This is a genomic window from Streptomyces sp. NPDC058579, from assembly GCF_042718575.1.
Lineage (GTDB): Bacteria > Actinomycetota > Actinomycetes > Streptomycetales > Streptomycetaceae > Streptomyces.
In genome coordinates, this window is the sequence record NZ_JBHXPI010000003.1 from 185,466 (window position 1) to 243,136 (window position 57,671).

Sequence of the window (57,671 nt, forward strand, 5' to 3'; positions counted from 1 at the left end):
CAAACCCCGCAACACCTCCCCGTTTCTACCCTGCCGTTTCGTTCTCATCGGCCGGTCGCTTTGGGGGGGGGGCGCCTCCCTGGCCCCCCCCCCACGACGGGCTCACGCCCTACGCGCCCGCGCCCCCGTCACACCCCTGCGCCCGCAGGGCCCGCGCCAGGTCGTCCCGGGACTCCAGGACCAGGCGGCGCAGCGCCGGCGCCGCGGTCTCGTGCGCGGCCAGCCACGCGTCCGTCGCTGCGAGCGTCGACTCGTCGTCCTGGAGGCCCGGGAACAGGCCGCGGACGACGTCCATGCCGATCTGGATGGACCGGTCCGCCCAGATCCGCTCGATCGCCGCGAAGTACTTCTCCGCGTACGGCGCGAGAAGCCCCCGCTGCGACGGCTGGACGAAGCCCGCGATCGTCGCCTCCACCAGCGCGTTCGACAGCGCGTCCGACTCGACGACCTGCGCCCAGGCCTGCGCCTTGACCGCCGCAGAGGGCCGTGCGGCCAGGCAGCGCACCTGGTGGCGCTTGCCGGTCGCCGTGTCGTCGCGGGCCAGCTCCTCGCCGATCCGCGCCTCGTCCGCGCGGCCGTGCGTGGCCAGCGGCTCCAGGAACGCCCAGCGCAGCTCCTGGTCGACGTCCAGGCCGTCGATCTTCGCCGTACCGTCGAGCAGGCCGCCCAGAAGCTGGAAGTCCGCGTCCGACGCGGCCACGGCCGCGAAGAACCGCGCCCACGTCAGCTGGTGCTCGCTGCCCGGCTCGGCCACGCGCAGCTCCCGCAGCCCGCCCTCGGCGAGCAGCCGGCCGCCCTCCGCGCGCCACGCGGGCGCCGCGTAGTGCGTGACCGCCGAGCGCGCCCAGGCGTGCACCATCTGGAGCACGCCGATCTCCGTCTCGCGCCCCGCGAAGCCGAGCGCGACCGCGACGAAGTCCCGGGCGGGCATGAGCCCGTCCCGCGTCAGGTTCCACAGCGCCGACCAGCACAGCGCCCGCGCCAGAGGGTCCGTGATGTCGCCCAGGTGCGCCCGCAGCGTCGCGAGCGAACCCTCGTCGAACCGGACCTTGCAGTACGTCAGGTCGTCGTCGTTGACGAGCACCAGGTCGGGCCGGTCCGACCCGGCCAGCTCGGCCACGACCGTCCGCGCGCCGACGACGTCCGCCTCGGCCCGCGCGTACCGCACGAGCTCGCCGTCCACCGACAGCTTGTACAGGCCGACGGCCGCCCGGTGCGGGCGAAGCTCGTCGCCGCCCTGGACGACGGCCAGCTCGGTGATCCGGCCCTCCGCGTCGTACGTCACCTCCGGCGTCAGCGTGTTGACGCCCGAGGTCTGCAGCCAGGACCGCGACCACGCCTTCATGTCGCGCCCCGAGGTCTCCTCCAGGACGGACAGCAGGTCCGCCAGGCGCGTGTTCCCGTACGCGTGCCGCTTGAAGTAGCGGCGCGCGCCCTCCAGGAACGCCTCCCGCCCCGCGTACGCCACGAGCTGCTTCAGGACCGACGCGCCCTTGGCGTACGTGATGCCGTCGAAGTTCAGCTTGGCGTCCTCCAGGTCACGGATGTCGGCCGTGATCGGGTGCGTGGACGGCAGCTGGTCGGCGCGGTACGCCCAGGACTTGCGGTTGTTGGCGAACGTCACCCAGCTGTTGGTGAACCGGGTCGCCTCGGCCAGCGAGAAGGAGCCCATGAAGTCCGCGAAGGACTCCTTCAGCCACAGGTCGTCCCACCACACCATGGTGACCAGGTCGCCGAACCACATGTGCGCCATCTCGTGCAGGATGACGTTGGCCCGGCGCTCGTACGCGGCCTGCGTGACCTTGCCCCGGTAGATGTACTCCTCGCGGAAGGTCACCATGCCCGGGTTCTCCATCGCGCCGAGGTTGTACTCGGGGACGAAGGCCTGGTCGTACTTCCCGAAGGGGTACGGGAAGTCGAAGTTGTCGTGGAAGAAGTCGAAGCCCTGCTTGGTGATCAGGAAGACGTCGTCCGCGTCGAAGTGCTTCGCGAGCCCCTTGCGGCACATCGCGCCGAGCGGAATCTCCAGGTCGCCACGCCTGTAGACGTCCGTGACGTAGTGGTACGGCCCGGCGACGACGCACGTGATGTACGTCGAGATCGGCGCCGTCTCCGCGAACCGCCACACGCCCTCGGCGTCCCGCTCCCCGGCGCCGTTGCTCCACACCGTCCAGCCCTCGGGCGCCGTCACCGAGAAGAGGTGCGGGGCCTTCAGGTCGGGCTGCTCGAAGGTGGCGTACACGCGGCGGGCGTCGGCCGGCTCGTACTGCGTGTAGAGGTAGACCTCGCCGTCCTCCGGGTCGACGAAGCGGTGCATGCCCTCGCCGGTCCTGCTGTACGCGCACCGCGCGTCCACGACGAGCACGTTCTCGTTGGCCAGGCCGTCCAGGGCGATCCGCGCGCCGTCGAAGACGACGGCCGGGTCGAGCGCGCGGCCGTTCAGCTCCACCGACGTGACGGCGGGGGCGATCAGGTCCACGAAGGTGGTGGTGCCCGTGCCCGTACGGCGGAACCGGACCGTCGTCACCGAGCGGAAGGTGCGGACCTCCTCGCTCGACTCCCCGACCGCCGAGCGCAGGTCAAGGGCGACCTCGTACCCGTCGACGGACAGCAGCTCGGCCCGCTCGCGGGCCTCGTCGCGGGACAGATTCTCACCGGGCACAGTCACTCCTTCGTGGCTCGTTCGAAACAGCACCGATCCTCCCATGTGCCACTGTCACGCGGCACTCGGGGAATGCCCCGGTCGGGTCGTGGCGTTGCTCCAGGCGGCGCAACGGTATCCATCCACGAGGAGTGACATGTCCGAGAGCAGGACCACCGCCGACTTCTGGTTCGACCCCCTCTGCCCCTGGGCCTGGATGACCTCCCGCTGGATGCTGGAGGTCGAGAAGGTCCGCCCGGTCGACGTCCGGTGGAAGGTGATGAGCCTGGCCGTCCTCAACGAGGACAAGCTGGACGAGCTCCCGGCCGAGTACCGCGACATGCTGGAGACCAAGGCCTGGGGCCCGGTCCGCGTGGTGGTCGCGGCCCAGCAGCTGCACGGCGACGAGGTCGTCGGCAAGCTCTACACCGCGCTCGGCACCCGCTTCCACAACAACGGCGAGGGCCCGACGCGCGAGGCGATCGCCGCCGCCCTGGCGGACGTCGGCCTGCCGGCCGACCTGGCGGAGTACGCGGACAAGGACACGTACGACACCGAGCTGCGCGCCTCCCACAAGGAGGGCATCGAGCGGGTCGGCCAGGACGTCGGCACGCCGGTCATCTCCGTCCCGGGCGCCGACGGCGAAGAGGTCGCCTTCTTCGGCCCGGTCGTGACGCCGACCCCGCGCGGCGAGGCGGCGGCCCGGCTGTGGGACGGCACACTGCTGGTGGCGGCGACCCCCGGCTTCTACGAGATCAAGCGGACGCGGACGGCGGCCCCGAGCTTCGAGTAGTCGCTCCCGCTCCCCCACACGGAAGAACCCCCGCGATTCCTGTCATCGCGGGGGTTCTTCTTTCATCCGCCTGCAAGTGAAGGTTGAGAAGACGATCACGAGCAGGACGAGCGGGGTCCGGCCCCGAGGGGGACCGGGCGGCGGATCAGAAGGAGATCAGCGGTACGGAGGTCTTGGCCGCCTGGTAGCGCTTGTTCACGTCCTGCCAGTTGACGACCTGCCACATGGCGTCGATGAAGTCGACCTTCTGGTTCTTGTACTGAAGGTAGAAGGCGTGCTCCCAGGCGTCGAAGACGAGGACAGGGATGGAGCCCTGGCCGACGTTGCCCTGGTGGTCGTAGACCTGCTCGACGATCAGTCGGCCGCTGATCGGCTCGTACGCGAGGACACCCCAGCCGGAGCCCTGGGTGGTCGCGGAGGCCTTGGTCAGCTGGGACTTGAACTTCGCGAAGGAACCGAAGGACTCGGTGATCGCGTCGGCGAGCTCACCGATGCCGTCGGCCGCGAGCGGCTCGCCGCCGCCGCCGTCCTTCGGGCTGTTCATGTTGTTCCAGTAGATGGAGTGCAGGATGTGGCCGGAGAGGTGGAACGCGAGGTTCTTCTCCAGGCCGTTGATCGAGCCCCACTGCTCCTTGTCGCGCGCCTCTTCCAGCTGCTCAAGGGTGTCGTTGGCGCCCTTGACGTACGCGGCGTGGTGCTTGTCGTGGTGCAGCTCGATGATCTGCGGATTGATCACCGGCTCCAGCGCCGCGTAGTCGTACGGCAGTTCCGGAAGGGTGTAGATCGCCATGTGCCGAGCCTCTCGCTGCTACTGATGCTTGTTGCAACCTATATGCAGGTGCAGGCTAACAGCAGGACCACCCCGAGTTGATCAGTCCTTGGGCCTAGGACTCGGGGCGGAAAACGCCGAACCCCCGGACCGAGGACCGGTCCGGGGGTTCGGGTGAGCAAGCCTTGAACGTCAGGCGTCCTGCGGCTCCCGCGCGCCCTTCTTCTTCTGGAGCACGAAGCCGACCACCGCGAGCAGCGCCGTGAGGGCGCCGGTCCAGTACAGCTGGACCCGGGTGCCCTCCTCGCGGGCCATCAGGAAGAAGATCGCCGCCATGCCCGCGAGCGCCACCCAGGTCAGCACCGGGAACGCCCACATCTTCACGACGAGCTTCTCCGGCGCCTCGCGCTCGGTGCGGCGGCGCAGCAGCAGCTGCGAGACGGCGATGAAGAACCAGACGACGAGGATGATCGCGCCGATGGTGTTGAGCAGCCAGATGAAGATGTCGTCGGGCCGCCAGTAGCTGAGCAGCACGCAGGCGAAGCCGAAGACGGAGGAGACGAGGACCGCGGGGCGCGGGACGCCGCCGAAGGTCCGGCCGAGCGCCTTCGGGCCCTGGCCGCGGGCGACCAGCGAGGTGGCCATCCGGGAGGCGCCGTAGATGTTGGCGTTCATGGCCGACAGCAGGGCGATCAGGACGACCACGTTCATGATCTGGCCGGCGGCCGGGATGCCCAGGTGGTCGAGGGTGGCGACGTACGGGCCCTTCTCGACGACCGCCTTGTCGCCCCACGGGACCAGGGTCACGATGACGGCCATCGAGCCGATGTAGAAGAGCGCGATGCGCCACATCGCCGTACGGACCGCCTTGGCGACGCCCTGCACGGGGTGCTCGGACTCGGCGGCGGCGATGGTGACGGTCTCCAGACCGCCGTACGCGAAGACCGAGGCGAGCAGTCCGACGATCAAGCCCTCGGAGCCGTTCGGGAAGAAGCCGCCGTCGCCGGTGAGGTTCGCGGCGCCGGGGGCGTCCGTGCCGGGCAGGACGCCGACGATGGCGAGCACGCCGATGCCGAGGAAGAGGACGATCGCGCCGACCTTCAGGGCCGCGAACCAGAACTCGAACTCGCCGAAGTTCTTCACCGCCGCCAGGTTGGTGGCGCAGAAGACCAGCATGAAGAGAGCGACCCAGGCCCACTCAGGGCTGCCGGGGAACCAGCCGGTCATGATCTTCGCCGCGCCGATGCCCTCCAGGCCGACGGCCACGCAGAGCAGGAACCAGAAGGCCCAGCCCGCCGTGAAGCCGGCCCAGGGGCCGATGGCCCGCTCGGCGTGGACCGAGAAGGAGCCGGAGGCCGGGTTGGCCGCCGACATCTCGCCGAGCATGCGCATCACGAGCATGACGAGCAGCCCGGAGATGGCGTACGCGACCACGATCGAGGGACCGGCGGCGGCGATACCGGCACCGGAGCCGACGAAGAGGCCGGCGCCGATGACGCCACCGAGGGCGATCATCGAGAGGTGGCGCTGCTTGAGGCCGTGCGTGAGGCCTTCGGCGGGGGGCGCTTGGTCGACCTTGCGGTCGACGGGCTCGGGCGCGGTGGTCCGTGACATGGGCAGCCCTGTTCATTGGCCGAGACGGGGGGAACGGCCCACAGTCTGGGTGGACGCACCGCTTACAGGGAACAGATGTCCGCTATACGGGCACGAGCTTCACACATGGTGAAGGATTACCTCCGCTTCGTGCGCAGCTCGCGCACCCACGCCACCAGCAGTACGGCTCCGGTGGCAGCGCCCGACCACAGCACCTGCGGCCGGGCCCCGTCGTCGGTCAGCATCAGGACCAGGACCGCGGCCATCGCGGCGAGCGCCGTCCAGGTCAGCCACGGGAAGCCCCACATCTTCAGGGTCAGGGTCTCCGGGGCCTCGCGCTCGATCCGGCGGCGCAGCCGCAGCTGCGAGACCGCGATCAGACCCCAGACGAAGAGGAGCACCGCGCCGACCGCGTTGAGCATGTAGAGGAAGACGGAATCCGGCCACTTCAGATTGAGCAGCACGGAGACGAAGCCGAACGCCACCGAGGCGAGCACCGCCCGGCGCGGCACCCCTCCCCCCGACACCCTCAGCAGCCCCTTCGGCGCCTCGCCGCGCTCGGCGAGCGAGAAGACCATCCGCGAGGAGCCGTACAGGTTCGCGTTGAGCGCCGACAGCAGCGCCACGAAGACCACGATGTTCATGATCTGGCCGGCGCCCGGGACACCGATCGAGTCGAGGACGGCGACGTACGGGGACTGGCCCGGCGTCATCGAGGTCCAAGGCAGCAGGGTCACGATGACCAGCATCGAACCGACGTAGAACAAGAGGATGCGCCACACGGCGCTGCGCACCGCGCGGGCCACGTTGCGCGCCGGGTCGTCCGACTCGGCGGCCGCGATCGTGACGACCTCGAGCCCGCCGAAGGCGAAGACGACCGCGAGGACACCGGAGACGACCCCGCCCCAGCCGTTGGGCAGGAAGCCGCCCTGGGCGGAAAGGTTCGCCATGCCGACCGGGTCAGTGTCGGGCAGCCAGCCGACGATCGCGAGCGTCCCCAGAATCAGGAAGAGCACGATCGCGCCGACCTTCAGCGCCGCGAACCAGAACTCGAACTCGCCGAAGTTCTTCACCGCCGCCAGGTTGGCCAGGGTGAACACGACCATGAAGATCAGCACCCAGCCCCACTGCGGGACCCCCGGCACCCAGCCGTGCGCGATCTGCGCCGCGCCCGTCGCCTCCACCGCGAGGACCACGACCAGCAGGAACCAGTACAGCCAGCCCACCGAGAAGCCCGCCCAGCGGCCGAGCGCCCGCTCGGCGTGGACGGAGAAGGCGCCGGAGGCCGGCATCGCCGCCGACATCTCGCCGAGCATCCGCATGACCAGCATGGCGAGCGCGCCCGCGATCAGATACGAGAGGACGATCCCGGGCCCCGCGACCGCGATGCCCGCGCCCGAGCCGACGAAGAGCCCGGCGCCGATCACCCCGCCGAGCCCCAGCATCGTCAGATGACGCTGCTTCAGGCCGTGGGAGAGCGGCTCCGGTTCGGGGGCCAGGGGAGCCGGGGAGGCGGGTGGTGCGTCGTGCATGAGGGGCTCGGGCCTTCGGAAGCGATTTCGGAAGCGTTTATGGAGACCCCACAGTCTCTCCGCTGATCACCCCTTGGCGCAAAATGGCCCCCGCTCCAGCTCCCAGCCGTGACAAGCATCACGTGGCGCGAGGCATGGATCCGGTTCTTTGTGTGATCTCCACCAAGCGCCCAACCTCCCCTTTGTGGGTGGCTGATGGTGATCGAGCGTTCACCCCTCGACTACGGTCAACCTGTCCTGACCTCCCTCACCCCCGCGGAGTACCGATGAGCACCGCCGCCGCCCCCGTCCGTCCCCTCCGCTCCGGGACGGTCCTCGCCGACCTGCTCCCGGCCACCCGCGCCCGGGACATCGCCCTCGTCGTGGGCGGCGCCGCGCTCACCGGCATCGCCGCGCAGATCGCCGTCCCGGTCCCTGGCTCGCCGGTCCCGGTCTCCGGTCAGACCTTCGCGGCCCTGCTCGTCGGCACGGCGCTCGGCGCCCGCCGCGGCTTCCTCTCCCTCGCGCTGTACGCGGTCGTGGGCATGGCGGGCGTGCCGTGGTTCGCCCAGGCGTCCTCGGGCTACGCGATGCCGTCCTTCGGCTACATCCTCGGCATGCTGCTCGCCGCCACCGTCGTCGGCGCCCTCGCGCGCCGCGGCGCCGACCGCTCCGTGCTGCGCACGGCCGGCACGATGGTGCTCGGCTCCGCGGTCATCTACGCGGTCGGTGTGCCGTACCTGGCCTTCGCCACCGGCATGACCCTCCCGCAGGCGGTCGCCGCGGGCCTGACCCCGTTCCTGATCGGCGACGCGCTCAAGGCCGCGCTCGCGATGGGCGCGCTGCCGACCGCGTGGAAGCTGCTCGGCCGCAAGGGCTGAGCGTCCGGCTTCGTCCCACCCTTCGTCCGACATGAAAAAGCTCTCCGTGTCCCCGGGGTTTCCCTGGGGGCACGGAGAGCTTTTCGCTCCTGCGTGACGGAACCCGTCAGGCAGGGATTCGACTCCGCATTCAGTCCTTCGCGGCGGTCTCCACGGCGTCCGCCGGCTCCGCGGACTTGCCGAAGCGGTCACGGACGATGGCGATGGCCACCACGAGCCCGGCGACCAGCAGCGACAGCAGGACCTGCTCACGGGCCGAGCCGCCGTTGTAGAGCATGTAGCCGAGGACGAAGACGATCATCGCGATGGTCGCCCAGGTCAGGTACGGGAAGAGCCACATCTTCACGAGCAGCTTCTCCGGCGACTCCCGCAGGATGATCTTCCGCATCCGCAGCTGCGAGAAGCAGATGACCAGCCAGACGAAGAGCGCGATGGCGCCGGACGCGTTCAGCAGGAAGGCGAAGACGGTGTCGGGCCACTTGTAGTTGAAGAAGACGGCGACGAAGCCGAAGATCACCGATCCGATGATGGCGGCCGTCGGCACGCCCTTCGCGTTGGTCCGGCCGAAGGCCTTCGGCGCGTCACCGCGGCGGCCGAGGGAGTGGGCCATGCGGGAGGCGGTGTAGAGGCCCGAGTTCAGGCAGGACAGCACCGCGGTCAGGATGATGACGTTCATGATCTGGCCGGCGTGCGGGATGCCGATCGAGTTCAGCGCCGCGACGTACGAGCCGTCCTTCTCCAGCGACGGGTCGTTCCACGGCACCAGCGAGACGACCACCAGGATCGAGCCCAGGTAGAAGATGCCGACGCGCCAGATCACGCTGTTGGTGGCCTTGGCGACCGCGCGGCGCGGGTCCGAGGACTCGCCGGCGGCGAGCGTGACGATCTCGCTGCCCATGAAGGAGAAGACGACCATCAGGATGCCCGTGAGGATCGCGCCGTAGCCGTTGGGCAGGAAGCCGCCGTGCTCGGTGAGGTTGCTCAGACCGGCGGCCGAGGTGTCCGCGCCGGGCAGCACACCGAAGATCGCGAGTCCGCCGATCACGATGAACGCGGCGATGGCGACGACCTTGATGCCCGCGAACCAGAACTCGAACTCGCCGTAGGAGGCGACCGAGCCGAGGTTGGTGACGGTCAGGACGACCATCACGATCAGCGCCCAGGCCCACTGCGGGACCGTCGGGATCCAGCCATTGAGGATGTCCGCGCCCATGGTCGCCTCGACGGCGAGCACCACGACCCAGAAGAACCAGTACAGCCAGCCGATGGAGAAGCCCGCCCAGCGTCCGAGCGCCCGGTCGGCGTGGGCCGAGAAGGAGCCGGAGGTCGGGTTGGCGACGGACATCTCGCCGAGCATCCGCATCACGAAGACGACCATCGTGCCCACGAGCGCGTACGACAGCAGGATGCCGGGGCCGGCGGCCTTGATACCGGCCGCGGAGCCGCCGAAGAGTCCGGCTCCGATGACGCCACCGATGGCGATCATCGAGAGGTGACGGTTCTTGAGACCGGCCTTGAGTCCGTCGGAAGACTGCGAATCACCGGGGTTACCGGTGGCAGCGCCTTCCTTCGCAAGGGTCGGCTGCGTGTTCATGAACGCTTCCTAACGTGTGGCGGTCGCTCGGGTCACGAGCCCGAGCATTGAACCCCGGACTCCCGGCTGATCGGAAGGCCCGACTCCGGATCGTTGCGTAAGGGCCAAAGGTCCATACCGATCCGGACGAAGGTCGTGTCCTGCCCCCGACCCCGCTGACCGCTACCCAGCCCCTCGCGTGCCACACTCGGACCCATGCGCGTGTACCTCGGCTCCGACCATGCCGGCCTCGAACTCAAGAACCACCTCGTCGAGTGGCTGAAGGCCCATGGCCACGAGCCCGTCGACTGTGGTCCCCACATCTACGACGCCCTGGACGACTACCCGCCGTTCTGCCTGCGTGCCGCCGAGAAGACGGCCGCGGACCCGGACAGCCTGGGCATCGTCATCGGCGGTTCCGGCAACGGCGAGCAGATCGCCGCGAACAAGGTGAAGGGGGTGCGCGCCGCCCTCGCCTGGAGCGAGCAGACCGCCGCCCTCGGCCGCGAGCACAACAACGCCAACGTCGTCTCCATCGGCGGCCGGATGCACACCCAGGAAGAGGCGACGAAGTTCGTCGAGATCTTCCTGAACACCCCGTACTCCGGTGAGGAGCGTCACACCCGCCGGATCGAGATGCTCACCGCGTACGAGACCACCGGCGAGCTCCCCCCGATCCCGGCCCACCACCCGCAGGAGCCCACGGCCTGATGCCCGAGGGGCACACGATCCACCGACTGGCCGCCGACCACCGGGAACGGTTCGGCGGCCGGTCCGTGCGGGTGACCAGCCCGCAGGGCAAGTTCGCCGACTCGGCGGCCCTGCTCGACGGCACGGTCCTGGAGTCGACCGAGGCGCACGGCAAGCACCTCTTCCTCGCCTTCGCCGGCACGGGCTGGGTCCACATCCACCTGGGCCTCTTCGGCAAGGTGAACTTCGGCGACGCCCCCGCGCCGCCGCCCACGGACACCGTGCGGCTGCGGCTCGCGAACCCCGAGTCGTACGTCGACCTGCGCGGCCCCACCACGTGCGCCCTGATCACGGAGCCCGAGAAGCGCGCGATACACGACCGCCTGGGCCCGGACCCGCTGCGCGAGGGTGACCACGTCGACGGAGCCGACAAGGCCTGGCACCGCGTCTCCCGATCCCGTACGACGATCGCGGCCCTGCTGATGGACCAGAAGGTCGTCGCGGGCGTCGGGAACGTGTACCGGGCGGAGGTCCTGTTCCGCCACGGCATCGACCCGTACCGCGCGGGCAAGGACATCACGCGCGCGGAGTGGGACGGGATGTGGTCGGACCTGATCGCCCTGATGCGCGAGGGCGTCCGCCACAACCGCATCGACACCGTCCGCCCCGAGCACATGCCCGAGGCGATGGGCCGACCGCCGCGCGTCGACGACCACGGCGGCGAGGTCTACGTCTACCGCCGGGCCCTGCAGGCCTGCCACATCTGTGGCGGCGAGATCCGCACCGCCGACCTCGCCGCCCGCAACCTCTTCTGGTGCCCGGGCTGCCAGCAACGCTGACGCCGGCCCCTCCCTGGAGGGCGATCGTCCGGGCCCGCCCTGCCGCCCCACGAGCCCCGCGCTAGAACCCGTGCGGCAGCCACGGCGCCACGGGTGAGCCGAACGCCACCGACGCCTCCACCAGCGCCCCGCCCCGGATCTCCCGCACCCGCCCCGCCGCGGCCAGCGACGTCAGGCTCACGCCACCGAGGTACGCGGCGCCCAACTCCCGTACGGACAGTGCGAGATCAGCGGCCTCGTCCGTGCGGACGCACACCGCCCCCTTCGCGTCGCCCGTGAGCCGCCACCGCCCCTCGTTCCAGGGGCAGAACGCGTCCGCGACCTCGAACACCACGTCCACCGGCGCCTGATACGTCCGCGCCTCCAGCGCCGCGCCCACCTCCACCACACGCAGGTGCAGCCCGTCCCGCTGCGTCGGCGCGCAGCGCCGCACGTCGGAGACCAGGTGCTGCCACGCGTCGTCCACCGGCCGACTGTGGATCCGTACCGTCGACGTCAGGTCGACCGACCAGAGGAACCGCCACAGCGCCGCCTCCGCCGCCGGATCCAGCGCCTCCAGGTCCCGCACGATCACGACGCCCTCGGCCCCGGCGGGCGACCACTCCGGCTTGATCGCGTACCGCGCGAAGCCCACGACCTCCCCGGCCCGCTCCGCGAGCACGCACAGCTGGGGCGACGCGCCGCCCCGGTCGCTCGCCGGGTCGAGCAGCGCCTGCTTCTCCCAGCCGGGCTGCCGGGCGAGCATCCCCGGCCGGGTCGGCACCCGGCGCGCGTACACCGCCTCGCACGCCCCCAGCGCCTTCGCCGGATCGGCCAGCCGCAACGTCACGTCGTCCGTGCCCTCGGGCACGCCGAGCCGCACCCGGTTCGTGTCGATCGTCGCCCGCGTCGTGTACGCGGCGATGCCGTAGCCGAACCGGCCGTAGATCTCCGGCTCCGAGGCCGTCAGCACGGCCAGCGCCTCGCCGCCCGCCCGTACGTCGTCGAGCTGGCGCCGCATCATCGAGGTCAGGATCCCGCGACGGCGGTGCGTCGAGGCCACCCCCACCATCGTCACGCCCGCCGCCGGCACGAGCGCCCCGCCCGGCACGGACAGCCGGAACGAGAACGCCCCCGCCGTACCCACGCAACTCTCGCCGTCCCAGACACCGTACGAGCGCTCGCACTCGGTCAGACTCCGGTACAGCGCACGCTCCTCCGGTGCTTCCGTCACACCGCCGAAGGCGAGCTCCAGCATCCCGTACCACTCGTCCCACTCGGCCGGTTCGAGTACGCGCAGTTCAGTCGTCATATGCCATCGATACCAGCGCGCGGGAGCCCGACGCGACCCGTTTTCGCTCGCATTGTCTTAGGGGTCCCCCTGCACGAGGTCCTATCGGGTGGATAGGGTCCAGGCCAATGAGAACTCGCGCGGGTGTCGATTCGTACCCGGCCCGGATGCGCAGGAGCGCACACCGGGCCCGCGTCGCGCTGCGCAGATCCGGCGTCGACTACTTCCGCGGCGAGGGCTCCGACTGGCTGGCCTTCGGCGCGCTGCTGCTCACGATTCCGGCCATCACCCTCGGCACCCTGGCCGACCCGGTGTGGTGCGCGCCCGCCACGCTCGTCCTGCCGATCGTCGCCGGCGGACTGCTGCTGCGCCCCGCGAGCCTCCTCGGCCTGTACGCGGCCGCCGCCGGCGCCCTGATCGTCGAGGCCCTCGTGCTCGGCCCGTACACGGAGGGTCCTGCCCGGGTCACCCCCGGCACGGTCCTGGTCGTCGCCGCCTGCGGGTTCTTCGGGCTGCTCATCGCCCAGTTCCGGGCCCGCGTCGGCGTGCCGTGGCGGCGCGGCGGCACGATGCTCTTCGACCTGCGCGAACGGATCAGGGCCCAGAGCGCCCTGCCCCGGCTCCCCAAGGGCTGGCACCGCGAGATGGCGCTCCGCCCGGCCGGCGGCCAGTCGTTCTCCGGCGACTTCGTCGTCGCGGCCCGCACCCACGGCGGCCGGACCCTGGAGGTCCTGCTGACGGACGTCTCCGGCAAGGGCATGGACGCCGGATCGCGCGCCCTGCTGCTCTCCGGGGCCTTCGGCGGGCTGCTCGGCTCGCTGCCCCCGCACGCCTTCCTGCCGGCCGCCAACGGCTATCTGCTCCGCCAGGACTGGGACGAGGGCTTCGCCACCTCCATCCACCTGGTCCTCGACCTGGAGTCGGGGGACTACGAACTCCTCTCCGCCGGGCACCTGCCCGCGCTCCAGCTCCACGCGGGCACCGGGCGCTGGGAGGAGAAGTCCGGCGAGGGCCCCCTCCTCGGCGTCTACGACGGCGCCGAGTTCCACCCGGTCAAGGGCTCCCTGCGGCCCGGGGACGTCCTGATGCTCTTCACCGACGGGCTCGTCGAGGCCGCCGACCGGGACATCGCCGAGGGCATCGACCGGCTCACCGGCGAGGCCGACCGCTATGTCGCCTCCGGCTTCGAGGGCGCGGCCTGGCACCTGATCGAGGCCTGCGCCAAGGACGTCAACGACGACCGCGCGCTGCTCCTCATCAGCCGCAAGGGCTGACCGCCCGATCTTCTGAAGGCCGAAGGTGGGGGAATCCCCACCCAAGATCGACCGGCAGCCGCCATGGTTCCCGTACCGCCCCGATCCGTACGTTCGAGACATCGTCACGGACATATGGAGGAACCCCCATGGCTGCCCTGCGCCGCGCCAAGCGCTCCGAGCACCCCGCACCGCCCGCGGGCACCGGCCTCGCCGTCGAACTGGCCGGTGTGCGCCGTCAGTACGGCCGCGGCGCGGGCGCCGTCCACGCGCTGCGCGGGATCGACCTGGCCCTGCCGCGCGGCAGCTACACGGCCGTGATGGGCCCCTCCGGCTCCGGCAAGTCCACGTTCCTGCAGTGCGCGGCGGGCCTCGACCGCCCCACCGCCGGCTCCGTCCGGCTCGGCGGCACGGAGATCACCGGGATGAGCGAGAACCGGCTCACCGAGCTGCGCCGCAGCCGCCTCGGCTTCGTCTTCCAGGCGTTCAACCTGCTGCCCTCGCTGACCGTCGAGCAGAACGTGCTGCTGCCCATGCGGCTCGCGGGGCAGCGGCCCGACCGGCGCAGGGCGACCGAGGTCCTCGGCCAGGTCGGCCTCGGCGACAAGGGCGCCCGCCGCCCCTCCGAGCTCTCCGGCGGCCAGCAGCAGCGTGTGGCCCTCGCCCGCGCGCTCGTCACCCGCCCCGACGTCGTCTTCGCCGACGAGCCCACCGGCGCCCTGGACACCACGACCGCCGCCGAGGTCCTCGCCCTGCTCAGGAGCGCCGTCGACACCCTCGGCGCGACCGTCGTCATGGTCACCCACGACCCGGTCGCCGCCGCCCACGCCGACCGCGTCCTCTTCCTCGCCGACGGGGCCATCGCCGACACCCTGCCCCGGACGAGCCCGGCCCGGATCGCCGACCGCATGCGCGCGCTCACCGCGCCCGCCGCGCACGCCGGGGTGGCCGCCTGATGTCCCGCCTGTTCCGGCCCAACGGCCTCGCCCGCGCCGCCGTGCGCTTCAAGCCCTCGTCCTTCGTGGGCACCTTCGTCGCCCTCTTCCTGGCAGCCGCCGTCGTCTCCGGCTGCGGTCTCCTCCTCCAGACCGGCGTGACCGCCACCGTCCCGCCCGACCGGTACGCGGGTGCGCCCGTCGTCGCCGCCGCCGACCAGGAGGTCCACCGGACGGTGACCATGGGCGGCGAGAAGGAGACCGAGTCGGCCGCCGTCCCGGACCGGGCCCGCCTCGACGCCTCCCTGGTCGCCGAGGCCGCCAAGGCCCCGGGGGCCGCCCGCGCGATCGGCGACGTCACCTTCCCCGTCCGTACGGACAAGGCGACGCTCACCGCCCACGGCTGGTCCTCCACCGCCTTCACCGACGTGACCCTCGCCGCGGGCCGGGCCCCGGGCCCCGACGAGGCCGTCGTCGCCGACGCCACCGCGCGCGTGGGGGAGCGGATCACGCTCTCGACCCCCGCCGGCGAGCGCGGGTTCACGGTCTCCGGCGTCACCGCGAGCCCCGGCGTCTGGCTCTCCGACGCGCGGGCGCTCGCCCTCTCCGGCCACCCCCGCACGGTCGACGCCATCGCCGTCCTGCCCGAGCCCGGCACCGGCACCGACGCGCTGGCCGCCCAGGTGGCCCGCGCCCTCGGCGACCGCGCCCAGGTGCACACCGGCGACGACCGGGCCCTCGCCGAAGGGGCCGCGCTGCCCGCCGCCAAGGAACTGCTCACCGCGCTCGGCGGCTCCTTCGGCGGCATCGCGACCCTCGTCGCGGTCTTCACCGCCGCCGGGACCGTCGCGCTCTCCGTCGGCCAGCGCGCCCGCGAGTTCGCCCTGCTCCGCGCCATCGGCGCGACCCCGCGCCAGATCCGGCGCTCCATCGCCACCGAGGCCCTCCTCGTCGCGCCGGTCGCCGGACTCCTCGGCTGCCTGCCCGGCGCCGCGCTCGCCGCCTGGTGGTTCGGGCAGCTGAAGGAGAAGGGCGCCGTCCCCGAGGCCCTCGCCCTCGACCTCGGCCCGATCCCGTTCGCCGTCGCGCTCCTCGCCGTCGTCGCCACCGCGCTGCTCGCCGGCTTCCTGGCCGCCCGCCGCCCCTCCCGCGCCAGGCCGGGCGAGGCGCTCGCCGAGTCCGCCGTCGAGCGCCGCGCCCTCGGCAAGGTCCGTACGCCGCTCGGCCTCGCCGCCGCCGTCGGGGGAGCGGCCCTCGCGGGCGTCGCCGCCTCGCTGTCCGGCGAGGACGCCGCCAACACGGCCCTCGGCGTCGTGATGCTCTTCATGCTGGCCGTGGCCCTGCTCGGGCCGCTCCTGGCCCGGCTCTGCGCGAGCCTCTTCGGGCTGCCGCTGCGCGGATCCGGCGCCGCCGGCTACCTGGCCGCCGCCAACTCCCGTACCAACGCCCGCCGGCTCGCCTCCGCGCTCACCCCGATCGTGCTCGCGATGTCCTTCGCCTCCACGCTCGTCTTCCTGCACACCAGCACCGACCGCGCCACCGCCGACCAGCAGCGCGCCGCCGTCGTCGCCGACCACGTCGTCACCGCGCCCGCCGGGCTGCCCACCGACGCGGCCGCCCGCGCAGGCGACGGCCCGGGCGTCACCGCCGCCGTAGCGGTCCAGCGGACCTCCGTCCTGCTCCCGTCCGACAGCCAGGGCTTCCGTACCGCCTCGGCCCAGGCCGTCTCCGCCGACCCGTCCCCGGTCCTTGACCTCGGGGTCCGTACGGGTTCCCTGGCGGCGCTCACCCCCGGCACGGTCGCCCTGGACGCCCGGCTCGCGGACGCGGTGGACCTGGCGACCGGCGACCGCGTCGAGCTCCTGCTCCCCGACGGCACGAAGGCCACCCCGCGCCTCGTCGCCACCTACACGCGCGGCCTCGGCCTGGCCGAGGTCACCTTGCCCGCCACCGCCCTGACCGGCCATGTGACCTCCCCGTACGCCACCGAACTCTTCGTCCGCGGTGGCACGGCGGCCGCCCTGACCGGCCTCGGCACGGTCACCGACCCCGCCGGCTGGACCACCGCGCAGAGCACCGAGCGCGCACTGAACGCCTGGGCCAACACCACGATGGCGGCCGTCCTCGGCGGCTTCGCCGCGATCGCCGCCGCCAACACCCTGGTCATGACCGTCCTCGACCGCCGCCGCGAGCTCGGCACGCTCCGCCTGATCGGCACCACACGCCGCCAGGTCCTGCGGATGATCCGCTGGGAGGCGCTCCTGGTCACCCTGGCCGGCCTGGCCCTGGGGACCGGGATCGCCCTGGCCACGCTCGTCCCGATGACCAACGGCCTGACCGGCGCGGCTCCCACCGTCCCGCCGCTCCTCTACGGCAGCTTCGCGGCCGCCGTCGTGGCCCTCGGCCTGCTGTCCACGAGCCTGCCCGCACGCGCCGCGCTGCGCCGCCCGGCGCCGTAGAGTCGGCCCATGCCGTACCTCACCCTCGCCCAGGTCGAGTCCCTCGCCGTCGCCGCCCACGGGGGCCAGACCGACAAGGCGGGCCGCCCGTACGCCGAGCACCTGCGGGCGGTGGCCGAGGGGGTACGGGCGCGGGGCGGCAGCGAGGAGCAGATCGCGGCGGCCTGGCTGCACGACTCCGTCGAGGACGACGCACTCTCCGCCGAGTGGCTGGATTCGGCCGAACTCCCGCGCACGGTCAAGGACATGGTGCTCGCCCTCACCAAGCGGCCGGGCGAGGAACTCGAGTCGTACACCCGGCGGATCCTGGCGGTCCCCGGCGCCCTTCTCGTCAAAGAGGCCGACCTCGCGCACAACGCCGACCCGGCCCGCCTCGCCGTTCTCGACGAGCCGACCCGCACCCGGCTGACCGGCAAGTACGCCACCGTACGGGGACTGCTCGGGCTCTCCACCGACTGACGGGGACCGCGCTCCGCACGAAACGATCAAGACGAAAAGCGCGCGGGTTGGCTCGATTCCTACGTCGACGATTCGTCACCCGGCGTCGGTGGGCAAGAAGTTGGTGGCACGATGGATGCAGCGGGGGTGCTTTGTGACGTGCGCTCCCGGGCGGCTAGGTGGGACCGACCGAGGGTGTGATCAGTATGGCCATTTCGCTATCCGTGGTGCTGCTGTTGGCGATCGTCCTGGTGGTGCTGATCCGCGGCGGGAGCCTGAAGGGCGGCCCGGCCGTCGTCGCCGTGCTCTTCGGCTTCTTCCTCGCCTCCACGGGCATGGCCGACGACATCCAGCGCTTCCTGGACTCGATAACGCAGACGCTGGGCTCCATCAAGTTCTGACCCGCTCCCGAGACTCTGCCGGGTCAGTCTCAGCGGAGTCTCAGCCGAGCAGATCCCGAGCCGATCCCGAGCCGCGCCAATCAGGCCTTCTTCGCCGCCGCCCGCTTCGTCCGCGGGCTCCCGCCGGCGCCGCTCCGCGCGCGCTTGGCGGGCGCCGCCTTCCGGCTCCGCGCGGGCTTCGCTGCCTTGGCGGCCTTGGCCGGCTTCGCGGCCTTCGCGGGCTTCTCCGCCGTCGGCGCGGTCGCGGCGGGCGCCTCTCGCGGGCTCCCCAGGGGCCAGCTGAACTCGATCTCCAGCTCGATCTTCCCGTCGCCGACCTCCCACTCGACCTCCGCCCAGAGCTCGTCGGGGATCCGCACGGTCAGCTCTCCGGTGATGAGCGACAGCTCCACCACGCCGCCATGCCTCATCCCCTTCGCGAGCTCCTCCAGCACTTCCGCCGCCTCGATCACTGTCATCGGGTGACTCTGCTCGAACTTCAGATCCTTCACGGCTGCCTCCGGTGCGGCAGTGACAAAGGGAAAAGGGGACAGTGCCCATCCTGCGGCCGTGGAACGGAAAACGCCTCGGGGCCGGGCCGGAGGAGTGATCTCCGGCCCGGCCCCGAGGCCGGAAGAGCGGGCGACGGGAATCGAACCCGCGTAGCTAGTTTGGAAGACTAGGGCTCTACCATTGAGCTACGCCCGCAAAGGACGCGCCGCAGGTCACGAGGGCCGCGGCACGGACAGCATCGTAGCGGGTCATGGGCGGTCCCCGCACGCCCCATAAAGAGGGGGCGTCGCACTGTCTCCGTGCATGTACCCTACGTGTCGCACCGACGGGGTGTGGCGCAGCTTGGTAGCGCGTCCGCTTTGGGAGCGGAAGGCCGTGGGTTCAAATCCCGCCACCCCGACCACCGAGATCACGCATCACAAGATCGCGTTGTGGGCCTCATCCCGCTTGCGGTTACTATGCAAGCTGCGTGCCCGTGTGTCTCTCTGACCGGGCCGATCGGCCGGAACCGCCACCAAGCGGCAACGGCAGATTCCAAGAATCAGCCACCAAGGAGACCGAACCGTGAAGAGCGCCGTGGAGACCCTGAACCCGACCCGGGTTCGGCTCACTGTCGAGGTGCCCTTCGAGGAGCTCAAGGACAGCCTCGACGCGGCGTACAAGAAGATCAACCAGCAGGTCACGGTCAAGGGCTTCCGCAAGGGCAAGATCCCGGCTCGTGTGATCGACCAGCGGTTCGGCCGTGGTGCGGTGCTGGAGGAGGCCGTCAACGACGCCCTCCCGAAGTTCTACACCGAGGCCGTCAACGAGGCCGAGGTCAACCCGCTGGGTCAGCCCGAGGTCGACATCACGGAGCTGAAGGACGGCGAGCTGCTGGCCTTCACCGCCGAGGTCGACATCCGCCCGACGATCGAGATCCCGGACTACTCCGGCATCGAGGTCACCGTCGACGCGGTCGAGGTCACCGACGAGGACATCGAGAAGTCCGTGGAGCAGCTGCGCGAGCGCTTCGCCTCCACGAACCCGGTCGAGCGCGCCGCCGCCGACGGTGACGTCGTCACCATCGACCTCGAGGCCAAGGTCGACGGCGAGGTCCTCCCGGACGGCGTCGCCCAGGGCGTCTCGTACACCATCGGTTCCGGCGAGCTCCTCGACGGCATCGACGAGGCCGTCACCGGCCTGGAGGCCGGCGGCGAGGCCACCTTCACCTCGCAGCTGAAGGGCGGCTCCGCCGAGGGCAAGGACGCCGAGGTGTCCGTCAAGGTCACCGCCGTCGCCGCCCGTGAGCTCCCCGAGCTCGACGACGACTTCGCGCAGCTCGCGTCGGAGTTCGACACCCTCGACGAGCTCAAGGCCGACAGCCGCAAGCGCCTCGAGAACATGAAGCAGTTCGACCAGGCCACCCAGGCCCAGGAGCGCGTCCTCGACGAGCTCCTCAAGCTGGCGGACGTCCCGATGCCCGAGAAGCTGCTCGAGGACGAGATCAACACCCGCAAGCACAACCTGGAGCACCACCAGCTCGGCCAGATGGGCCTGACCCTCGAGAAGTACCTGGAGATCCAGGGCAAGACCGAGGAAGAGTTCCTGGCGGAGACCAAGGAGCAGGCCGAGAAGGGCATCAAGACGCAGTTCATCCTCGATGAGCTCGTCAACAAGGAGAAGCTGAACGTCAGCCAGGAGGAGCTCACCGAGCACCTCATGCGCCGCGCCGCCTCCTCCGGCATGTCCCCCGACCAGTTCGCCCAGGCCGTCGTCGAGGGTGGCCAGGTGCCGATGCTCGTCGGCGAGGTCGCCCGCGGCAAGGCCCTCGCGGTCGTCGTCGAGGCCGTCAAGGTCGTCGACACCAACGGTGAGACCGTCGACCTCGAGGACGACGAGGACGAGGCCGAGACGGCCGCCGAGACGGTCGAGGCCGTCACCGGCGAGGCCGAGGTCGCCGAGGAGAAGTAAGAGGCCCAGGCCTCACGCTGAACCGCTGGTCCACGGGCCCGGACGCACTGCTGTGCGCCGGGCCCGTGCCCGTATTCAGGCCCCCTGGAGCCTCCAGTAACCTTGCGCTCCCAGCGAACAGTTCGGGAACCGGGATGGCGTTGTCCTACCTGCGCGTTAGGGTCCATGAATACGAGGGCACTGCCCTCTGAACGAGACGCTGAGACGGCCGTCGCCGTCGGAGACGAGCAGGTGGATACGTGACGAATCTGAAGCCTTACGCCGCGGGTGAGCCGTCCATCGGTGGTGGCCTCGGCGACCATGTCTACAACCGGCTGCTCGGCGAGCGCATCATCTTCCTCGGCCAGCAGGTCGACGACGAGATCGCCAACAAGATCACCGCGCAGATGCTCCTCCTGGCAGCAGACCCGGAAAAGGACATCTACCTCTACATCAACAGCCCCGGTGGCTCGGTGACGGCCGGCATGGCCATCTACGACACCATGCAGTACATCCCGAACGACATCGTCACCATCGGTATGGGCATGGCGGCCTCCATGGGCCAGTTCCTGCTCACCGGCGGCGCCGCCGGCAAGCGCTTCGCGCTGCCGAACACCGACGTCCTGATGCACCAGGGTTCCGCCGGCATCGGTGGCACGGCCTCGGACATCAAGATCCAGGCCGAGTACCTCCTTCGTACGAAGAAGCGCATGGCCGAGATCACCGCGCACCACTCCGGTCAGACCGTCGAGACGATCATTCGCGACGGTGACCGCGACCGCTGGTTCACCGCGGAGGAGGCCAAGAACTACGGCCTCATCGACGACATCATCACGCACGCCGCGGGCGTTCCCGGCGGCGGCGGCACGGGCGCCTGAGCCCGGCAGACCGCTGAAGAGCCCCAGCCCCCGCCGAACGCCACCAGGACGGTGAACTTCCAGATGCAGAACAACCTCTCCCCGAGCGGCCTCTACACCGGCGCGCCGATGGACAACCGCTACGTGATCCCGCGCTTCGTCGAGCGCACCTCGCAGGGCATCCGCGAGTACGACCCGTACGCGAAGCTCTTCGAGGAGCGCGTGATCTTCCTCGGCGTGCAGATCGACGACGCCTCCGCCAACGACGTCATGGCGCAGCTGCTGTGCCTGGAGTCGATGGACCCGGACCGCGACATCTCGATCTACATCAACAGCCCGGGCGGCTCCTTCACCGCCCTCACGGCCATCTACGACACGATGCAGTTCGTGAAGCCGGACATCCAGACGGTCTGCATGGGCCAGGCGGCCTCCGCCGCGGCCGTGCTGCTCGCCGCCGGTACGCCCGGCAAGCGGATGGCCCTGCCGAACGCCCGTGTGCTGATCCACCAGCCGTCCGGCGGCACCGGCCGTGAGCAGCTCTCCGACCTGGAGATCGCGGCCAACGAGATCCTGCGCATGCGCACCCAGCTGGAAGAGATGCTGGCCAAGCACTCCTCCACGCCGATCGAGAAGATCCGCGACGACATCGAGCGCGACAAGATCCTGACCGCCGAGGACGCCCTCGCGTACGGCCTGGTCGACCAGATCGTCTCGACCCGCAAGACCACGGCCGCCGCGGCAGCCTGACGCTCGGCCTTCCCCTGGCACGGTCCGCGTGGCCGAATCACGACCATGTGAACCGTGCCAAGGGGGGCCCGAACGGGGGGCCCGGCAAGGTACCGTCGAATATGAGGCACCAGGAGTCGCTGAACCAAGCGCTCCCAGGCGAAGGGGAAGCACCTCGTGGCACGCATCGGTGATGGCGGCGATCTGCTCAAGTGCTCGTTCTGCGGAAAGAGCCAGAAGCAGGTGAAGAAGCTCATCGCGGGACCCGGTGTGTACATCTGCGATGAGTGCATCGACCTCTGCAACGAGATCATCGAGGAGGAACTCGCCGAGACGAGTGAGGTGCGCTGGGAAGAACTTCCCAAGCCCCGCGAGATCTACGAGTTCCTCGAGGGTTACGTCGTCGGCCAGGAGCCGGCCAAGAAGGCCCTCTCGGTCGCGGTGTACAACCACTACAAGCGCGTCCAGGCCGGCGAGAACGGCGGCGGAGCGGGCCGTGACGACGCCATCGAGCTGGCGAAGTCCAACATCCTGCTGCTCGGCCCCACGGGCTCCGGCAAGACGCTGCTGGCCCAGACGCTGGCGCGGATGCTCAACGTCCCGTTCGCCATCGCCGACGCGACGGCGCTGACGGAGGCCGGCTATGTCGGCGAGGACGTCGAGAACATCCTGCTCAAGCTGATCCAGGCGGCCGACTACGACGTCAAGAAGGCCGAGACCGGGATCATCTACATCGACGAGATCGACAAGGTCGCCCGCAAGAGCGAAAACCCGTCGATCACGCGCGATGTCTCGGGCGAGGGCGTCCAGCAGGCCCTGCTGAAGATCCTGGAAGGCACGACGGCCTCCGTCCCGCCGCAGGGCGGCCGGAAGCACCCGCACCAGGAGTTCATCCAGATCGACACGACGAACGTGCTCTTCATCGTGGGCGGCGCCTTCGCCGGCCTGGAGAAGATCATCGAGTCGCGTGCGGGCGCCAAGGGCATCGGCTTCGGGGCGACGATCCGCTCGAAGCGGGAGATCGAGGCGAGCGACCAGTTCCAGGAGGTCATGCCGGAGGACCTGGTGAAGTTCGGGATGATCCCGGAGTTCATCGGCCGCCTCCCGGTCATCACCTCGGTCCACAACCTCGACCGCGAGGCCCTGCTCAAGATCCTGGTCGAGCCGCGCAACGCGCTGGTGAAGCAGTACCAGCGCCTCTTCGAACTCGACGGCGTGGAGCTGGACTTCGACCGCCCGTCCCTGGAGGCCATCGCCGACCAGGCGATCCTGCGCGGCACGGGCGCGCGTGGCCTGCGGGCCATCATGGAAGAGGTCCTGATGTCGGTGATGTACGAGGTCCCGTCCCGCAAGGACGTGGCCCGCGTGGTCATCACGGCAGACGTCGTCCACAACAACGTGAACCCGACGCTGGTCCCGCGCATCGTGAAGAACGACGGGCGGCACGAGAAGTCGGCCTGAGCGGTACGGACATGAAGAGGGGCGCCCCCGGTGGGGGCGCCCCTCTCGTCCGTTCAGGGGGTCACAGCTTGACGCGGACTTCCTTACGGAGCTTGGCCGTGACGGAAGCGGCCTCCTCCGGGGCGGTGCCCTTGCCGCTCAGCAGCGAGGCCATGTCCATCGGGATCACGAAACCGAGCGTGCTGTGGTCGCCCCACACGCACACCGACATCGTGAACTCCGTCGGACCCGCACCCGCGTCGGCACCGGCCTTCGGCTTGCTCTTGATCTGCTGGCACTTCAGGACCGCGCCGTCGAACCCCTCGGGCGTGTACGGCTTGGGCTCACCGAGCAGTTCCGCCTCGTCGTCCTTGTCCTTCTCGGACTCAGCCTTGATGGTGGCGAAGACGCCGTCCACGACAGCCTCGGGGTCGGCGATCTCGCCGTAGACACCGCCGAACTGGATGAGCTTCCCGCCCAGCGGGTTCGCCGTGTCCTTCACCTCGTAGCCGGCCTCGACCTGCTTGGCGTTCTTCACGCCGTTCTTCTCGGCGTCCTTCAGGAAGTCGTCGCCACCCGAGCTGGTGCCGCCGCTCTCCTTGGACTTCTTGTACTCGGTGAGCACCGTCTCCGGGGTGATCAGCTTGTGCGGGCCGTCGTTCGCGACCGACGCGCCGCCGCCACCGCCCTGGGTGAAGAACCAGGCGCCACCCGCGATCAGCGCGAGCGCCACGACAGACGCGCCGACGATCAGCCCGGTCTTCGACTTCTTCACGGCCGGCGGGGGCGGCGGGTAGCCGCCGGGGCCCTGGGGGGCGCCGTAAGGGGGCTGCTGGCCGTACTGAGGCTGCTGCTGCGGGTAGCCGTACGGCTGCTGTTGCGGCGGTACGCCCTGAGGGGCCTGCTGGGGGTAGCCGTAGCCGGGCTGAGGCTGCTGGTCGTACGGGCCCGGCTGCTGACCGTAGGGGCCCGGCTGGCCGTACGGCCCGGGCTGCTGCGGCTGACCGCCGTACGGACCCGGCTGGTTGTAGCTCATGGACAGGTTCCCCTCACAGGATGTTTATGCGTAGCGAACATCCTGTCGGAAGCCGTGCCCCACATGGGCGGCGGGGGGCACACCGTTACGGAACAAAGGCGTTTCGGGACAGCCCCGCGACACCCCTAAACTGACCCCGTGACCGAGAACACTCAGCAGCAGCCAGCAGCCAACCCCGAACTGCCGACCCAGTACGCGCCGGCCGAAGTAGAGGGGAAGCTGTACGAGCGCTGGGTAGAGCGCGGTTACTTCGAGGCCGACGCGAACAGCGAGAAGCCGCCGTACACCATCGTCATCCCGCCGCCGAACGTCACCGGCTCGCTCCACCTGGGGCACGCCTTCGAGCACACGCTGATCGACGCCCTCACCCGCCGCAAGCGGATGCAGGGCTACGAGACGCTGTGGCAGCCCGGCATGGACCACGCGGGCATCGCCACCCAGAACGTCGTCGAGCGCGAGCTCGCCAAGGAGGGCAAGTCCCGCCACGACCTGGGCCGCGAGGCGTTCGTCGAGCGTGTCTGGCAGTGGAAGGCCGAGTCCGGCGGTCAGATCTCCGGCCAGATGAAGCGCCTCGGTGACGGCGTCGCCTGGTCCCGCGAGCGGTTCACGATGGACGAGGGCCTCTCGCAGTCCGTCCAGACCATCTTCAAGAAGCTCTACGACGACGAGCTGATCTACCGCGCCGAGCGCATCATCAACTGGTGCCCGCGCTGTCTGACGGCCATCTCCGACATCGAGGTCGAGTACCAGGACGACGACGGCGAGCTCGTCTCCATCCGGTACGGGGACGGCGACGCCTCCATCGTCGTCGCCACCACCCGCGCCGAGACGATGCTCGGCGACACCGCCGTCGCCGTCCACCCGGAGGACGAGCGGTACAAGCACCTGGTCGGCACGGAGATCGAGCTGCCGCTGACCGGCCGCCGGATCCCGGTCGTCGCCGACGAGCACGTCGACCCCGAGTTCGGCACCGGCGCCGTCAAGGTCACGCCCGCCCACGACCCCAACGACTTCGAGATCGGCCAGCGCCACGGCCTGCCGAACCTCGCCGTCATGGACGAGCGCGCCGTCATCACCGCCCACGGCCCCTTCCAGGGCCTGGACCGCCTGGAGGCCCGCTCCGCCATCGTCGCCGCGCTGCGCGCCGAGGGCCGGATCGTCGCCGAGAAGCGTCCGTACGTCCACTCCGTCGGCCACTGCTCGCGCTGCAAGACCACCATCGAGCCGCGCCTGTCCATGCAGTGGTGGGTCAAGGTCGGCCCGCTCGCCCAGGCCGCCGGTGACGCGGTCCGCGACGGCAAGGTCAAGATCCACCCGCAGGAGATGGAGAAGCGGTACTTCGACTGGGTCGACAACCTCCACGACTGGTGCATCTCGCGCCAGCTGTGGTGGGGCCACCGCATCCCCGTCTGGTACGGCCCGAACGGCGAGATCGTCTGCGTCGGACCGGACGAGCAGCCGCCGACCGGCGAGGGCTGGCACCAGGACACCGACGTCCTGGACACCTGGTTCTCCTCCGGTCTGTGGCCGTTCTCCACGCTCGGCTGGCCGGAGCGGACCGACGACCTCGCGAAGTTCTACCCGAACTCCGTCCTGGTCACCGGCTACGACATCCTCTTCTTCTGGGTCGCCCGGATGATGATGTTCGGCCTGTACGCGATGGACGGCACCCCGCCGTTCCACACCATCGCCCTGCACGGCATGGTCCGCGACCAGTTCGGCAAGAAGATGTCGAAGTCCTTCGGCAACGCGGTCAACCCGCTGGACTGGATGGACGAGTACGGCTCCGACGCCGTCCGCTTCACCCTGGCCAACGGCGCCAACCCGGGCGTCGACGTCCCGATCGGCGAGGACTGGGTCAAGGCCTCCCGGAACTTCGCCAACAAGATCTGGAACGCCACCCGCTTCGCGCTGATGAACGGCGCGACGGTCGAGGGTTCGCTGCCCGACCCGTCGGAGATGTCCGCGACGGACCGCTGGATCCTCTCGCGGCTCAACAAGACGGTCGCCGAGGTCGACGCGTTCTACGACGACTACCAGTTCGCGAAGCTCGCCGACGCGCTCTACCACTTCGCGTGGGACGAGGTCTTCGACTGGTACGTCGAGCTGTCGAAGACCACGTTCTTCGCCGGCGGCGAGGGCGCCAAGGTCTCCGGCCGGGTCCTCGGGGAGGTCCTGGACGTCATGCTGCGACTGCTCCACCCGATCGTCCCGTTCGTCACCGAGACGCTCTGGACCACGCTCACCGGCAAGGAGTCCGTCGTCATCGCCGACTGGCCCACCGACTCCGGCTTCCGCGACGACGCGGCCGAGAAGGAGATCGAGCTGGTCCAGCAGGTCGTCACCGAGGTCCGCCGCTTCCGTTCGGACCAGGGCCTGCAGCCCGGCCAGAAGGTCCCGGCCCGCCTGGACCTGACCGGCACCGCTCTCGCCCCGCACGAGGCGGCCATCCGCCAGCTGCTGCGGCTCCAGCCGGAGGGCGAGGAGTTCGCCGCCACCGCCTCCCTGCCCGTCGCCGGTGCCACCGTCGCGCTCGACCTGTCCGGGACGATCGACGTGGCGGCCGAGCGGAAGCGGCTCGCGAAGGATCTGGCCGCCGCCGAGAAGGAGAAGGCGCAGGCCAACGGGAAGCTCGGGAACGAGGCGTTCCTCGCGAAGGCGCCGGACAACGTCGTGGACAAGATCCGTACGCGGCTCGCCAAGGCGGACGAGGACATCGCCCGTATCCAGGCGCAGCTGGAGCGGCTGCCGCAGGCGTAGAGCCACAGATGGCGCGGGAGGGCCCGGAACCGATCGGTTCCGGGCCCTCCCGCCGTTTCAGGACTCCGTCGCCACCGGGCCCACCCCGGCCGTCTCGGCGTTGCGGCGGGTCTTCGCCCAGCCGGTGCGGCCGCGCAGGAGGCGGGCGAAGCCGCGGGCCGAGACCAGGAACAGGTGGTAGGCGTACAGCCAGAGCGCGAAGCCCCAGAGCAGGCCCTTGAGCCGGGAGCGGTCCGGGGCGAACTCGCGGCGGTAGACCGGGCCCCAGAGCAGGAACGGGACGATCGACACGACCGCGAGCGCGAGGGCCAGCGGCCAGGCGGCGAGGAGGACCTCGCGGGCGCCGCCGCCCGTCAGCAGAGCGACCAGCATGAGCGCGGCGAGGACCAGGGTCGCCAGGTGGGCCAGGGGCTGGCCGAAGGTGTACAGGCTCTCCAGGACGCCGCGGGCCTTGTAGTGGCGGGAGGCGACGATCCGGCCGCTGTAGCGGACGCAGCTGATGTTGCCCTGGGCCCAACGGGTGCGCTGGGTGAGGAAGCGACGGGTGTACGGGAGGGCTTCCTGGGTGACCCAGGTGTCGGGGACGTGGGTGACCTGGTAGCCGGCGAGGCGCATGTGGAGGCCGAGTTCGTAGTCCTCAAGGAGGGCGTCCTGCTGCCAGGGGCGGCGCTCGGCCGAGGCGATCCGGTCAAGCGCGGTCAGGCGGGTGAACTGGCCGTTCCCGCCCAGGCCCACGGAGCCGGTGCGGCGGCGCAGTAGCTGCATGCCCGTGTTGGAGACGGCGAACTCGGCGTCCTGCATACGGATCAGGAGCCGCGCGTAGGCGTTGGCGAGCCGGCCCCGGTCGGGGAGCGGGCGCTCGTCGTCGACGTTCCGCATGCGGACGCCGATCTGGACGCCGCCCATGTCCGGGTCGCCGAAGGCGTCGGGGCCGCTGACATGGGCGAGGGCGTCCGGGGCGACCTGGCCGTCGGCGTCCACGACACAGACGATGACGCGGGCGCGGTCCCCGGCCGAGGCCTCGCCGAGGTGCCGGTTCAGCGCCTCGTACGCGGCGTTCAGGGCGGCGCCCTTGCCGATCCGCGCGTCGGGGCGGCGGCGGGAGACCAGCCGCACCAGGGGGTCCTGGTCGGCCAGGTGCGTGACGATCGGGGCCGTCAGGTCGTCGCTCGCGTCGTCGATGACCCAGACGTGGGCGGTGGGGAAGCCGGTACGGAGCCGGGTCACCGTGGTCGCGATCACGGCCTCCTCGTCGCGGCAGGGGACGAAGAAGTGCCAGTCGTACGCGGTCGGGTCGCCGGTCTCGGTGGGGCGGCGGCGCGCGTACGAGTGCCGGGCGCCCGCCCAGTAGAGCAGGAAGCAGGCGAGGAGCAGGAACGGGAAGACGTACAGGAGGAGGTGGAGGCTCATGGGGGGCGGGTCTCCGGTCAGGCCGCGGTGGCGAGGGCGGGGGAGTGGGCGGCGGTGGGCGCGGCTGCCAGGTCCGCGATGAGGCCGGCGATCCGGCGGGAGGCCGTGCCGTCGCCGTACGGGCTCGGCAGCGTGGCCAGCCGGCGCAGTCCGCGCGCGCCCTCGGCGATCCGGCGGCGGGCCGCCCGCCCGATCTCGGGGCCCGGGGCGACCAGGTCGGCGAAGTCGGCGAGCGACTCGGGGCGCTCGGTGGAGCGGCGGACCACCACCAGCGGCCGGCCAAGGACGGTGGTCTCCTCCTGGATGCCGCCGGAATCGGAGACGATCAGCGCCGCGTGCCGGGCCAGGGCCAGGAACGTGCCGTAGCCCGCCGGGGGCAGCACGGTCAGCCCGTCGAGCCGGGGCAGCAGACCCGCGGCCTCGATCCGGGCGCGGGTACGGGGGTGGAGGGGGAGGACGACGGGCAGCTCGCGGGCGAGGCCGGCCAGCTCGTCCAGGATCGCGGCGAGCGCGGCCGGGTCGTCGGTGTTCTCCGGGCGGTGCGTGGTGGCCAGGACGTACGCGTCGGGCGCCAGGCCGAGCGTCGCGAGGAGCCGGGCCCGCTCGGCGGCCGGCGGGAGGTGGTCCCGGACCACCTCGACCACCGGGTTGCCGGTCACCTCGATCCGTGCGTCCGGCACGCCCTCGGCGCGCAGCAGCTCCCGGTTGTCCGGGGTCGCGGCGCACAGGACGTCGGCGAGCCGGTCGATCAGGACCCGGTTGTGCTCCTCGGGCATGTCCCGGTCGTGGCTGCGGAGCCCGGCCTCGACGTGGACGAGGGGCAGGTCGCGCGCGTTGGCGGCGAGGGCGCCGGAGAGCGCGGCGTTCGTGTCGCCCTGGACCACGACCGCGAGCGGCGGCTCGGCGGCGAACCGCTCGTCGAGGGCGGCGAGCGCGGCGGCGACCTGCACGGCCCGGGGCTGCCCGCCGACACCCGTCAGGTACTCGGGCTCGGGCAGCCCGAGCTCGTCCAGGAAGCTGCCGGACAGCTCCTCGTCGTAGTGCTGACCGGTGTGGATCAGGCGGGCGGCGGGACCGAGCAGCCGGACCAGTTCGGCGAGCTTGACGAGTTCGGGACGGGTACCGAGGACGACGGCGACGCTGCGGGCGGGGAGGACGGCGGGGAGGTCGGCGGGGAGGGCGTTCATGCTCCGAAGGTGACCGGTCACGGTCGCGCGCTCGGGTGGAGCTCGGTTGCGGGACGGTTGCCCTTGCGGGTGGCGGGGAGGTCGGGACTTTCGGCCTGTCCGTTGGTCCCGAACGCTACGGACCCTGCCGGGGACGGCCACGGTCCGCCGCGCTCTCGTAGCGGTACCCCAGGCCCCGTACCGCCTCCAGCGGGTCGCGGGAGCCCGGGCCCGCCGCCGCGTGGAGCTTGCGGCGCAGGCGCAGGACCGCGAACTTGATCCGGTCCTTGCCGATGGCCGTGGTGTCGTCCCACACGTGGTGCAGGAGCTGCTCGGTCGTCACCACCCGGCCCCGGTTGCGGACGAGGAGCTGGAGCAGTCGGTACTCCAGGTCGCTGAGCCGGATCTCCGTGCCGTACCAGACGGCCCCGCGCCGCTCCGGTACGAGACGGAGGTCCTCCTCCACCGCCTCGCCCACCCAGCTGCCCGGCCGTGACCTGCGCAGCAGGGCCTCCACCCGGGCGAGGAGCTCGGTGTTGGCGAACGGTTTCACCAGGAAGTCGTCGGCACCGGAGCGCAGCCCGCGCACCCGGTCGTCGACGTCGCCGAGGCCGGACAGGATCAGCACGGGCAGATCGCTCATGTCCCGGGTGCGGTCGAGGACCTCCCAGCCGTCCAGGCGCGGCAGCAGCAGGTCGAGGATCATCAGGGCCGGGCGCTCCGCGAAGAGCAGCCGCAGCCCCTCGCGGCCGTCGTCGGCGACGGACACGTCGTAGCCGCGCCGGGCGAGCAGCGTGCGCAGCGCGAGAGCGAGGTCCGGGTCGTCCTCCACGACGAGCAGCCTGCTCACGGCCCGTCTCCCTCGCCCTCGTCGACGCGCGGGCGCGCGGTGAGCGGCAGCCGTACGGTGAAGACCGCGCCCGGCCCCTCCCGGTCGTGGACCTCGATCGTCCCGCCGTGCAGCCGTACGGAGTCCAGGGCGACCGCAAGGCCGAGCCCCGTACCGGGGAAGCCGCCGCGCCGGGCGTTGGGCGCGCGGACGAACGGGGTGAAGATCTCCTCCTGGTACTCCAGGGGGACCCCGATCCCGGTGTCCCGGACCACCACGGTCCAGTGGTCCCCGTCCGGCCGGGCGGTCACCTCGATGAGACCGTCCGCCGGGGTGTAGCGCACCGCGTTCTCGACGATCTCCTCCAGGACGCCGGTCACCATGGCGCCGTCGGCGACGAGGGGCGGGCCGGGGGCGGTGTCGACGGAGAGGTACGGGCCTTCTCCCGCGCCGCGCTGCAGGGCCTCCAGGGCGACCCGTTCGACCAGTTCGTGGACGACGAGCGGCGCGAGCGACGGGGTCGTCGGCGGGCCGCCGCCTGCCACCTTCGGCAGGTTCTCGGTCGCCGCGCGCATCCGGCTCGCGTTGCGGTGGACGGCCTCGACGAAGGAGGTCTGCTCGTCGTTCAGGCGCCCGGTGGCGGGGTCCAGGAGCAGCTCGGTCAGGCTCAGTACGGTCGCCAGCGGGGTCCGCAGCTCGTGCAGGGTGCGGGCGGCGAAGGCGGCGCGCTCCTCGGCGAGGGCGGTGAGGTTCCGTACCTGGGCGTAGAGCTGTTCCTCGGCCCGCCGCTGCCGGGTCACGTCCTCCACCAGCCACAGGTGCCCGAAGAGCCCGTCCCGTACGGTGATCGGGGCGCGCCGCCTGCGCAGGGTGCGCCCGTCGCTCAGCAGGTACTCGGCGGTCCGGGTGACCGGGTGGGGCGAGTCGCGCTCGGCGAGCAGCCTGTGCCGGTCCTCGGGGTGGGCGAGGAGCCCGGCGATGTGGTCGAGGAGCGGGCCGCGCGGGGCGCCGGGGGAGTGGTCGAGCCCCGGGGGCAGCCGGAGTAGTTCGGCGAAGCGCCGGTTGACCCGCAGGAGGCGCAGCTCGGGGTCGAGGAGCACCGCCGCCTGGGGCAGCGCGTCGAGGACGGCGGAGGCCAGGCTCAGCTCCTCCTGGGATGGTTCGTGCACATTCATGAGTCAAACAGCAGATTGACCGTAGTGCCCGATCTCACACGAGAAGTGACTTAGGTCCGGGGTGGCGGGTCGAAAGACCCGGGATGATGGAGGGCATGTCCCGACTGCCCGCCTTCCCCGCGCTGCGCCGTCGCGTGGACCGGTGGGCGGGTTCGCCGCGCGCTCTGGACGTCGTGACGGCGGTGAGCGCCTTCGCCCTGATGTCCCTCGACGTGCCGGGCCTCGCTCGCGCCGACAACTCCCTGACCGGCGCCACCGCCTCCCTGGTCCTGGCGGCCGGAGCCGCGACGCTCGTCCTGCGGCGACGGCTGCCCTGGGTGCCGTACCTGGTGGCGCTGGCCCTGATGGGGTGGCTGCACGAGCTGACGATGATTCAGTTCGCGCTGTACTCCCTCGGCCGGTTCCGGGGCCGCGCGGTCGGCGTCGTCGCGACGGTGCTCTACGTGGCCGTGGCGTACGGCCTCTTCCTCATGCCCGGCTGGCCGGCCCGGCACGGCGAGACCCTCAGCGAATTCCTCAGCCTCGTCGTGCCCATCGGCGTGCTCGCGGCCGGCGTCGGCATCGGCGCGAACCGCCAGGACCTGGTGCGCGCCCTGGAGGCCCAGCGGGCGGAGGCGGCGGCCCACCAGGCCGTCCAGGAGGAGCGGATCTCGGTCGGGCGGGACGTCCACGACCTGGTGGGCCGCGAGCTGACCGTGCTCGCCGTACGGGCCGAGGTGCTCGCCGTACGGGCCCGGGGCGCGACGTACCAGACCGACTTCGACGAGCTCGCGGACACCGCCCGCCGGGCCCACCACATGCTCAACGAGACCATCGTGCGGCGGGCCGACGGCGGCGCGGCGACACCCGGCCTCGAAGGGCTCGCCGCGCTCGCGGACGAGAGCGAGCGGATGGGCGGCCCGGTCGACCTCGAGGTCGCCGAAGAGGCCAAGGCGCTCTCGCCGCTGCGGCAGGCGGCCGTCCACCGCGTCGTGCGGGAGTGCCTGACGAACGCGGCCAAGCACGCGCCCGGGCTGCCGGTGACCGTCACGATCGCGGTGACCGGCCGCGACCTGCGCGTCGAGGTCCGCAACCCGCTCCCCGAGACCCCGCCGGACCGCGCCCCGGTCTCCACGGGCACCGGCCTGTTCTCCATGGAGGAGCGGGTCACCAGCATGGGCGGAAGCCTGTCGGCGGGCCCGGACGGCGGTACGTACACGGTGACGGCGCTCCTGCCGACGGGCTTCACGCGCGCGTAGTGCCCTGGGCCTCCGGGCGCGGGCTTCACCCGCGCGTGGCCACGCCCGGCCCTGCGGGCGTCAGCGCACCCTCTCCGCCCGCCCCAACACCCGGTGCAGGCTGTCGAACTCCTCCACGCAGCGGCCCGAGCCCAGGACCACGCAGTCCAGCGGGTCGTCCGCGACGAAGACCGGGATGCCCGACGCCGAGGCGATCCGCAGGTCGAGGCCCGGCAGCAGCGCGCCGCCGCCCGTGAGGACGATGCCGTGCTCCATCACGTCGCCCGAGAGCTCCGGCGGGCACTCCTCCAGCGTCGCCCGCACGGCCGCGATGATCGCCTCCACCGGCTCGTCCAGGGCGGCCCGCACCTCCGCCACCGTCAGCTCGAGGGTCTTCGGCAGCCCGCTGACCTTCTCCCGGCCCCGTACCGTGAACGTCGCCCGCTCCCGCTCCTCCTCGCCCGGCACCGGCCACGCCGAGCCGATCGCCACCTTGACGTCCTCCGCCGTGCGCTCGCCGATCAGCAGCGAGTGCTCCTTGCGCACGAAGTCGGTGATCGCCGCGTCCAGCCGGTCGCCGCCCACCCGCAGCGACTGCGCCGTGACGATGCCGCCGAGCGAGATCACCGCCACCTCCGTCGTACCGCCGCCGATGTCCACGACCATCGAGCCGCGCGGGGACGAGACCGGAAGGCCCGCCCCGATCGCCGCCGCCATCGGCTCCTCGATGAGATGGACCGCGCGGGCGCCCGCCGAGCGCGAGGCGTGCACGATCGCCCGCCGCTCCACCGGCGTCACCCCGCTCGGCACGCAGACCACCATCCGGGTCCGTGGCCTGCGCCCCTTCACGGCCTTGCGGACGAAGTGCCGGATCATCTCCTCGGCGGCCTCGTAGTCGCTGATCACCCCGTCCCGCAGCGGCCGGATCGCCGTGATCGAACCGGGCGTCCTGCCGATCGTCTCCTTCGCCTCCGTGCCGACCGCGAGCGCGGAGCGCGATCCCTCCTGGACCGCCACCACCGACGGTTCGTTGAGCACGATGCCCTGGCCGCGGGCGTAGAGGAGGGTGTTCGCGGTGCCGAGGTCGATGCCTATGTCCATGATCGCCAAGTCTGCCGGGCCGGTTCGGCGGACGGTGGGCCGAAAGTCCCGAAAGGGGTGGGTCCATGGTCCTGTCGGTGGCGCTCCGTAGACTGGGCCCGTGAGTGAGCCCCGCGACCAGTCCGGCGAGTCCGACCCGTTCGACGACATCGTCGCCTCCGAGACCGACAGAGACCCCGACCTGGCGGTGATCGAGGCCGGCAGCCGTACGCTGCGCGCGCATTCCGGTCCGCCGCAGGGCGACCCGGTGCCCGCCCGGCCCGCCGACCCGGAGGTGGACAAGGCGCTCCGTGAGGTGGAGACCGAGCTGTCGACCCGTTGGGGCGAGACCAAGCTCGAGCCCTCGGTGACCCGTATCGCGGCGCTCATGGACGTCCTGGGCGAGCCCCAGCGCGCGTACCCCTCCATCCACATCACCGGGACGAACGGCAAGACGTCCACGGCCCGGATGATCGAGGCACTGCTCGCCGCGTTCGCGCTGCGCACCGGCCGGTACACCTCGCCGCACGTGCAGACGATCACCGAGCGCATCAGCCTGGACGGCGCCCCGATCTCCGCCGAGCGGTTCATCGAGACGTACCAGGACATCAAGCCGTACGTCGAGCTGGTCGACGCCCGCGAGGAGTACCGCCTCTCCTTCTTCGAGGTCGTCACCGGCATGGCGTACGCGGCCTTCGCCGACGCGCCGGTGGACGTGGCGGTCGTCGAGGTCGGCATGGGCGGCACCTGGGACGCGACGAACGTGATCGACGCGCAGGTCGCCGTCGTCACCCCGATCGACCTGGACCACACCGACCGGCTCGGCGGCACGCCCGGCGAGATCGCGGTCGAGAAGTCCGGGATCATCAAGCAGGGCGCGACGGTCATCCTCGCCCAGCAGCCGGTGGACGCGGCGCAGGTCATGCTGAAGAAGGCCGTCGAGGTCGACGCGACGGTGGCCCGCGAGGGCATGGAGTTCGGCATCGTCTCCCGCGAGGTCGCGGTCGGCGGCCAGCTGATGACCCTGCGCGGGCTCGGCGGCGAGTACGAAGAGGTCTTCCTGCCGCTGCACGGCGCGCACCAGGCGCACAACGCGTCGGTCGCGCTCGCGGCGGTCGAGGCCTTCTTCGGGATCGGCGCGGAGCACGCCCGCACCCTGGACATCGACACCATCCGGCGCGCGTTCGCCTCGGTGGACTCGCCGGGCCGCCTGGAGGTCGTCCGCAAGTCCCCGACGGTCATCCTGGACGCGGCGCACAACCCGCACGGCGCGCGGGCCACGGCCGACGGCATCAGCGAGTCGTTCGGCTTCTCCCGGCTCATCGGCGTGGTCTCCACCAGCGCCGACAAGGACGCCAAGGGGCTGCTCGAAGCGTTCGAGCCGATCTTCGCCGAGGTCGTGGTGACGGCGAACTCCAACCCGCGCGCCACGGACGTCGACGCGCTCGCGGCGATCGCCGTGGAGGTCTTCGGCGAGGACCGCGTGGTCGTCGAGCCGCGTCTGGACGACGCGATCGAGGCCGCGATCACCCTCGCGGAGGAAGAGGGCGAGTTCAGCGGCGCGGGTGTGCTCGTGACCGGTTCGATCTTCACGGTCGGGGACGCCCGGCTGCTGCTCGGAAGGCGCTGAATCCGATGCGTACGCTCTGTGCCTCGACGCTGATCGGCGAGTTCTTCGTGATCGGCTTCGCCGGGCTCGTCGCCATGAAGGACGACAGTCTGGCGATGGCCACGGTCTGGTGGGTCTGCGGCGTCGCGATGCTGCTGTCGGTGCTGCTGTGCGGGATGATCACCCGCCCGGGCGGCGTCCAGCTGGGCTGGGCGCTCCAGATCGCCCTGATCGCGAGCGGCTTCTTCGTCCCGGTGATGTTCTTCCTCGGCGCGGCCTTCGCCGCCCTGTGGTGGGCCTCCTGCCACTACGGCGCGAAGATCGACGAGGTCAAGGCCCGCTGGGCCGCCCAGGCGGAGGCGGCGGACGCCGGCGCGACGCCGGAGGCGGGCTAGGCCCCTCGGGGCTCTGGGACCGAGCCGACGGGGGCACGGGCGGGTGCCCGGTGGCCCCCGCCACAGCCGCCCCGGAGGTGGGCTGGGGTGGGCCTGACGCTGAGTAATCGGCGGAGGTTCGGGACCTGTAGCCTCTGAGTCCCGCACACCGGATTTGTAAGGAGCCCCCACCGTGAGCCAGCGCACGCTCGTCCTGCTCAAGCCCGACGCCGTCCGCCGTGGCCTGATCGGCGAGATCATCGGTCGTATCGAGCGCAAGGCCGGCTGGACCATCTCCGCGCTCGAACTGCGCGAGCTGAGCCAGGAGACGCTGGAGCAGCACTACGGCGAGCACAAGGGCAAGCCCTTCTACGAGCCGCTGATGGGCTTCATGCAGTCCGGCCCCGTCGTCGCCCTGGTCGTCGACGGCGAGCGCGTCATCGAGGGCCTGCGGACCCTCGCGGGACCGACCGACCCGATCGCCGCCACCCCCGGCTCCATTCGTGGCGACTTCGGCACCATCGTCCGCGAGAACCTGATCCACGCCTCGGACTCCGAGGAGTCCGCCGTAAGGGAACTGAAGATCTTCTTCCCCGGCCTGGTCTGAACCGGCTGCGGACAGGCAGAGTGGACCTGCCGACAGGGCCGACCGGGTACATCCCGTTCTGACCCGAAGTCAGCCATCCACCGCAACGAACCTGGGGCGACCGAAGGAATTTCGGTCGCCCCCGGGCATATGAACGACAAGACCGGGAACGCATCGCACCGTCCTGTCGTCACCTGTACAGAGGTGGACCACCGCGCGGTATCCGTGGGGGCGGCACTACGATGGAAAACTCCACGCCGTAGCACCCGAACACCCACCACTTCGCACCACCTCGCCTACCTGAGAAGCCGTCAACGCTCCGATTGGGAAGGCCCGACGCATCCTCATGGGAAACAAGGGGAACTCAATGTCGTTCATCGGCCGTGACATGGCTGTCGACCTCGGGACCGCCAACACGCTGGTGTACGTCAGGGGTCGCGGCATCGTTCTGAACGAGCCGTCCGTCGTCGCGATCAACACCAACACCGGCGGGATCCTGGCGGTCGGCGCCGAGGCGAAGAAGATGATCGGCCGGACGCCCGGCAACATCGTCGCCGTCCGGCCCCTGAAGGACGGCGTGATCGCCGACTTCGAGATCACCGAGCGCATGCTCCGCTACTTCATCCTCAAGATCCACAAGCGCCGCTACCTGGCCCGCCCCCGGGTCGTCGTCTGCGTGCCCTCCGGCATCACCGGAGTGGAGCGCCGCGCCGTCATCGAGGCCTCGACGCAGGCCGGCGCCCGACAGGTGCACATCATCGAGGAGCCCATGGCCGCCGCCATCGGCTCGGGCCTGCCGGTCCACGAGGCCACGGGCAACATGGTCGTCGACATCGGCGGCGGCACCACCGAGGTCGCCGTGATCTCGCTCGGCGGAATCGTCACGGCACAGTCGATCCGGGTGGCCGGCGACGAGCTCGACAACGCGATCATCCAGCACATCAAGAAGGAGTACTCGCTCCTCCTCGGTGAGCGCACCGCCGAGCAGATCAAGATCACCATCGGCTCGGCCTACGACATGGGCAAGGACGAGCACACCGAGATCCGCGGCCGTGACCTCGTCTCCGGTCTGCCCAAGACCGTGGTCATCTCGGCCGCCGAGGTCCGCAAGGCCATCGAGGAGCCGGTCAACGCCATCGTCGACGCCGTGAAGACCACGCTCGACAAGTGCCCGCCCGAGCTCTCCGGTGACGTGATGGACCGCGGCATCGTTCTCACGGGTGGCGGCGCCCTGCTGCGCGGCCTGGACGAGCGGCTCCGCCACGAGACCGGGATGCCGATCCACATCGCCGAGGATCCGCTGGACTCCGTGGCGCTGGGCTCCGGCAAGTGCGTGGAGGAGTTCGAGGCGCTCCAGCAGGTCCTGGACTCGCAGCCCCGCCGATAACAAGTGGGCGGCATTCGGCTCGCGATCGGCTGTACGGGTGGCAAGACCTCCCGTACGGCCGATCGTTGATATAACGACATAAACCGCCACAAATCGCACGAACCGCCTGAACCGTTCGAACCGCACGGAACAACCGCACGGAACAACCGAACCACGAGGAAAGGCACGGCCGCCGCACGTGAGGGACACACGAGAGAGCCGGCTGCTCCTGGTGCTGCTGATCGCCATCGCGTTCGCACTGATCACGGTGGACATCCGCGGCGGCGAGGAGTCACCCGTCGACGGCGCCCGCCAGGCGGCCGCGGCGGTCTTCGGACCGGTAGAGAACGGTGTCGCGGCGGCCGTCGATCCCATCGGCAACGCCATAGGGGCGGTACGCGACTCCGGCGAGCGGCACGACCGGCTCGCCGCCCTGGAGCGCGAGAACGCCGCCCTCAAGGCCAAGCTCGGCAGCGACGACCGCAACCGCAGCCGCCTGCGCGAACTCGACACCCTGCTCAAGACGGCCGGCGCCGGGCAGTACGGCATCAAGGGCGCCGAGGTCATCGGAATAGGAGCGGCCCAGGGCTTCTCCTGGACCGTCACCATCGACGCCGGCGCCAACGACGGCATCGAGCGGGACATGACCGTGCTCAACGGCTCCGGTCTCGTCGGCCGCGTCACCACCGTCGGCCCCTCCACCTCGACCGTGCTCCTCGCCAGCGACCCCGACTTCACCGTCGGCACCCGCATGGAGAACTCGGACGAACTCGGCTTCGCCACCGGCCAGGGCAACGGCCCGCTCCTCGTCCAGCTCCTCAACGGCAAGGCGAAGGTGAAGAACGGCGACCGGCTCGTCACCTTCGGCTCGCAGGCGAACAAGCCCTTCGTGCCCGGCGTCCCGGTCGGCGAGGTCGTCCGCGTCGACCCGCTGGGCGGCGGCCTCACCCGCAACATCTACGTCCGCCCGTACGTCAGCTTCTCCAAGCTCGACATCGTCGGCGTCGTCGTCCAGGCCCCGCGCACCAACCCGCGCGACACGGTCCTGCCGCCGAAGCCGAAGCCCGCGCCGACCGTCACCGTCACGGTCACGCCGAAGCCCCCGGCGGGCGAGCAGCCGCAGGGCCAGGCGGAGGGCCTGGTGCAGGGCGGCGACCAGCCGCAGGGCCAGGCGCAGGGGGAACAGCAGCCAGGGCAGCAGCAGCCGGGCCAACAGCCAGGGCAGCAACAGCCAGGGCAGCAGGAACCGCAGGGGCAGAAGCCCGAGAACGAGCAGCAGAACGATCAGCAGGGGGACTGAGGCATGAAGTTCAACCGGATCCTGCTCTCCACCACGCTCGTCGTCGTCGCCCTGGTCATCCAGGTCTCCGTCCTCGCGCGCCTCCAGCTCCCCGGCGCCGTACCCGATCTCGTCCTGCTGACCGTCCTCGGTCTCGCGCTCGTGTACGGCCCCGTCAGCGGCTCCCTCATCGGCTTCGGGGCCGGCCTCCTCGCCGACCTCGCCCCGCCCGCCGACCACGCCGCCGGCCGCTACGCCCTGGTCCTCTGCCTCATCGGCTACCTCGCCGGACTGGCCCGCCCCGACAACGGCAAGCTCAAGTCCGCCAGCGGCCCGATGGCCGTGGTCGTCGCCGCGTCGATCGGCTCCACCCTGCTGTACGCGGGGGTCGGCGCCCTCGTCGGCGACACCGCCGCCCGCCATGTCGGCCTCGGCTTCCTGCTGTTCACCGCGGCCCTCTACGACCTGCTCCTCGCGCCCTTCACCGTGCCGCTGATCATGGCGCTCGCCCGGCGCGCGGAGAACGACCCGCTGACCGCCGACAGCTCCGGCGGGACGGACGTCGCCTCCGGCTGGCTCAGCTCGGGCACCGGCCTGCAGATCGGCAACCAGCGCGGCGGCCTGCGCGTCAAGGCCGCCCGTACGAGAGCGGCGCGCGCCGGACGCATCAAGGGAGTCAAGCGACTGTGAGCGAGGGGGCACCGGCAGTATGAGCAACATCCCGGAGACCGGGCGGACCCCCAGGGTCCAGGTCCGGCTCGTCATCATCCAGATCCTCGTCTTCTCCCTCCTCCTCACCCTCGGCGGACGCCTCTGGTACCTCCAGATCCGCAACGGCAAGGAGTACGCCGAAGAGGCGAAGAGCAACAACATCCAGCGCGTCGTCCAGCCAGCCGTCCGCGGCTCGATCCTCGACGCCCGGGGCGTCCCGCTCGCCGACAACGAGACCCGGCTCGTGGTCTCCGCGTCCCGCACGGACCTGATGAAGATGAAGGACGACGGCAAGGCCGTCCTCACCCGTCTCGCGGGCGTCCTCGGCATGACGCCCAAGGACGTCATGGACAAGGTCAGGCTCTGCGACTCCGAGACCCCGAAGCCCTGCTGGAACGGTTCCCCCTACCAGCCGATCCCGATCACCGACGAGGCCACCACGCAGCAGGCCCTTCGGATCCGGGAGAGCACCGAGGACTTCCCCGGCATCAGCGCCGAACTCACCGCCGTACGCCGCTACACGGCACCCGGCAAGGCCAAGACCTCGCAGGTGCTCGGCTACCTCTCGCCGGTCACCGACGACGAGATCCAGAAGGCCAAGGACACCGAGTCGCCGTACCTCCGCTCCGACCAGGTCGGCCGCTCGGGCCTTGAGCGCACCTACGACAAGGAGCTGCGCGGCAAGGCGGGCGTCACGTCCTACGAGGTCGACAAGGTCGGCCGCGTCATGGGCCAGACCCAGTCCGATCCGGGTGTACCCGGCTCCACCCTCGTCACCAGCATCGACGCCCGCGTCCAGGCCGTCGCCGAGTACGAGCTCGCCCAGGCGATGAAGACGGTCCGCGGCGAGACCGACAAGATCACCGGCCGGAAGTACGAGGCCGACTCGGGCGCCGTCCTCGTCATGGAGTCGAAGACCGGCCGTGTCGTCGCGATGGCCTCCCAGCCCGACTACGACCCCAACGCCTGGGTCGGCGGCATCTCCGGCAAGGACTACGCACGGCTCACCAGCAAGGACTCCAACTACCCGCTGCTCAACCGGGCCATTCAGGGCCAGGCACCCGCCGGCTCCGTCTTCAAGATCGTGTCGGCGAGCGCGGCCGTACGGGCCGGCCACGACTTCAACGACAAGTACCTCTGCAGCAGCTCCTACAGCATGGGCAACCGGAGCTTCGCGAACTTCGAGTCCCAGGGACACGGCCCCATCACCCTCGGAGACGCCCTCAAGTTCTCCTGCAACACGGTCTTCTACCGTCTCGGCCACCAGGAGTGGAACCGCGACGGCGGCCTCAAGCCCAAGAAGGACGCCCACGACTGGTTCTACCGGACCGCCCGTGATTTCGGCTTCGGCTCCGAGACCGGCATCGACGTGCCGAACGAGGTCACCGGCCGCATCCCCGACCGCCAGTGGAAGCAGAAGTTCTGGGAGGCCAACAAGGACGCCTGGTGCAAGCAGGGCAAGAAGGGCGGCACGTACGTCGAGCAGATCGCGTACGAGAGCTGCCTCGAGGGCAACCAGCTGAAGGCCTACGACAGCATCAACTTCTCCATCGGTCAGGGCGACGTCCTCATCACGCCCGTCCAGCTGGCCACCGCCTACGCCGCCATCAGCAACGGCGGCACCCTCTTCAACCCCTCCATCGGCAAGGCCGTGATCAGCCCCGACGGCAAGAGCGTCGAGGAGATCAAGCCCCAGGCCCACGGCAAGCTGCCGGTCGACGCCCAGACGATCAAGGACCTCGACAAGGGGCTCCGCTCGGTCGTCGAGCCCGGCGGCACCGCCGCCTGGCGCTTCGGTGGCTGGCCGCAGGACAAGATCCCGATGCGCGCCAAGACGGGTACCGCCCAGGTCTACGGCAAGCAGACGACCTCCTGGTTCGCCACGTACACCGACGACTTCACCATCGTCATGACGATCTCCCAGGGCGGTACGGGCTCCGGCGCCTCCGGCCCCGCCGTGCGCAACATCTACGACGCGCTCTACGGCCTCGACGACGCCGGCAACCAGGACCTCAAGCGCGCCCTCCTGCCCAAGCCGCAGACGGCGCTGCCGAAGATCCAGACCGACGGCTCCATCGACGCGCCGGACATCAAGGCGTACGACCCGAAGTCACAGCTCGTCGACCCGGAGAAGCAGAACGACGGACAACAGCCGCTCGCGGGGCCGCCGCCGCACACCAGGACCGGGGACTGAACCGATGACCGCACCCCACGGCTTCTCCGTCTCCCGGTACGCCCCCGAGCGCGGCACCTTCGCGAAGCTCGCCGCCCGCGACTCGGTGGTGCGCCGGCTCGACTGGCCGATGCTGCTCTCCGCGCTCGCCCTGTCCTTCATCGGCGCGCTGCTCGTCTGGTCCGCCACCCGCGGCCGCACCGAGCTCAACGGCGGCGACCCGTACGCCTTCCTGTTCCGGCACTCGCTGAACACCGGCATCGGGCTCGCCCTGATGATCGGCACGGTCTGGCTCGGCCACCGCACCCTGCGCGGCGCGGTGCCGATCCTCTACGGCATCTCGATCGTGCTGATCCTCGCCGTCCTCACCCCGCTCGGCGCGACCATCAACGGCGCGCACGCGTGGATCGTGATCGGCGGCGGCTTCTCGCTCCAGCCCAGCGAGTTCGTGAAGATCACGATCATCCTGGGCATGGCGATGCTGCTCGCGGCCAAGGTCGACGCGGGCGACCAGATCCACCCGGACCACCGGACGGTCGCCAAGTCGCTGCTTCTCGCCGCGCTGCCGATGGCCATCGTCATGCTGATGCCGGACCTCGGCTCGGTGATGGTCATGGCGGTGATCGTGCTCGGCGTGCTCCTCGCCTCCGGGGCCTCCAACCGCTGGGTCCTCGGCCTCATCGGCGCCGGCGTCGCGGGCGCGGTCGCGGTCACCGCGCTCGGCCTGCTCGACGAGTACCAGATCAACCGCTTCGCCGCCTTCGCCAACCCCGAACTCGACCCGGCGGGCGTCGGCTACAACACCAACCAGGCGCGCATCGCGATCGGCTCCGGAGGCCTGTACGGCGCGGGGCTCTTCAACGGCCACCAGACCAGCGGCCAGTTCGTGCCCGAACAGCAGACCGACTTCATCTTCAGCGTCGCGGGCGAGGAGCTCGGCTTCCTCGGCGGCGGACTGATCATCGTGCTGCTCGGCGTGATCCTCTGGCGGGCCTGCCGGATCGCCCGGGAGACCACCGAGCTCTACGGCACGATCGTCGCGGCCGGCATCATCGCCTGGTTCGCCTTCCAGTCCTTCGAGAACATCGGCATGGCGCTCGGCATCATGCCGGTCGCGGGTCTGCCCCTGCCCTTCGTCTCGTACGGCGGCTCGTCGATGTTCGCGGTGTGGGTGGCGATCGGCCTGCTCCAGTCGATCAAGGTGCAGCGGCCGATGACGGCTTGAGCCAGGCCTGAGACGGGCCCGACGCGGACTCCCCTTCCGTTCACATCCCGTCTAGATTCGATTCATGGCGGAGACGAAGCGCGAGATCGAGCGGAAGTACGAAGCCACGGCCCGGACGAAGCTGCCCGACCTGGCACGCGCGGCAGGGGTCGCCTCGGTCGTGGACCGGGGCGTCACCGAACTCGACGCGGTCTACTACGACACCCCTGGCCTGCGGCTTGCCGCGGACTCGCTGACCCTCCGCCGCCGCACGGGCGGCGAGGACGAGGGCTGGCACCTCAAGTTCCCGGTCGCGTCCGGGATCCGCGACGAGATCAGGGCCCCGCTCTCCGAGACCCTCCCCAAGGCCCTCGCGGGCCTGATCCGCTCCCGTACCCGCGCCGAGGACGTCGTCCCCGTCGTCCGCCTCCGCTCCTCACGCAGCGTCCGCCACCTCGTGGACGAGACGGGTGCGCTCCTCGCGGAGGTCTCCGTGGACACGGTCCACGCCGAACGCCTCCCGGAGGGCCCGGACACCTCCTGGACGGAGATCGAGGTCGAACTCGCCGACGACGCGGACCCCGAGATCCTCGACGCGGTCGAGAAGCGCCTGAAGAAGGCGGGCATCGCCGCGTCGACGTCCGCGTCGAAGGTCGCGAGGGCCTTGGCGGAGACGGCCGAGCCCGCACCGGACGTGGCGGACGAGCCCGACGGGTCGCCTGAGAACGCGACCGCTGGCGGTCGCGTTCTCGCGTACGTACGGGAGCAGGTGGACGCGATCGTCGCGCTCGACCCCGCCGTGCGCCGCGACCTGCCCGACTCCGTGCACCAGATGCGCGTCGCCTGCCGACGCCTCCGCAGCGCGTTCAAGAGCTACCGCAAGGTCCTCGACCGCGCGGCCACCGACCCGATCGGCGACGAGCTCAAGTGGCTCGCGGGCGAACTCGGCTTCGCCCGCGACCAGGAGGTCCTCACCGAACGCCTCCGCACCCGCCTCGACGCGATCCCCCGCACCCTCGTCCTCGGCCCCGTCCGCGCCCGCCTGCGCGTCTGGAACGCCGCCCACGGCGGCGGCGCCCGCCGCAGGACCCTCGCCGCCCTCGACTCGGCCCGCCACCTCGCGCTGCTCGACGCCCTCGACGCGCTCCTCGCCGACCCGCCGCTCCTCAAGGCCGCCCCCGACACCCCGGCACCCGTCCTCGCCGCGGCCGTCCTCAAGGACTACGACCGCCTCGCCACCCGCGCGGGCCACGCCCTCGCCCTGCCCGCGGGCCACGACCGCGATCTCGCCATGCACGAGGCCCGCAAGGCCGCCAAGCGCGCCCGCTACGCCGCAGAGGCCGCCACCCCCACCCTCGGCAAGCCCGCCGAGCGCTTCGCCAAGCGGATGAAGGCCGTGCAGACCGTCCTCGGCGAGCACCAGGACAGCGTCGTCGCCCGCGAGGCCCTGCGCGACCTCGGCATCCAGGCCCACGCGGCCGGCGAGTCCGCGTTCACCTGGGGACTCCTGCACGGCCAGGAGGAGGCGGCAGGCGCCGCGGGCGAACGCGCGTTCCCCGAGGTATGGGCCAAGGCCTCCGCCCCGGAGCTGAGGGCGCCGCTCACCCACTGAGCACCGGGTACGCTTGAGAGTCGCCCTCGCCCCCTGCCAGCCCCACGAAGGTTCGAGATGTCTGCTGCCGAGTCTGTCTTCCCGCAGCTCGAAGCTCTGCTCCCGCACGTGCAGAAGCCGATCCAGTACGTCGGCGGAGAGCTGAACTCCACGGTCAAGCCGTGGGAGTCCGCCGACGTCCGCTGGGCGCTGATGTACCCGGACGCGTACGAGGTCGGTCTGCCCAACCAGGGCGTCATGATCCTCTACGAGGTGCTGAACGAGCGCGAGGGCGTCCTGGCCGAGCGCACGTACAGCGTGTGGCCGGACCTCGAAGAGCTGATGCGGGAGCACGGCGTCCCGCAGTTCACCGTCGACAGCCACCGCCCGGTCGGCGCGTTCGACGTCTTCGGCCTGAGCTTCTCCACCGAGCTCGGCTACACCAACATGCTCACGGCCCTCGACCTGGCGGGCATCCCGCTGGAGTCCAAGGACCGCACCGTCGACCACCCGATCGTGCTCGCCGGCGGCCACGCCGCCTTCAACCCCGAGCCGATCGCGCAGTTCATCGACGCGGCGATCATCGGCGACGGCGAGCAGGCCGTCCTCGACATGACCGAGATCATCCGCGCCTGGAAGGCCGAGGGCCGCCCGGGCGGGCGCGAGGAGGTCCTCCTCCGGCTCGCCAAGACCGGATCGGTCTACATCCCGGGCTTCTACGACGTCGAGTACCTCCCGGACGGCCGCATCGCCCGCGTGGTCCCGAACCGCTCGGGCGTGCCGTGGCGCGTCTCGAAGCACACGGTCATGGACCTCGACGAGTGGCCGTACCCGAAGCAGCCGCTGGTCCCGCTCGCCGAGACGGTCCACGAGCGGATGTCGGTGGAGATCTTCCGCGGCTGCACCCGCGGCTGCCGTTTCTGCCAGGCCGGCATGATCACGCGCCCCGTGCGGGAGCGAAGCATCACCGGCATCGGCGAGATGGTCGAGAAGGGTCTCAAGGCGACCGGCTTCGAGGAGGTCGGCCTTCTCTCGCTCTCCTCCGCGGACCACACCGAGATCGGTGACATCGCGAAGGGCCTCGCGGACCGCTACACGGACGACAAGATCGGCCTCTCGCTCCCCTCCACCCGCGTGGACGCCTTCAACGTCGACCTGGCGAACGAGCTGACCCGCAACGGCCGCCGTTCCGGTCTGACCTTCGCCCCCGAGGGCGGCTCCGAGCGCATGCGCAAGGTCATCAACAAGATGGTCTCGGAGGAGGACCTGATCCGTACGGTCTCGACGGCGTACGGCAACGGCTGGCGCCAGGTGAAGCTGTACTTCATGTGCGGCCTGCCCACCGAGACCGACGAGGACGTCCTCCAGATCGGTGACATGGCGGTCAACGTGATCGCCAAGGGCCGCGAGGTCTCCGGCCAGAACGACATCCGCTGCACGGTCTCCATCGGCGGCTTCGTCCCCAAGCCGCACACCCCCTTCCAGTGGGCCCCGCAGCTCTCGGCGGAGGAGACGGACGCGCGCCTGGGGAAGCTCCGGGACAAGATCCGCGGCGACAAGAAGTACGGCCGCTCGATCGGCTTCCGCTACCACGACGGCAAGCCCGGCATCGTCGAGGGCCTCCTCTCGCGCGGCGACCGCCGGATCGGCGCCGTCATCCGCGCGGTCTACGAGGACGGCGGCCGCTTCGACGGCTGGCGCGAGCACTTCTCGTACGACCGCTGGATGGCGTGCGCGGACAAGACGCTCCCCGAGATGGGCGTCGACGTCGACTGGTACACCACCCGCGAGCGCACCTACGAGGAGGTCCTCCCCTGGGACCACCTGGACTCCGGTCTGGACAAGGACTGGCTCTGGGAGGACTGGCAGGACGCCCTCGACGAGACCGAGGTCGACGACTGCCGCTGGACCCCGTGCTTCGACTGCGGCGTGTGCCCGGCCATGCAGACCGAGATCCAGGTCGGTCCGACCGGTAAGAAGCTGCTGCCGCTGACGGTCGTCAAGTAGCCGCGCGACACTCCGGCGACGGCCCGGCGCGAGGGGAGACCCCGCGCCGGGCCGTCGCGCTGCTATACCCCGGGTGATCGAGCCTGGGGAACCGGTGGTGGGCTCTACGCGTACTCTGGGTAGTACAACAACCGTCTCCGGCGCGGCGCCCACACCCGAGATCTCCCCGCGAAAGCGGGGGTGAGCCGGGCGGGCCCCCCAGAGGCCACCTGTCTGTTCGAGGGCGGCGCGGCACCCGCGCCCGCCCCGCACCGAGGAGAAGAACCACTGGGCAAGCGACAGCCCGAAGGCCCGCCGCCCGCACCGGCGGTGCAGCGCATCCGACTGCGCTACACCAAGCGCGGCCGCCTCCGGTTCACCAGCCACCGTGACTTCCAGCGCGCCTTCGAGCGCGCACTGCGCCGCGCCGAGGTGCCCATGGCGTACTCGGCCGGATTCACCCCGCACCCCAAGGTGTCGTACGCCAACGCCGCCCCCACGGGTACGGGCTCCGAGGCCGAGTACCTGGAGATCGCCCTCACCGAGGCACGGGACCCCGAGACTCTGCGGGCCCTGCTCGACGAGTCGCTCCCGGCCGGCCTCGACATCACCGACGCCGTCGAGGCCCGTACCTCGGGACTCGCCGACCGGCTCACCGCCTCCGTGTGGGAGCTCAGGCTCGACGGCGTCACCGCCAAGGACGCGGAGAAGGCCGTCGAGGCCTTCCTCGCGGCCGAGACCGTGGAAGTACAGCGCAAGACCAAGAACGGCATCCGTTCCTTCGACGCCCGCTCCGCCGTCGCCGAGCTCCAGGCACGTTCCGCGGCTGATAGGCCGCTGGACAATGCCTGTGCGATACTGCGGCTGGTTGTTCGGCACGTAACACCTGCCGTGCGACCCGACGACGTCCTGTCCGGTCTCCGAGCTGTGGCCGACCTGGCGCCGCCGGTCCCCGCAGCGGTGACCAGGCTGGCGCAGGGGCTCTTCGACGAGGAGTCCGGCACGGTGACCGACCCGCTCGCGCCCGACCGCGAGACAGTCACGGCCGCTGCACCCGCGGCCGCCGCGACCGTCTCAGCGACGGCGCCGGGTACCGGTTCCGCGTAGGGAGCGGTCGTTGTAGCGCAGCCCTGGCACTCGGGAGCCACCTGGGTCGGGCCGCGCACTGACCAGAAGACTTTCGCCAGGCCGTACGTACAACGCGTAGGGAACCGGCGAGCCAGACATCAGCTCCCGTGCGGCGCCCGCGCCCCGGACGGCGGCACCGCGCATCGTGCGTGATCGTGCCGCCGGACCGGACCAAGACGCGGCGCCCGGGGGCGTGACGGGAGAACCGCCCGCATGCTCGAGCAGCACGAAGAGAACAACGAGAACAACAACGCACCTGGTGACAAGCTGCCGCCGCGCCGTAGGCGCCGCGCCGCTTCCCGCCCCGCCGGTCCGCCGGTCGCGGCGGAGGTCACCGAGACCGTGGCCGAGGTCGTCGTGGAGACGCCCGCCACCACCCCGGCCGCGCCGGAGCCCGCCGCTCCCGCGCGCACGCGTCGCCGCGCCACCCGCAAGGCCACCGCCCCGGAGCCCGTCGCCGAGACCGTCGAGGTCGCGGAGGAGGCTCCCGTCGAGGAGCCCGCCGCCCCGGCTCGTACCCGGCGTCGTGCCACCCGTAAGGCCACGTCGGCCGAGGCCGTCGCCGAGGTCGCGGCCGAGGTCGTCGAGGAGACTCCGGTCGAGGAGCCCGCCGCGCCCGCCGCCGCCCCGCGTGCCCGTCGCCGCGCCACCCGCCAGGCCACCACGCCCGAGCCGGTCGTCGAGGCGGTCGAGGTCGTAGAGGCCGTCGAGGTCGCGGAGGAGGCCCCCGTCGAGGAGCCCGCCGCCCCCGCGCGTGCCCGGCGCCGTGCCACCCGTAAGGCCACCTCGCCCGAGGCCACCCCCGCCGGCGGCGAGAGCCTGCCGCAGGAGACCGTCAAGCAGATCACCACCGAGGCCGCCGAGCCCGAGGTCGCCGCCGCCGAGAAGGCCGCCACCCGTGGCCGTACGCGCCGACGCGCCACCTCGCCGCAGTTCACCTCCGAGCCGGCAGTAGCCCCCCAGACGGACGAGGAGGAGCCCCGCGGCCGCCGTGCCGCGCGCCCCGCCGTCGCCGTCTTCCAGGCCCCGGTCTTCGCCGAGCCGATGTTCCAGACCCCGGAGACCGCGGCCGCCGCCGCTGCCGTCGAGGTCGTGGAGGAGGACGAGGAGGAGGAGACGGTCGAGGCCGAGGAGACCGCCGCGCCCGTCGAGGCCGTCGAGCGTCCCGAGCCCGCCGGCCGCCGGCGCCGCCGCCGTCGTGGCGAGCCCGCCGCCGAGCCCGTGGCCGTCGAGACGGTGCCCGCCACCGTCGCCGACGAGCCCGAGGTCGAGGCCGAGGAGCCCGAGGCGGAGGTCGAGGCCGAGGAGGCCGACGAGTACGGGGACCGTCCGTCCCGCCGTCGCCGCCGTGGTGGCCGTCGCCGCCGCCGCGGTGAGCTCGCCGAGGCCGATGAGGCCGAGGAGGGCGACGAGGCGGAGGACACCCGCGCCGAGGACGAGGAGTCCGAGGACGAGGAGTCCGACTCCGACGAGTACGAGGGCGGCGCGTCGTCCTCCGGCAGCAGCAGCTCCCGTCGTCGTCGTCGCCGTCGCCGCCGCAGCGGTGACGGTGGTGGCGAGGCCGAGGCGGGCGACGAGGACGGCGTCCGTACGGTCGTCAAGGTCCGCGAGCCCCGTCCGGCGCGCGAGAAGGCCGAGCCGTCCGACGAGGTCCAGTCCATCAAGGGCTCGACCCGCCTGGAGGCGAAGAAGCAGCGCCGCCGCGAGGGCCGCGAGCAGGGCCGCCGCCGCGTCCCGATCATCACCGAGGCCGAGTTCCTGGCCCGCCGCGAGGCCGTCGAGCGCGTCATGGTCGTCCGCCAGAACGGCGAGCGCACCCAGATCGGCGTCCTGGAAGACAACGTGCTCGTCGAGCACTACGTCAACAAGGAGCAGGCCACCTCGTACGTCGGCAACGTCTACCTGGGCAAGGTCCAGAACGTGCTGCCGTCGATGGAGGCCGCCTTCGTCGACATCGGCAAGGGCCGCAACGCCGTCCTGTACGCCGGTGAGGTCAACTTCGAGGCCCTCGGCATGGGCCACGGCCCGCGCCGCATCGAGTCCGCCCTCAAGTCCGGCCAGTCCGTCCTCGTGCAGGTCACCAAGGACCCGATCGGCCACAAGGGCGCGCGTCTGACCAGCCAGGTCTCGCTGCCCGGCCGCTACCTCGTCTACGTCCCCGAGGGGTCGATGACCGGTATCAGCCGCAAGCTGCCCGACACCGAGCGCGCCCGGCTGAAGACCATCCTCAAGAAGATCGTCCCCGAGGACGCGGGCGTCATCGTGCGCACCGCCGCCGAGGGCGCGAGCGAGGACGAGCTGCGCCGTGACGTCGAGCGCCTGCAGGCGCAGTGGGAGGACATCCAGAAGAAGGCGAAGAGCGGCAACGCGCCGACCCTTCTCTACGGTGAGCCGGACATGACCGTCCGGGTCGTCCGCGACATCTTCAACGAGGACTTCTCGAAGGTCATCGTCAGCGGTGACGACGCCTGGGAGACCATCCACGGGTACGTCAACCACGTCGCCCCGGACCTGGGCGACCGCCTGTCCAAGTGGACGAGCGAGGTCGACGTCTTCGCGACGTACCGGATCGACGAGCAGCTGATGAAGGCGCTCGACCGCAAGGTCTGGCTGCCGAGCGGTGGCTCGCTGGTGATCGACAAGACCGAGGCGATGATCGTCGTCGACGTCAACACCGGCAAGTTCACCGGTCAGGGCGGAAACCTCGAAGAGACCGTGACGAGGAACAACCTCGAAGCGGCCGAGGAGATCGTCCGCCAGCTGCGCCTGCGCGACCTGGGCGGCATCGTCGTCATCGACTTCATCGACATGGTCCTGGAGTCCAACCGCGACCTGGTGCTGCGCCGCCTCCTGGAGTGCCTGGGCCGGGACCGGACCAAGCACCAGGTGGCCGAGGTCACCTCGCTCGGCCTGATCCAGATGACCCGCAAGCGGGTCGGCCAGGGTCTCCTGGAGTCCTTCTCCGAGACCTGCGTCCACTGCAACGGGCGTGGCGTCATCGTGCACATGGAGCAGCCGACCGCCCCCGGTGGCGGTGGCAGCGGCAAGCGCTCGAAGCGGCGTGGCCGTGGCGGTGCCGAGCACCACGAGCACGAGCACGTCGAGGGCGCCGGCGTCGAGGAGACGGACTCCGAGACCGAGACGGTCGAGACCGAGGCCGAGGTGGCCGCGGAGATCGCCGCCCCTGTCGCCGTGGAGGCGCCCTTCCGCCCGGACGAGGAGCTGTACAGCAGCGCCGCCGAGGCCGAGGCCGCCGCCACGCGGGGCCGCGGTCGCCGTCGGGCGACCCGCAGGGTCTCCGCGCCGGTCGCCTCCACCCCCGCCCCGGCGGTCGTGGCGGAGCCCGAGCCCGAGCCCGTCGTCGCCGAGGCGCCGGTGGCCGAGCCCGCTCCCGAGCCCGTGCCGGCCGTCGAGGAGGCCGCCCCGGCCCCCCGTGCGCGCCGCCGTGCCACCCGTAAGGCGACGGCCCCCGCCGGTTCGCCGGCCGCCGCGGAGGCGGTCGTCGAGACCGTCGTCGAGCCGGTCGTCGAGCCCGTCGCGGCCCCGGAGCCGGTCGTCGAGGCCGCTCCCGAGCCCGCGCCTGTCGTCGAGGAGGCCCCCGTGGCCGCCCCGCCGAGGGCCCGTCGCCGGGTCGTCCGCAAGGTGACCGCCCCCGCCGGTTCGCCCTCGGGCGCCGAGGAGGCCGCCGTCCTGGTGGTCGAGTCCCCGGCCGCCGTCGAGGCGCCCGCGGCGGACGCCGAGGCCGAGGCCGCCGCCCCGGCCAAGAAGACGGCCGCCCGCAAGACGGCGAAGAAGGCCACCGCGAAGAAGGCCGCCACCAAGAAGACGGCGACGGCCAAGAAGACCGCGGCGAAGAAGACGACCGCCAAGAAGGCGGCGGCCAAGAAGACGGCCGCTCCGGCGCAGGACTGAGGTTGCGGGTGCGGGTCGTTCCCTACGGGACGACCCGCACCGCCCCGGGGAAGTCACGCGAATTTGACCCCCCATGGCACCGGCCCGTAACCTTGACCGTCGGCGTGTCGTATGACCCGCCTAACCCCTGAGCACCCTCCTCCCGGTCTGTCGGGAGAGGCCGCTCGTCCAATTCCGGATCACCGCGGGCTCCGGCCCGTGTGAGCGGCTGGCATCAGGGGTCCGTTCCCGAGTGAGAGAGAGATCCGCGTGTACGCCATCGTGCGCAGCGGTGGTCGCCAGCACAAGGTTGCTGTCGGCGACATCGTTGAGGTTGACAAGATTTCCACTGCCAAGGTTGGCGACACCGTAGAGCTCTCTACGCTGCTCGTTGTCGACGGCGAGGCCGTGACCAGCGACCCGTGGGTGCTGGCCGGTATCAAGGTCACGGCCGAGGTCGTGGACCACCACAAGGGCGCGAAGATCGACATCCTGCGCTACAAGAACAAGACCGGCTACCGCCGTCGCCAGGGTCACCGCCAGCAGTACACGGCGATCAAGGTCACCGGTATCCCCGCGGCTGCGAAGTAAGAGGGACTGAGACATGGCACACAAGAAGGGCGCATCGTCCACCCGGAACGGGCGCGATTCCAATGCTCAGCGGCTCGGCGTGAAGCGCTTCGGCGGTCAGGTCGTCAACGCCGGTGAGATCCTGATCCGCCAGCGCGGCACCCACTTCCACCCGGGCTCGGGTGTCGGCCGTGGCGGCGACGACACGCTGTTCGCCCTGCAGGCCGGTTCGGTGCAGTTCGGCACCCACCGTGGCCGCAAGGTCGTGAACATCGTTCCGGTCGCCTGATCGGTTCTTTTCGCGGAGGCGGACCTCACTTCCCTGCAGGGAAGCGGGTCCGCCTTTCGCGTGTTACTAGATAGACATTCCACCTCGTAGTACCCCCTTGTAACTGGAGGCACCAACCATGACCACCTTCGTGGACCGCGTCGAGCTGCACGTCGCCGCGGGTAGCGGAGGCCACGGCTGCGCCTCCGTTCACCGGGAGAAGTTCATGCCCCTCGGCGGGCCGGACGGCGGCAACGGCGGCCGTGGCGGTGACGTGACCCTGGTCGTCGACCAGTCCGTCACCACGCTCCTCGAGTACCACCACTCCCCGCACCGCAAGGCGACCAACGGTCAGCCCGGTGCCGGTGACAACCGCTCGGGCAAGCACGGCCAGGACCTCGTCCTGCCCGTGCCCGACGGCACCGTCGTCCTCGACAGGCAGGGCAATGTGCTCGCCGACCTGGTCGGCGAGGGCACCACCTTCGTCGCGGGCCAGGGCGGCCGCGGCGGCCTCGGCAACGCGGCGCTCGCCTCCGCCCGCCGCAAGGCCCCCGGCTTCGCGCTGCTCGGCGAGCCGGGTGAGGCGCGGGACGTCGTCCTGGAGCTGAAGACCGTCGCCGACGTGGCCCTCGTGGGCTACCCGAGCGCCGGCAAGTCCTCGCTCATCTCCGTCCTGTCGGCCGCCAAGCCGAAGATCGCGGACTACCCCTTCACCACGCTCGTCCCGAACCTGGGCGTCGTCACGGCCGGTTCGACGGTCTACACGATCGCCGACGTGCCGGGTCTGATCCCGGGCGCCAGCGAGGGCCGCGGCCTGGGCCTGGAGTTCCTGCGCCACGTCGAGCGCTGCTCGGTCCTGGTGCACATCCTGGACACGGCGACGCTGGAGTCCGACCGCGACCCCGTCACCGACCTCGACGTCATCGAGGAGGAGCTGCGGCAGTACGGCGGCCTCGACGACCGGCCCCGTATCGTCGTCCTCAACAAGATCGACATCCCGGACGGCCAGGACCTGGCGGACATGATCCGCCCGGACCTGGAGGAGCGCGGCTACCAGGTCTTCGAGGTCTCCGCCGTGGCCCGTACGGGTCTGAAGGAGCTCTCCTTCGCACTGGCCGGCGTCGTCGCCAAGGCGCGCGCGGCCAAGCCGAAGGAGGAGTCGACCCGGATCGTCATCCGCCCGAAGGCGGTCGACGAGGCCGGCTTCACCGTCACGTACGAGGAGTCCGAGGACCTTTACCGGGTGCGCGGCGAGAAGCCGGAGCGCTGGGTCCGCCAGACCGACTTCAACAACGACGAGGCCGTCGGCTACCTGGCCGACCGCCTCAACCGCCTGGGCGTCGAGGACGAGCTGATGAAGGCGGGCGCCCGCGCGGGCGACGGCGTCGCGATCGGCGCCGAGGACAACGCGGTCGTCTTCGACTGGGAGCCCTCGATGATGGCGGGCGCCGAGATGCTCGGCCGCCGCGGTGAGGACCACCGCCTCGAAGCCCCCCGCCCGGCCGCCCAGCGCCGCCGCGACCGCGAGGCCGAGCGCGACGACTCGCAGCGCGAGTACGACGAGTTCAACCCGTTCTAGCCCGGGGCAGGGCTCACGGTCCGGCGGACGCCCGCCGCGGAGCGGCTGATGTTACGGCGGCGCAGTCGTCCGAAGCCGGTGAGGCCCCCCGGGGCCTCACCGTGCGAGGGCGGCCATGGGGGTGGGTGCGCGGCCGGTCGGTGAGGCCGGCCGCTCCCGTAGGATCTCGGTGTGAGTAGCGCCCCCCACCCCGTCACGACCGCAGGCATGCTCGGCGTCGTCGTCATCGCCTACAACGACGCGGAGCTGGTCGGCGACGCGATTCGCTCGGCGCTCGCCCAGGGACCCGTCGTCGCCGAGGTCGTCGCCGTGAACGACGCCTCCAGCGACGCCACCGCGCAGGTCCTGGACGAGCTGGCCGCGCTCCACCCCAAGGTTCGGGTCGTCCACCGCACCGAGAACAGCGGCGGCTGCGGCACCCCCCGCAACGACGGCATCCAGGCGGCCACGGCGCCGTACGTGATGTTCCTGGACAGCGACGACATCCTGCCCGAGGGCGCGGCCGAGGCCCTGGTCACCGCCGCCGAGCGGCACAGCACCCCCGTGGCCGTCGGCGCCTGCGTCCGGCGCGAGCTGCCCGAGGGCCGCGACGTGCGCTGGCAGCCCGCCCTCTACCAGGAGCCCGCGCTCCTGGAGACCCCGGCCGACCTCGTACCGCTGGTGCACGACACCCTCTGCGTCAACAAGATCTACGAGCGGTCCTTCCTCACCGAGCACGGCATCCGCTTCCCCGACGGCCGTTTCGTCTACGAGGACTTCCTCTTCACCGCCCGCGTGCTCGCCGCCGCGCCGCGCATCGCGGTGATCCCCGACACCGTGTACGTCTGGCACGTGCGCCGCGCCGCCGCCCAGCTGTCGATCTCCCTCGCCCGCGAGGACGTCACCAACTGGCGGGCCCGGATCGCCGCCCACCGCCAGGCCGTCGAGACCCTGCGGGAGGCGGGCCGCGCCGAGCTCGCCGCCGCCTGCCGCACCAAGTTCCTCGAGCACGACCTGCGGATGTACGCCCGTGAGCTGCGGCTGCGCGGCGCCGAGTACCAGCGCGACTGGTGGCGGCTGACCCGCGAGCACCTGGCGGCCTTCGAGGAGGGTGAGATCGCCGCGGCGACCGCGCCCGCCCGCTGGACGGCCCGCTTCCTGCTCGCCGCCGAGGAGCCCAGGGACCTGCTGCGCCTCTCCCGGCTCTCCGCCGACCCGGCCCGCCTCCTCCCGCCGTACGCCCGGAAGGGCGACACGCCCGTCTGGTCCGACGACCTGCCCGACGTGGAGCTGGACGGCGTCGACACCCTGCCCCTCGCCGAGCTCCCGCTGGTGGTCGACGCGGCCCTGCGCACCGGCGCGGGCGCCGAGCTGCGCCTCACGGTCCGCGACCTGTACGGCCGGGTGGGCGCCGCCGGCCCCCGTACCGCCGAGGTGTCGTTCGTCCCCCGGGGCGCGGACGCGCCGGCCCGTACCGAGCGGGCCGAGCTGACCGAGGTGGACGGCGGCTGGACCGCTCGCGTCCCGGCCGGGCTCACCGGCCTGGCCCGGGCAGGCCGCAGCCGCGGCAACGCCGGGATCCAGTTCTGGGACATCCGGGCCACGGTGACGTGCGCCGACGGGGAGACCTTCGCGACGGCGCTCCGGCTGCCGGAGGGCCGCCAGCGGCGCTCGGTGCTGCCGAGCAGCCGGTACGGTGTATTGCTGGTGCAGCAGTACACCACGGCGAACGGCTCGCTCGCGGTGCGGATCGCACCCGGCGCCCGCGACGGGCTCGGGGCGGTCGGAGCCAGGATCCGTAGGCTCTCGCGCCGGTCCTAGCGAAAGGGATGTGCGTACATGACTTATCTGATCACCGGTGGCGCCGGTTACATCGGCTCGCACGTGGTCCGCGCGATGACGCGGGCGGGGGAGCGGGTCGTCGTCCTCGACGACCTGTCCACCGGCTACGCGGAGCGGGTGCCGGAGGGTGTGCCGCTGGTGGTCGGTTCGACCCTGGACCGCGAGGTCCTGGACCGCGCCATCGCCGAGCACGGTGTCACGGGCGTCGTCCACCTCGCGGCGAAGAAGCAGGTCGGCGAGTCCGTCGAGATGCCGCTGCACTACTACCGCGAGAACGTGCAGGGTCTCACCGTCCTCCTGGAGGCGGTGGCGGCCGCGGGTGTCCGCAACTTCCTCTTCTCCTCCTCGGCAGCCGTGTACGGCATGCCGGACGTCGACCTCGTCACCGAGGAGACGCCCTGCCTGCCGCTCAGCCCGTACGGCGAGACGAAGCTGGCCGGCGAGTGGATCGTCCGCGCCGCGGGCAAGGCCCACGGCATCTCCACCGCCTGCCTGCGCTACTTCAACGTGGCGGGCGCCGCGACCCCCGAGCTGGCCGACACGGGTGTCTTCAACCTGGTCCCGATGGTCTTCGAGCGGCTCGACGCCGGTGAGGCCCCGCGGATCTTCGGCGACGACTACGCCACCCCGGACGGCACCTGCGTCCGCGACTACATCCACGTCGAGGACCTCGCCGACGCCCACCTCGTCGCCGCGCGCAAGCTCGCCGAGTGGGCCGCCGCCGGTGAGCCGCGCGACCTGACGGTCAACATCGGCCGCGGCGAGGGCGTCTCCGTGACCGAGATGATCGACCTGATCAACGAGATCACCGGCCACTCCGTCGCCCCGGTCGTCACCCCGCGCCGCGCGGGCGACCCGGCCCGCGTCGTCGCCTCCGCCGACCGCATCGCCGGCGAGCTGGGCTGGAAGGCCCGCCACGACGTCCGCGACATGATCGACTCGGCCTGGGCGGGCTGGGTCGCCCGCCGCTCCGTGTCGGCCTGACGCCACACCCGTACGAAGCCTGACGCCACACCCGTACGACGAAGGGAGGCCCGCCGGTCACCGGCGGGCCTCCCTTCTGCGTGTCCTGAAGCGACCGGCTAGCGGTCGAGCAGCGTGAAGAGGCTCTCCCAGCGCGCCACGATCTCGTCCGTCGAGTAGCGCTGGATGTCGACGCGGGCCTTGTCGCCCATCCGGTCGCGCAGCTCCTGGTCGGAGATCAGCTCGTCCAGCCTGCGCGCGAACTCACCGGTGTTGCCGGGGGGCACGATGAGACCGTTCTCGCCGTCCGTGATGATCTCGCGGACACCCGGGGCGACATCGAAGGCGACACAGGGCACGGCCGTGGCCATGGCCTCCATCAGGGCGAGGGGGAAGCCCTCGCCGCGGG

General features: G+C 71.3%; 46 protein-coding genes and 2 tRNA genes (1 of these 48 only partly in view). 33 read left to right on the forward strand and 15 right to left on the reverse strand.

Going from position 1 to position 57,671, the window contains the following annotated elements; translation table 11 throughout:
* Nucleotides 1-109: 109 nt before the first annotated feature.
* Nucleotides 110-2,662 (reverse strand): aminopeptidase N, encoded by a 2,553-nt coding sequence (pepN, locus tag ACFWRO_RS06115; RefSeq protein WP_384504925.1) that lies wholly within the window; start codon nt 2,660-2,662, stop codon nt 110-112.
* Between the two features lie 136 nt (nt 2,663-2,798).
* On the opposite strand from pepN, the gene ACFWRO_RS06120 reads away from it, so the two are divergent.
* Nucleotides 2,799-3,434, forward strand: a complete 636-nt coding sequence (locus ACFWRO_RS06120) for a DsbA family protein (RefSeq protein ID WP_384504928.1) — start codon at nt 2,799-2,801, stop codon at nt 3,432-3,434.
* A 145-nt stretch (nt 3,435-3,579) separates the two neighbouring features.
* Here ACFWRO_RS06120 and ACFWRO_RS06125 read toward each other — a convergent pair whose 3' ends face one another.
* The 3 genes from ACFWRO_RS06125 to ACFWRO_RS06135 form a co-directional block, all read right to left on the reverse strand.
* Complete coding sequence (locus tag ACFWRO_RS06125; RefSeq protein ID WP_384504931.1) at nt 3,580-4,224, reverse strand: superoxide dismutase; 645 nt, start codon at nt 4,222-4,224, stop codon at nt 3,580-3,582.
* 171 nt (nt 4,225-4,395) lie between these two features.
* On the reverse strand, nt 4,396-5,817 hold the full coding sequence (locus ACFWRO_RS06130) for an amino acid permease (RefSeq protein ID WP_384504933.1): 1,422 nt from the start codon (nt 5,815-5,817) through the stop codon (nt 4,396-4,398).
* 116 nt (nt 5,818-5,933) lie between these two features.
* Entirely contained in the window at nt 5,934-7,328 is a 1,395-nt protein-coding gene (locus tag ACFWRO_RS06135; RefSeq protein ID WP_384504936.1) for an amino acid permease, read from the reverse strand.
* A gap of 266 nt (nt 7,329-7,594) precedes the next feature.
* Here ACFWRO_RS06135 and ACFWRO_RS06140 point away from each other — a divergent pair, with 266 nt between their 5' ends.
* Nucleotides 7,595-8,188, forward strand: coding sequence for a biotin transporter BioY (locus ACFWRO_RS06140; protein WP_384504938.1), 594 nt, complete (start codon nt 7,595-7,597; stop codon nt 8,186-8,188).
* A gap of 130 nt (nt 8,189-8,318) precedes the next feature.
* Here ACFWRO_RS06140 and ACFWRO_RS06145 read toward each other — a convergent pair whose 3' ends face one another.
* The gene (locus ACFWRO_RS06145) at nt 8,319-9,782 is read right to left on the reverse strand and encodes an amino acid permease (RefSeq protein WP_384504941.1); all 1,464 of its coding nucleotides are present in this window, start codon (nt 9,780-9,782) and stop codon (nt 8,319-8,321) included.
* Between the two features lie 195 nt (nt 9,783-9,977).
* Here ACFWRO_RS06145 and ACFWRO_RS06150 point away from each other — a divergent pair, with 195 nt between their 5' ends.
* Both ACFWRO_RS06150 and ACFWRO_RS06155 read left to right on the forward strand, forming a co-directional pair.
* A complete protein-coding gene (locus ACFWRO_RS06150) occupies nt 9,978-10,472 on the forward strand; it encodes a ribose-5-phosphate isomerase (protein WP_384504944.1) in 495 nt (164 codons plus the stop codon).
* A complete protein-coding gene (locus tag ACFWRO_RS06155) occupies nt 10,472-11,290 on the forward strand; it encodes an Fpg/Nei family DNA glycosylase (protein ID WP_384504947.1) in 819 nt (272 codons plus the stop codon). Before ACFWRO_RS06150 ends, ACFWRO_RS06155 begins: the two co-directional genes overlap by 1 nt.
* A gap of 61 nt (nt 11,291-11,351) precedes the next feature.
* Here the strand turns inward: ACFWRO_RS06155 and ACFWRO_RS06160 are convergent, their stop codons facing one another.
* On the reverse strand, nt 11,352-12,581 hold the full coding sequence (locus ACFWRO_RS06160) for a GNAT family N-acetyltransferase (protein ID WP_384504950.1): 1,230 nt from the start codon (nt 12,579-12,581) through the stop codon (nt 11,352-11,354).
* A 107-nt stretch (nt 12,582-12,688) separates the two neighbouring features.
* Between ACFWRO_RS06160 and ACFWRO_RS06165 the strand changes: the two genes are divergently transcribed.
* From ACFWRO_RS06165 to ACFWRO_RS06185, 5 genes are all read left to right on the forward strand, one after another.
* The gene (locus ACFWRO_RS06165; RefSeq protein ID WP_384504953.1) at nt 12,689-13,834 is read left to right on the forward strand and encodes a PP2C family protein-serine/threonine phosphatase; all 1,146 of its coding nucleotides are present in this window, start codon (nt 12,689-12,691) and stop codon (nt 13,832-13,834) included.
* A gap of 128 nt (nt 13,835-13,962) precedes the next feature.
* On the forward strand, nt 13,963-14,769 hold the full coding sequence (locus ACFWRO_RS06170) for an ABC transporter ATP-binding protein (protein WP_384504955.1): 807 nt from the start codon (nt 13,963-13,965) through the stop codon (nt 14,767-14,769).
* Nucleotides 14,769-17,207 carry an ABC transporter permease gene (locus tag ACFWRO_RS06175; protein ID WP_384504958.1) on the forward strand — a complete coding sequence of 813 codons (2,439 nt, stop codon included), beginning with the start codon at nt 14,769-14,771 and terminating at the stop codon, nt 17,205-17,207. The genes ACFWRO_RS06170 and ACFWRO_RS06175 overlap by 1 nt, the downstream gene beginning before the upstream one ends.
* Before the next feature lie 9 nt (nt 17,208-17,216).
* A complete protein-coding gene (locus ACFWRO_RS06180; RefSeq protein WP_384504961.1) occupies nt 17,217-17,666 on the forward strand; it encodes an HD domain-containing protein in 450 nt (149 codons plus the stop codon).
* A gap of 185 nt (nt 17,667-17,851) precedes the next feature.
* Nucleotides 17,852-18,046 carry a hypothetical protein gene (locus ACFWRO_RS06185; RefSeq protein WP_384504964.1) on the forward strand — a complete coding sequence of 65 codons (195 nt, stop codon included), beginning with the start codon at nt 17,852-17,854 and terminating at the stop codon, nt 18,044-18,046.
* Nucleotides 18,047-18,126: 80 nt separating this feature from the next.
* Here the strand turns inward: ACFWRO_RS06185 and ACFWRO_RS06190 are convergent, their stop codons facing one another.
* Complete coding sequence (locus ACFWRO_RS06190; protein WP_384504967.1) at nt 18,127-18,504, reverse strand: amphi-Trp domain-containing protein; 378 nt, start codon at nt 18,502-18,504, stop codon at nt 18,127-18,129.
* A gap of 158 nt (nt 18,505-18,662) precedes the next feature.
* Nucleotides 18,663-18,733: transfer RNA gene (locus tag ACFWRO_RS06195), tRNA-Gly, on the reverse strand.
* Between the two features lie 131 nt (nt 18,734-18,864).
* Between ACFWRO_RS06195 and ACFWRO_RS06200 the strand changes: the two genes are divergently transcribed.
* The 5 genes from ACFWRO_RS06200 to clpX all read left to right on the forward strand — a co-directional run bounded on the left by ACFWRO_RS06200 (nt 18,865) and on the right by clpX (nt 23,511).
* A tRNA-Pro gene (locus ACFWRO_RS06200) sits at nt 18,865-18,941 on the forward strand.
* 161 nt (nt 18,942-19,102) lie between these two features.
* Nucleotides 19,103-20,488 carry a trigger factor gene (gene tig, locus ACFWRO_RS06205; RefSeq protein ID WP_384504970.1) on the forward strand — a complete coding sequence of 462 codons (1,386 nt, stop codon included), beginning with the start codon at nt 19,103-19,105 and terminating at the stop codon, nt 20,486-20,488.
* 239 nt (nt 20,489-20,727) lie between these two features.
* The gene (locus ACFWRO_RS06210; RefSeq protein WP_384504972.1) at nt 20,728-21,345 is read left to right on the forward strand and encodes an ATP-dependent Clp protease proteolytic subunit; all 618 of its coding nucleotides are present in this window, start codon (nt 20,728-20,730) and stop codon (nt 21,343-21,345) included.
* Between the two features lie 63 nt (nt 21,346-21,408).
* Nucleotides 21,409-22,071, forward strand: coding sequence for an ATP-dependent Clp protease proteolytic subunit (locus ACFWRO_RS06215; RefSeq protein ID WP_384504975.1), 663 nt, complete (start codon nt 21,409-21,411; stop codon nt 22,069-22,071).
* A 156-nt stretch (nt 22,072-22,227) separates the two neighbouring features.
* Nucleotides 22,228-23,511, forward strand: a complete 1,284-nt coding sequence (gene clpX / locus ACFWRO_RS06220; protein ID WP_384504978.1) for an ATP-dependent Clp protease ATP-binding subunit ClpX — start codon at nt 22,228-22,230, stop codon at nt 23,509-23,511.
* 61 nt (nt 23,512-23,572) lie between these two features.
* Here clpX and ACFWRO_RS06225 read toward each other — a convergent pair whose 3' ends face one another.
* Entirely contained in the window at nt 23,573-24,526 is a 954-nt protein-coding gene (locus tag ACFWRO_RS06225) for a hypothetical protein (RefSeq protein ID WP_384504981.1), read from the reverse strand.
* A 138-nt stretch (nt 24,527-24,664) separates the two neighbouring features.
* Here ACFWRO_RS06225 and ACFWRO_RS06230 point away from each other — a divergent pair, with 138 nt between their 5' ends.
* Nucleotides 24,665-27,286 (forward strand): valine--tRNA ligase, encoded by a 2,622-nt coding sequence (locus tag ACFWRO_RS06230; RefSeq protein ID WP_384504984.1) that lies wholly within the window; start codon nt 24,665-24,667, stop codon nt 27,284-27,286.
* A 57-nt stretch (nt 27,287-27,343) separates the two neighbouring features.
* Here the strand turns inward: ACFWRO_RS06230 and ACFWRO_RS06235 are convergent, their stop codons facing one another.
* The 4 genes from ACFWRO_RS06235 to ACFWRO_RS06250 all read right to left on the reverse strand — a co-directional run bounded on the left by ACFWRO_RS06235 (nt 27,344) and on the right by ACFWRO_RS06250 (nt 31,860).
* Complete coding sequence (locus ACFWRO_RS06235) at nt 27,344-28,696, reverse strand: glycosyltransferase (RefSeq protein WP_384504986.1); 1,353 nt, start codon at nt 28,694-28,696, stop codon at nt 27,344-27,346.
* Nucleotides 28,697-28,713: 17 nt separating this feature from the next.
* The gene (gene wecB / locus ACFWRO_RS06240) at nt 28,714-29,883 is read right to left on the reverse strand and encodes a non-hydrolyzing UDP-N-acetylglucosamine 2-epimerase (protein ID WP_384504989.1); all 1,170 of its coding nucleotides are present in this window, start codon (nt 29,881-29,883) and stop codon (nt 28,714-28,716) included.
* A gap of 115 nt (nt 29,884-29,998) precedes the next feature.
* A complete protein-coding gene (locus tag ACFWRO_RS06245) occupies nt 29,999-30,712 on the reverse strand; it encodes a response regulator transcription factor (RefSeq protein WP_384504992.1) in 714 nt (237 codons plus the stop codon).
* Nucleotides 30,709-31,860, reverse strand: coding sequence for an ATP-binding protein (locus ACFWRO_RS06250; RefSeq protein WP_384504994.1), 1,152 nt, complete (start codon nt 31,858-31,860; stop codon nt 30,709-30,711). Before ACFWRO_RS06250 ends, ACFWRO_RS06245 begins: the two co-directional genes overlap by 4 nt.
* Nucleotides 31,861-31,961: 101 nt before the next feature.
* On the opposite strand from ACFWRO_RS06250, the gene ACFWRO_RS06255 reads away from it, so the two are divergent.
* Nucleotides 31,962-33,104, forward strand: a complete 1,143-nt coding sequence (locus ACFWRO_RS06255; RefSeq protein WP_384504996.1) for a sensor histidine kinase — start codon at nt 31,962-31,964, stop codon at nt 33,102-33,104.
* A gap of 60 nt (nt 33,105-33,164) precedes the next feature.
* Here ACFWRO_RS06255 and ACFWRO_RS06260 read toward each other — a convergent pair whose 3' ends face one another.
* Entirely contained in the window at nt 33,165-34,184 is a 1,020-nt protein-coding gene (locus ACFWRO_RS06260; RefSeq protein ID WP_384504999.1) for a rod shape-determining protein, read from the reverse strand.
* Between the two features lie 100 nt (nt 34,185-34,284).
* On the opposite strand from ACFWRO_RS06260, the gene ACFWRO_RS06265 reads away from it, so the two are divergent.
* From ACFWRO_RS06265 to galE, 17 genes are all read left to right on the forward strand, one after another.
* On the forward strand, nt 34,285-35,793 hold the full coding sequence (locus ACFWRO_RS06265) for a bifunctional folylpolyglutamate synthase/dihydrofolate synthase (protein ID WP_384505002.1): 1,509 nt from the start codon (nt 34,285-34,287) through the stop codon (nt 35,791-35,793).
* Nucleotides 35,794-35,798: 5 nt separating this feature from the next.
* Entirely contained in the window at nt 35,799-36,167 is a 369-nt protein-coding gene (locus ACFWRO_RS06270; RefSeq protein WP_384505005.1) for a DUF4233 domain-containing protein, read from the forward strand.
* A gap of 172 nt (nt 36,168-36,339) precedes the next feature.
* Entirely contained in the window at nt 36,340-36,753 is a 414-nt protein-coding gene (gene ndk / locus ACFWRO_RS06275; RefSeq protein ID WP_384505008.1) for a nucleoside-diphosphate kinase, read from the forward strand.
* A 346-nt stretch (nt 36,754-37,099) separates the two neighbouring features.
* The gene (locus ACFWRO_RS06280) at nt 37,100-38,119 is read left to right on the forward strand and encodes a rod shape-determining protein (RefSeq protein WP_384505011.1); all 1,020 of its coding nucleotides are present in this window, start codon (nt 37,100-37,102) and stop codon (nt 38,117-38,119) included.
* Nucleotides 38,120-38,297: 178 nt separating this feature from the next.
* Nucleotides 38,298-39,398 (forward strand): rod shape-determining protein MreC, encoded by a 1,101-nt coding sequence (gene mreC / locus ACFWRO_RS06285; protein ID WP_384505013.1) that lies wholly within the window; start codon nt 38,298-38,300, stop codon nt 39,396-39,398.
* Between the two features lie 3 nt (nt 39,399-39,401).
* Nucleotides 39,402-40,067 (forward strand): rod shape-determining protein MreD, encoded by a 666-nt coding sequence (gene mreD / locus ACFWRO_RS06290; protein WP_384505015.1) that lies wholly within the window; start codon nt 39,402-39,404, stop codon nt 40,065-40,067.
* Nucleotides 40,068-40,086: 19 nt separating this feature from the next.
* Nucleotides 40,087-42,282: a penicillin-binding protein 2 gene (mrdA, locus tag ACFWRO_RS06295; RefSeq protein WP_384505018.1), complete on the forward strand. Its 2,196-nt coding sequence runs from the start codon at nt 40,087-40,089 to the stop codon at nt 42,280-42,282.
* 4 nt (nt 42,283-42,286) lie between these two features.
* Entirely contained in the window at nt 42,287-43,486 is a 1,200-nt protein-coding gene (gene rodA / locus ACFWRO_RS06300) for a rod shape-determining protein RodA (protein WP_384505021.1), read from the forward strand.
* A gap of 64 nt (nt 43,487-43,550) precedes the next feature.
* Nucleotides 43,551-45,077 carry a CHAD domain-containing protein gene (locus ACFWRO_RS06305; RefSeq protein ID WP_384505024.1) on the forward strand — a complete coding sequence of 509 codons (1,527 nt, stop codon included), beginning with the start codon at nt 43,551-43,553 and terminating at the stop codon, nt 45,075-45,077.
* A gap of 57 nt (nt 45,078-45,134) precedes the next feature.
* Nucleotides 45,135-47,063 carry a TIGR03960 family B12-binding radical SAM protein gene (locus ACFWRO_RS06310; RefSeq protein WP_384505027.1) on the forward strand — a complete coding sequence of 643 codons (1,929 nt, stop codon included), beginning with the start codon at nt 45,135-45,137 and terminating at the stop codon, nt 47,061-47,063.
* Between the two features lie 309 nt (nt 47,064-47,372).
* Nucleotides 47,373-48,149, forward strand: coding sequence for a TIGR03936 family radical SAM-associated protein (locus ACFWRO_RS06315; RefSeq protein WP_384505029.1), 777 nt, complete (start codon nt 47,373-47,375; stop codon nt 48,147-48,149).
* Nucleotides 48,150-48,383: 234 nt separating this feature from the next.
* Nucleotides 48,384-52,082 carry a ribonuclease E/G gene (locus ACFWRO_RS06320; RefSeq protein WP_384505032.1) on the forward strand — a complete coding sequence of 1,233 codons (3,699 nt, stop codon included), beginning with the start codon at nt 48,384-48,386 and terminating at the stop codon, nt 52,080-52,082.
* A gap of 249 nt (nt 52,083-52,331) precedes the next feature.
* Complete coding sequence (rplU, locus tag ACFWRO_RS06325) at nt 52,332-52,652, forward strand: 50S ribosomal protein L21 (protein WP_030013082.1); 321 nt, start codon at nt 52,332-52,334, stop codon at nt 52,650-52,652.
* 13 nt (nt 52,653-52,665) lie between these two features.
* Nucleotides 52,666-52,920 carry a 50S ribosomal protein L27 gene (gene rpmA / locus ACFWRO_RS06330; protein WP_030317577.1) on the forward strand — a complete coding sequence of 85 codons (255 nt, stop codon included), beginning with the start codon at nt 52,666-52,668 and terminating at the stop codon, nt 52,918-52,920.
* A 118-nt stretch (nt 52,921-53,038) separates the two neighbouring features.
* Nucleotides 53,039-54,478: a GTPase ObgE gene (gene obgE, locus ACFWRO_RS06335; RefSeq protein WP_384505035.1), complete on the forward strand. Its 1,440-nt coding sequence runs from the start codon at nt 53,039-53,041 to the stop codon at nt 54,476-54,478.
* Between the two features lie 207 nt (nt 54,479-54,685).
* Nucleotides 54,686-56,278, forward strand: coding sequence for a glycosyltransferase family 2 protein (locus ACFWRO_RS06340; RefSeq protein WP_384505439.1), 1,593 nt, complete (start codon nt 54,686-54,688; stop codon nt 56,276-56,278).
* An 18-nt stretch (nt 56,279-56,296) separates the two neighbouring features.
* Nucleotides 56,297-57,283 (forward strand): UDP-glucose 4-epimerase GalE, encoded by a 987-nt coding sequence (galE, locus tag ACFWRO_RS06345; protein WP_384505037.1) that lies wholly within the window; start codon nt 56,297-56,299, stop codon nt 57,281-57,283.
* A gap of 98 nt (nt 57,284-57,381) precedes the next feature.
* Here the strand turns inward: galE and ACFWRO_RS06350 are convergent, their stop codons facing one another.
* On the reverse strand, nt 57,382-57,671 hold the 3' portion of the coding sequence (locus ACFWRO_RS06350) for a glycosyltransferase (protein ID WP_384505040.1). 907 nt of this gene lie beyond the right edge of the window; the window shows 290 of its 1,197 coding nt (coding positions 908-1,197); the start codon falls outside the window, past its right edge; its stop codon occupies nt 57,382-57,384.

Coding starts and splice junctions, on each gene's coding strand:
- ACFWRO_RS06145 (WP_384504941.1), bottom strand. CDS start 9,782: ATGAACACGCAGCCGACCCTTGCGAAGGAAGGCGCTGCCACCGGTAAC.
- ACFWRO_RS06130 (WP_384504933.1), bottom strand. CDS start 5,817: ATGTCACGGACCACCGCGCCCGAGCCCGTCGACCGCAAGGTCGACCAA.
- ACFWRO_RS06175 (WP_384504958.1), top strand. CDS start 14,769: ATGTCCCGCCTGTTCCGGCCCAACGGCCTCGCCCGCGCCGCCGTGCGC.
- ACFWRO_RS06150 (WP_384504944.1), top strand. CDS start 9,978: ATGCGCGTGTACCTCGGCTCCGACCATGCCGGCCTCGAACTCAAGAAC.
- ACFWRO_RS06155 (WP_384504947.1), top strand. CDS start 10,472: ATGCCCGAGGGGCACACGATCCACCGACTGGCCGCCGACCACCGGGAA.
- ACFWRO_RS06185 (WP_384504964.1), top strand. CDS start 17,852: ATGGCCATTTCGCTATCCGTGGTGCTGCTGTTGGCGATCGTCCTGGTG.
- ACFWRO_RS06260 (WP_384504999.1), bottom strand. CDS start 34,184: ATGGACATAGGCATCGACCTCGGCACCGCGAACACCCTCCTCTACGCC.
- ACFWRO_RS06165 (WP_384504953.1), top strand. CDS start 12,689: ATGAGAACTCGCGCGGGTGTCGATTCGTACCCGGCCCGGATGCGCAGG.
- galE (WP_384505037.1), top strand. CDS start 56,297: ATGACTTATCTGATCACCGGTGGCGCCGGTTACATCGGCTCGCACGTG.
- wecB (WP_384504989.1), bottom strand. CDS start 29,883: ATGAACGCCCTCCCCGCCGACCTCCCCGCCGTCCTCCCCGCCCGCAGC.
- rpmA (WP_030317577.1), top strand. CDS start 52,666: ATGGCACACAAGAAGGGCGCATCGTCCACCCGGAACGGGCGCGATTCC.
- ACFWRO_RS06255 (WP_384504996.1), top strand. CDS start 31,962: ATGTCCCGACTGCCCGCCTTCCCCGCGCTGCGCCGTCGCGTGGACCGG.
- ACFWRO_RS06320 (WP_384505032.1), top strand. CDS start 48,384: ATGCTCGAGCAGCACGAAGAGAACAACGAGAACAACAACGCACCTGGT.
- rodA (WP_384505021.1), top strand. CDS start 42,287: ATGACCGCACCCCACGGCTTCTCCGTCTCCCGGTACGCCCCCGAGCGC.
- ACFWRO_RS06190 (WP_384504967.1), bottom strand. CDS start 18,504: ATGACAGTGATCGAGGCGGCGGAAGTGCTGGAGGAGCTCGCGAAGGGG.
- ACFWRO_RS06170 (WP_384504955.1), top strand. CDS start 13,963: ATGGCTGCCCTGCGCCGCGCCAAGCGCTCCGAGCACCCCGCACCGCCC.
- ACFWRO_RS06235 (WP_384504986.1), bottom strand. CDS start 28,696: ATGAGCCTCCACCTCCTCCTGTACGTCTTCCCGTTCCTGCTCCTCGCC.
- obgE (WP_384505035.1), top strand. CDS start 53,039: ATGACCACCTTCGTGGACCGCGTCGAGCTGCACGTCGCCGCGGGTAGC.
- ACFWRO_RS06120 (WP_384504928.1), top strand. CDS start 2,799: ATGTCCGAGAGCAGGACCACCGCCGACTTCTGGTTCGACCCCCTCTGC.
- ACFWRO_RS06270 (WP_384505005.1), top strand. CDS start 35,799: ATGCGTACGCTCTGTGCCTCGACGCTGATCGGCGAGTTCTTCGTGATC.
- mrdA (WP_384505018.1), top strand. CDS start 40,087: ATGAGCAACATCCCGGAGACCGGGCGGACCCCCAGGGTCCAGGTCCGG.
- ACFWRO_RS06215 (WP_384504975.1), top strand. CDS start 21,409: ATGCAGAACAACCTCTCCCCGAGCGGCCTCTACACCGGCGCGCCGATG.
- ACFWRO_RS06160 (WP_384504950.1), bottom strand. CDS start 12,581: ATGACGACTGAACTGCGCGTACTCGAACCGGCCGAGTGGGACGAGTGG.
- ACFWRO_RS06340 (WP_384505439.1), top strand. CDS start 54,686: ATGCTCGGCGTCGTCGTCATCGCCTACAACGACGCGGAGCTGGTCGGC.
- ACFWRO_RS06125 (WP_384504931.1), bottom strand. CDS start 4,224: ATGGCGATCTACACCCTTCCGGAACTGCCGTACGACTACGCGGCGCTG.
- ACFWRO_RS06135 (WP_384504936.1), bottom strand. CDS start 7,328: ATGCACGACGCACCACCCGCCTCCCCGGCTCCCCTGGCCCCCGAACCG.
- ACFWRO_RS06280 (WP_384505011.1), top strand. CDS start 37,100: ATGTCGTTCATCGGCCGTGACATGGCTGTCGACCTCGGGACCGCCAAC.
- ACFWRO_RS06180 (WP_384504961.1), top strand. CDS start 17,217: ATGCCGTACCTCACCCTCGCCCAGGTCGAGTCCCTCGCCGTCGCCGCC.
- ACFWRO_RS06310 (WP_384505027.1), top strand. CDS start 45,135: ATGTCTGCTGCCGAGTCTGTCTTCCCGCAGCTCGAAGCTCTGCTCCCG.
- ACFWRO_RS06305 (WP_384505024.1), top strand. CDS start 43,551: ATGGCGGAGACGAAGCGCGAGATCGAGCGGAAGTACGAAGCCACGGCC.
- ACFWRO_RS06225 (WP_384504981.1), bottom strand. CDS start 24,526: ATGAGCTACAACCAGCCGGGTCCGTACGGCGGTCAGCCGCAGCAGCCC.
- ACFWRO_RS06140 (WP_384504938.1), top strand. CDS start 7,595: ATGAGCACCGCCGCCGCCCCCGTCCGTCCCCTCCGCTCCGGGACGGTC.
- mreD (WP_384505015.1), top strand. CDS start 39,402: ATGAAGTTCAACCGGATCCTGCTCTCCACCACGCTCGTCGTCGTCGCC.